Source organism: Serratia sp. SM04 (genome assembly GCF_040280225.1).
In the GTDB taxonomy this organism is placed as follows: domain Bacteria; phylum Pseudomonadota; class Gammaproteobacteria; order Enterobacterales; family Enterobacteriaceae; genus Serratia; species Serratia sarumanii.
This window is the reverse complement of the sequence record NZ_JBEOQT010000006.1, coordinates 168,745-226,415: the sequence shown is the minus strand read 5'-3', so window position 1 is coordinate 226,415 and position 57,671 is coordinate 168,745. Positions and strand designations below refer to the sequence as shown.

37 protein-coding genes and 1 tRNA gene (2 of these 38 only partly in view) are annotated in these 57,671 nt (G+C 59.9%); 22 read left to right on the top strand and 16 right to left on the bottom strand.

Annotation, left to right across the window (positions count from 1 at the left end; translation table 11 throughout):
* Positions 1–2,057, bottom strand: the 5' portion of a protein-coding gene (locus ABTW55_RS11560) for a TonB-dependent siderophore receptor (protein ID WP_041037534.1). Its footprint begins 220 nt before the window's first position; only the first 2,057 of its 2,277 coding nucleotides appear in the window; it begins with the start codon at positions 2,055–2,057; its stop codon lies off the left edge, out of view.
* A gap of 284 nt (positions 2,058–2,341) precedes the next feature.
* Between ABTW55_RS11560 and fes the strand changes: the two genes are divergently transcribed.
* From fes to ABTW55_RS11520, 8 genes are all read left to right on the top strand, one after another.
* Positions 2,342–3,715 (top strand): enterochelin esterase, encoded by a 1,374-nt coding sequence (gene fes / locus ABTW55_RS11555; protein ID WP_072265060.1) that lies wholly within the window; start codon positions 2,342–2,344, stop codon positions 3,713–3,715.
* Positions 3,690–3,896 (top strand): MbtH family protein, encoded by a 207-nt coding sequence (locus ABTW55_RS11550; protein WP_033655150.1) that lies wholly within the window; start codon positions 3,690–3,692, stop codon positions 3,894–3,896. The genes fes and ABTW55_RS11550 overlap by 26 nt, the downstream gene beginning before the upstream one ends.
* A 32-nt stretch (positions 3,897–3,928) precedes the next feature.
* The gene (locus ABTW55_RS11545; RefSeq protein ID WP_033655151.1) at positions 3,929–7,873 is read left to right on the top strand and encodes an enterobactin synthase subunit F; all 3,945 of its coding nucleotides are present in this window, start codon (positions 3,929–3,931) and stop codon (positions 7,871–7,873) included.
* A gap of 176 nt (positions 7,874–8,049) precedes the next feature.
* Complete coding sequence (entS, locus tag ABTW55_RS11540) at positions 8,050–9,306, top strand: enterobactin transporter EntS (RefSeq protein WP_033649954.1); 1,257 nt, start codon at positions 8,050–8,052, stop codon at positions 9,304–9,306.
* A 211-nt stretch (positions 9,307–9,517) separates the two neighbouring features.
* Positions 9,518–10,723 (top strand): isochorismate synthase, encoded by a 1,206-nt coding sequence (locus tag ABTW55_RS11535; RefSeq protein ID WP_033655152.1) that lies wholly within the window; start codon positions 9,518–9,520, stop codon positions 10,721–10,723.
* A 7-nt stretch (positions 10,724–10,730) separates the two neighbouring features.
* A complete protein-coding gene (locus tag ABTW55_RS11530) occupies positions 10,731–12,359 on the top strand; it encodes a (2,3-dihydroxybenzoyl)adenylate synthase (protein WP_060423881.1) in 1,629 nt (542 codons plus the stop codon).
* A gap of 3 nt (positions 12,360–12,362) precedes the next feature.
* Positions 12,363–13,223 (top strand): isochorismatase, encoded by an 861-nt coding sequence (locus ABTW55_RS11525; RefSeq protein WP_004930014.1) that lies wholly within the window; start codon positions 12,363–12,365, stop codon positions 13,221–13,223.
* Positions 13,224–13,328: 105 nt separating this feature from the next.
* Positions 13,329–14,348, top strand: a complete 1,020-nt coding sequence (locus ABTW55_RS11520) for a YncE family protein (RefSeq protein ID WP_369783847.1) — start codon at positions 13,329–13,331, stop codon at positions 14,346–14,348.
* An 86-nt stretch (positions 14,349–14,434) separates the two neighbouring features.
* On the opposite strand, the gene ABTW55_RS11515 is transcribed toward ABTW55_RS11520, so the two are convergent.
* A complete protein-coding gene (locus ABTW55_RS11515; RefSeq protein WP_060423884.1) occupies positions 14,435–15,289 on the bottom strand; it encodes an alpha/beta fold hydrolase in 855 nt (284 codons plus the stop codon).
* A gap of 33 nt (positions 15,290–15,322) precedes the next feature.
* Positions 15,323–16,456: a DNA polymerase IV gene (gene dinB / locus ABTW55_RS11510; protein WP_060423886.1), complete on the bottom strand. Its 1,134-nt coding sequence runs from the start codon at positions 16,454–16,456 to the stop codon at positions 15,323–15,325.
* 371 nt (positions 16,457–16,827) lie between these two features.
* Between dinB and ABTW55_RS11505 the strand changes: the two genes are divergently transcribed.
* From ABTW55_RS11505 to ABTW55_RS11490, 4 genes are all read left to right on the top strand, one after another.
* A complete protein-coding gene (locus ABTW55_RS11505) occupies positions 16,828–30,729 on the top strand; it encodes a non-ribosomal peptide synthetase/type I polyketide synthase (RefSeq protein WP_350429253.1) in 13,902 nt (4,633 codons plus the stop codon).
* A gap of 15 nt (positions 30,730–30,744) precedes the next feature.
* Positions 30,745–34,584: an SDR family NAD(P)-dependent oxidoreductase gene (locus ABTW55_RS11500; protein WP_144335922.1), complete on the top strand. Its 3,840-nt coding sequence runs from the start codon at positions 30,745–30,747 to the stop codon at positions 34,582–34,584.
* A gap of 63 nt (positions 34,585–34,647) precedes the next feature.
* The gene (locus ABTW55_RS11495; RefSeq protein WP_060422775.1) at positions 34,648–35,433 is read left to right on the top strand and encodes a metallophosphoesterase; all 786 of its coding nucleotides are present in this window, start codon (positions 34,648–34,650) and stop codon (positions 35,431–35,433) included.
* 160 nt (positions 35,434–35,593) lie between these two features.
* Positions 35,594–36,163, top strand: coding sequence for a MepB family protein (locus ABTW55_RS11490; protein ID WP_060422772.1), 570 nt, complete (start codon positions 35,594–35,596; stop codon positions 36,161–36,163).
* 190 nt (positions 36,164–36,353) lie between these two features.
* On the opposite strand, the gene ABTW55_RS11485 is transcribed toward ABTW55_RS11490, so the two are convergent.
* The 6 genes from ABTW55_RS11485 to aspA form a co-directional block, all read right to left on the bottom strand.
* Positions 36,354–36,429: transfer RNA gene (locus ABTW55_RS11485), tRNA-Phe, on the bottom strand.
* 160 nt (positions 36,430–36,589) lie between these two features.
* A complete protein-coding gene (locus tag ABTW55_RS11480; protein WP_033636761.1) occupies positions 36,590–37,165 on the bottom strand; it encodes a transcriptional regulator in 576 nt (191 codons plus the stop codon).
* Positions 37,166–37,204: 39 nt separating this feature from the next.
* Positions 37,205–38,929, bottom strand: coding sequence for a protein-disulfide reductase DsbD (locus ABTW55_RS11475; RefSeq protein WP_060422765.1), 1,725 nt, complete (start codon positions 38,927–38,929; stop codon positions 37,205–37,207).
* Positions 38,905–39,228: a divalent cation tolerance protein CutA gene (gene cutA, locus ABTW55_RS11470; protein ID WP_004929657.1), complete on the bottom strand. Its 324-nt coding sequence runs from the start codon at positions 39,226–39,228 to the stop codon at positions 38,905–38,907. The genes ABTW55_RS11475 and cutA overlap by 25 nt, the downstream gene beginning before the upstream one ends.
* A 109-nt stretch (positions 39,229–39,337) precedes the next feature.
* The gene (locus ABTW55_RS11465) at positions 39,338–40,639 is read right to left on the bottom strand and encodes an anaerobic C4-dicarboxylate transporter (protein WP_041037552.1); all 1,302 of its coding nucleotides are present in this window, start codon (positions 40,637–40,639) and stop codon (positions 39,338–39,340) included.
* 125 nt (positions 40,640–40,764) lie between these two features.
* On the bottom strand, positions 40,765–42,201 hold the full coding sequence (aspA, locus tag ABTW55_RS11460; RefSeq protein WP_004929659.1) for an aspartate ammonia-lyase: 1,437 nt from the start codon (positions 42,199–42,201) through the stop codon (positions 40,765–40,767).
* A gap of 369 nt (positions 42,202–42,570) precedes the next feature.
* Here aspA and ABTW55_RS11455 point away from each other — a divergent pair, with 369 nt between their 5' ends.
* The 5 genes from ABTW55_RS11455 (at position 42,571) to ABTW55_RS11435 (ending at position 47,601) form a co-directional block, all read left to right on the top strand.
* The gene (locus ABTW55_RS11455; protein WP_033636764.1) at positions 42,571–43,059 is read left to right on the top strand and encodes an FxsA family protein; all 489 of its coding nucleotides are present in this window, start codon (positions 42,571–42,573) and stop codon (positions 43,057–43,059) included.
* Positions 43,060–43,248: 189 nt separating this feature from the next.
* Positions 43,249–43,542 (top strand): co-chaperone GroES, encoded by a 294-nt coding sequence (locus ABTW55_RS11450; protein WP_004929661.1) that lies wholly within the window; start codon positions 43,249–43,251, stop codon positions 43,540–43,542.
* A 44-nt stretch (positions 43,543–43,586) separates the two neighbouring features.
* A complete protein-coding gene (gene groL / locus ABTW55_RS11445; RefSeq protein ID WP_004929662.1) occupies positions 43,587–45,233 on the top strand; it encodes a chaperonin GroEL in 1,647 nt (548 codons plus the stop codon).
* A 225-nt stretch (positions 45,234–45,458) separates the two neighbouring features.
* Entirely contained in the window at positions 45,459–47,078 is a 1,620-nt protein-coding gene (locus ABTW55_RS11440) for a methyl-accepting chemotaxis protein (RefSeq protein ID WP_060422761.1), read from the top strand.
* A 178-nt stretch (positions 47,079–47,256) separates the two neighbouring features.
* Positions 47,257–47,601: a DUF4156 domain-containing protein gene (locus ABTW55_RS11435; protein ID WP_025305007.1), complete on the top strand. Its 345-nt coding sequence runs from the start codon at positions 47,257–47,259 to the stop codon at positions 47,599–47,601.
* Positions 47,602–47,683: 82 nt separating this feature from the next.
* Here ABTW55_RS11435 and epmB read toward each other — a convergent pair whose 3' ends face one another.
* Entirely contained in the window at positions 47,684–48,712 is a 1,029-nt protein-coding gene (epmB, locus tag ABTW55_RS11430; protein ID WP_060422758.1) for an EF-P beta-lysylation protein EpmB, read from the bottom strand.
* Positions 48,713–48,754: 42 nt separating this feature from the next.
* Here epmB and efp point away from each other — a divergent pair, with 42 nt between their 5' ends.
* The 4 genes from efp (at position 48,755) to sugE (ending at position 50,286) form a co-directional block, all read left to right on the top strand.
* Positions 48,755–49,321, top strand: a complete 567-nt coding sequence (gene efp / locus ABTW55_RS11425; RefSeq protein WP_004929666.1) for an elongation factor P — start codon at positions 48,755–48,757, stop codon at positions 49,319–49,321.
* A 70-nt stretch (positions 49,322–49,391) separates the two neighbouring features.
* Positions 49,392–49,523 (top strand): entericidin A/B family lipoprotein, encoded by a 132-nt coding sequence (locus ABTW55_RS11420; RefSeq protein ID WP_019453400.1) that lies wholly within the window; start codon positions 49,392–49,394, stop codon positions 49,521–49,523.
* Between the two features lie 121 nt (positions 49,524–49,644).
* Positions 49,645–49,776 (top strand): entericidin A/B family lipoprotein, encoded by a 132-nt coding sequence (locus tag ABTW55_RS11415; protein ID WP_033636766.1) that lies wholly within the window; start codon positions 49,645–49,647, stop codon positions 49,774–49,776.
* Positions 49,777–49,968: 192 nt separating this feature from the next.
* Positions 49,969–50,286 carry a quaternary ammonium compound efflux SMR transporter SugE gene (gene sugE, locus ABTW55_RS11410; protein WP_004929669.1) on the top strand — a complete coding sequence of 106 codons (318 nt, stop codon included), beginning with the start codon at positions 49,969–49,971 and terminating at the stop codon, positions 50,284–50,286.
* On the opposite strand, the gene blc is transcribed toward sugE, so the two are convergent.
* From blc to frdA, 5 genes are all read right to left on the bottom strand, one after another.
* Positions 50,280–50,813, bottom strand: coding sequence for an outer membrane lipoprotein Blc (blc, locus tag ABTW55_RS11405; protein ID WP_033648715.1), 534 nt, complete (start codon positions 50,811–50,813; stop codon positions 50,280–50,282). The two genes, sugE and blc, sit on opposite strands and share 7 nt — an antisense overlap.
* Positions 50,814–50,897: 84 nt before the next feature.
* Complete coding sequence (gene frdD, locus ABTW55_RS11400) at positions 50,898–51,257, bottom strand: fumarate reductase subunit FrdD (RefSeq protein ID WP_033636768.1); 360 nt, start codon at positions 51,255–51,257, stop codon at positions 50,898–50,900.
* 12 nt (positions 51,258–51,269) lie between these two features.
* On the bottom strand, positions 51,270–51,662 hold the full coding sequence (gene frdC, locus ABTW55_RS11395; protein ID WP_004929673.1) for a fumarate reductase subunit FrdC: 393 nt from the start codon (positions 51,660–51,662) through the stop codon (positions 51,270–51,272).
* Between the two features lie 14 nt (positions 51,663–51,676).
* Positions 51,677–52,411 carry a succinate dehydrogenase/fumarate reductase iron-sulfur subunit gene (locus ABTW55_RS11390; protein WP_033648713.1) on the bottom strand — a complete coding sequence of 245 codons (735 nt, stop codon included), beginning with the start codon at positions 52,409–52,411 and terminating at the stop codon, positions 51,677–51,679.
* Positions 52,404–54,200, bottom strand: a complete 1,797-nt coding sequence (gene frdA, locus ABTW55_RS11385; protein ID WP_033638926.1) for a fumarate reductase (quinol) flavoprotein subunit — start codon at positions 54,198–54,200, stop codon at positions 52,404–52,406. Before frdA ends, ABTW55_RS11390 begins: the two co-directional genes overlap by 8 nt.
* Before the next feature lie 385 nt (positions 54,201–54,585).
* Between frdA and epmA the strand changes: the two genes are divergently transcribed.
* Positions 54,586–55,563 carry an elongation factor P--(R)-beta-lysine ligase gene (epmA, locus tag ABTW55_RS11380; RefSeq protein ID WP_004929681.1) on the top strand — a complete coding sequence of 326 codons (978 nt, stop codon included), beginning with the start codon at positions 54,586–54,588 and terminating at the stop codon, positions 55,561–55,563.
* Between the two features lie 67 nt (positions 55,564–55,630).
* On the opposite strand, the gene mscM is transcribed toward epmA, so the two are convergent.
* A protein-coding gene (mscM, locus tag ABTW55_RS11375; RefSeq protein ID WP_033648710.1) for a miniconductance mechanosensitive channel MscM crosses the window boundary here: on the bottom strand, positions 55,631–57,671 show its 3' portion. Its footprint extends 1,307 nt past the window's final position; 2,041 of the gene's 3,348 nt are visible here — the last part of the coding sequence; the start codon falls outside the window, past its right edge — the gene reads right to left on this strand; its stop codon occupies positions 55,631–55,633.

Here is a 57,671-nt window from a genome sequence, read left to right as displayed (position 1 = left end):
CTGACCTCGCGGGCTTCTGAGCCGACAGCGCTCTCTCCTTTATAGTTATACTTCTTCGGCTTCTGGCGGCCGTACCAGGTCAGGGTGGACTGCATCGACAGATCCTGCGTGGCCTGCCAACTGAGGGTCGAGTTGACGGTGAATTTCGGGATCACTGACAGGTAATCGCCGGTGGTCTTGTTCTTGTTCTCGATCATGTAGGTGGCGTTGTTGCTCCAGGTGACGGTCTCGCTGACCGGCACGTTCAGCGAGCCTTCCAGCCCCTGCACCACCGCCTTCGGCACGTTTTCCCACTGATAGATATCGGTTTTAAGACTGTTTGAGGAAATTGGCGCGTAGCCAGCCTCAATTTTGTTGCGGTAATCGTTGCGGAAGTAGGTCACGCCGGCCAGCCAGCCGTCGTTATGGAACTCCAGCCCGATCTCTTTGTTAACGCTGGTTTCCGCTTTCAAATCGTCGTTGCCCATCAGATAGCAAGCACCAGCACTGGCTGCACAACCTTGACCACGGCTGTACAGGATATAGTTACCGTTGTTCTGGAACAGATTGGGCGCTTTGTAGGAGCGTGCGATACCCATCTTAAGCGTGAAGTAGTCGCCCAGTTCCTGCGACAGGTTCAGCGCCGGGCTCCAGTTGTTGCCGGATTCGGAGTGCAGATCGTAGCGCAGGCCCGGCGTCAGCATGGTGGTGTCGGTCAGCTCGATATTGTCTTCGGCGAACAGCGAGAAGATATGTGCGGAGGAATAAGGACTACGGTTAGTGCTGTCCACTCCTGGGATCACTCCACCTTCGGTGAGAGACTGGCTGGTGGAGGTGCCGTCTTTCATCCGTTGCTGAGACCACTCGGTGCCCAGCGTGGCGGTCTGGGCGACGCCCAGCTCAAACGGCACGCTGACTTCGCTGTGCGCCAGGAAGTCGTCCAGCTTGATGGTGCCGAAGCCGGTGTTATTGGTGTCGAAGATGCCTTCGGTGCCGCCGGCCAATCCTTCGTTCAGGCGGGTGTTGCGGGTGCGCTCAAACTGCACGTAGTTGTTGGTGCTCACGCCGTTGTCCCAGGCGCCGCGGTGGGTCAGGCCGAAGGTTTCACGGTAGATGCGGTTGGTCTCTTTGCCGTAGTTGCTTTGCACCAGGGCGTTGGTGTTGGTGTTCTGGGTATCGCCGGCGTACAGGTTGCCCTGGCGGCCATAGGCGTACTCGAACTCCAATGACTGCAGATGAGCGAAGTCCCAGTGCAGCAGGGCGTCGATATTTTTATCGACCACACCTTCACGTCCGGCAGGTAAAGTATTGGAATAGCTGCCGGTGCGCTCGGATTGATGGCCTTGGTTAATATCCCAGGCGTCGGCCTGCGTTTTGCTGTAGCCGCCGAACAGACGGAAGCTCAGGGAATCGCTCAACGGGCCGGACAGGCTGAAGTCGGTGCGTTTGGTGGCGCCTTCCTGCTTGTGCTGCGGCACGTTGAAGTAGCCGTTCAGCGAGCCGTGCAGCGCATCGCCGGCCTTCTTGGTGATGATGTTGACCACGCCGCCCGCGGCGCCGTTGCCGTAGCGCGCCGCGGCAGGGCCGCGCAGCACTTCGATGCGCTCGATCATTTCCGGCGGCACCCAGGCGGTATCGCCGCGCGAGTCGCGCTCGCCGCGCCAGCCCTGACGCACCGAGTTGCGGCTGGAGGCCGGTTTGCCGTCGATCAGAATCAGGGTGTTTTCCGGGCCCATGCCGCGGATATCGATCTGGCGGTTGTTGCCGCGCTGGCCGCTGGTGGAGTTGCCGGTCAGGTTAACCCCGGGCATGGTGCGGATCAGTTCGCTGATGTCGCGCGCCGGCGGGCGTTTCTTGATCTCATCGGCGGTGATGGTGGACACCCCAGGCGCCTGCAGGTTCTGCCGGGCGGCGGTCACGACGATGGTGTCTTCGCCGCGCGGCTTTTTATCCGCTGCGCCGCTGTTTTCTTCCGTGGTGGGGGTGTCGGTCTGCTGCGCGGCGTTGGCGAACGCGGACGCGCCCAATCCCAAGCCGATAAGAGTGGCTAAAGAATAACGTGATAGCTTGCTTTTCATCTGAGTGTCCTACCTTGCTGCCATCCCTCGCCGAACGGGGGGAAGGGCGGTTGTAGTTTTTGTGTAGTCGGAAATAGAAAATCGGCTGCGGCAAGGGATGCCATTGATATATCCCCGATCCCTGTCCGTTGCGCGCAATACCAGCACGATCTCCAAGCCTTACACACTATTGCAAATGCAAATTATTATCAATAGTATTTGGCGTACAGTGCGTTCGGGCGGTGGCCGGCGATAGGGAAAAGTCGACGTTCCCGGTGCCGCCAACTACAAAATGGGTAGGCGTTGTGAATACAGAACTACAGTCAGAAAGCAGCAGATTATTGGCCAGCAGCAATGCTGGCAGTCCAGGGTGGTGGTTGACGGTGGCACGGCGCGGTACGCCATGGGTAGAACCGGCGGGTAATGGCCGCTGGCGAACCACCTTTTTCTGGCGCGATCCTCAGGGATGCGAATTGACCTCCGCCTACCGCCGCGTGTGGATCAACATCAACTGCCTGACCGACCATCACCAGCCGAATCCGCCGCAAAGCCTGCAGCGTCTGGCCGGCACCGACGTGTGGTACTGGCAGACCGAGCTGAGCGGCGCCTGGCGCGGCAGCTACTGCTTTATTCCCTGCTTTGACGAGCGGCCGCCGGCGTTCAGCGGCGACGATGCGCACGCCAACATGCACAACCTGCGCCACTGGTGGCACCAGGTGTTCGCCAGCGCCACCCCCGATCTGCTCAACCCGTATCGCTCCTGGCAAAGCGCCAGCGGCCACAGCGTCTCCGGCCTGCACATGCCGGATGCGCCGCCGCAGCCGGTATGGCGTTCGTTCGACGAGTATGAGATCGCCAGCGGGCGCTGCACGCCGCCGCTGCCGGCGCGTTTGCAGCGCCATACCTGGCAGAGCGAGCGCCTGGGCAACAGCCGCGACGTCTGGATCTACACCACCGGCGACAGCAAGCCGGCCGAGCGTCCGTTGGCTATCCTGCTTGACGGTCAGTTCTGGGCGAAGCAGATGCCGGTCTGGGAGCCGCTGATGCAGCTGACCCGCGAGGGAGCGTTGCCGGAAGCGGTGTATGTGTTGATCGACATCATCGATCTGCCGCACCGGGCGCGAGAATTAACTTGCAAGGACGATTTCTGGCTGGCGGTGCAGGAAGAACTGATGCCGCAGCTGGCCGACTGGGCGCCGCACAGCGACAAACCGGCCGATACGGTGGTGGCGGGGCAAAGCTTTGGCGGCCTGGCCTCCCTGTATGCCGGGCTGCGCTGGCCGCAGCGTTTCGGTGCGGTGATCACCCAGTCCGGTTCCTACTGGTGGCCGCGGCGCGACATGCTGCAGCTGCCGAGCATTCCCGACGACGCCTGCTGGCTGATGCAGCAGGTAGAACGGCACGGCTTGGGCAACCACGGCGCGCTGAAGGTATTTATGGAAGCCGGTTCGCAGGAAAAGCTGGTGCACCGGGTCAGCGGCGAAATGGCAGCGCGCCTGAGCGACGCCGGCCATCGGGTGCACTACCGGGTGGTGGAAGGCGGGCACGACGCGCTGTGTTGGCGCAGCGGCCTGACCGACGGGCTGCAGGCGGTCTGGGCCTCCGCTTTCGCCACCGCTTACCCGGCATCGGCGACGGCACGAGGAACACATGATGGAAAGCCTGAATCCGTTCGATGATCCACAGCAGCGCAGCCTGGTGCTGCGCAACGTACAACAACAATACAGTTTGTGGCCGGATTTCCGCGCCATTCCGTCCGATTGGACGATAGTCTTCGGCCCGGCGGCGCGCACCGCGTGCACCGAGTGGCTGGAACAGCATTGGCAAGACATTCTGCCGGTCGCAGCAAGCAAGGCGTGACCGGCGCCAGGTAATCACGGGAGCAATAAGCAGTGTCACACACCCCTAACTCTCTCAGCGGCCCGGCGCTTGCGGGCGAATGGCCGCTGGTCGCGGCGCAACCCGGCATCTGGGTCGCCGATCAAATCTCCCCGCATCGCAATGCCTACGCGGTGGCCCACGCCATCGAACTCAACGGTCCCATTGCCGTGGAGCCTCTGCTGCAGGCCATCATCCAGGGCCTGGGCGAGGTGGACATGCTGCGCCTGCGTTTTGCGGAACGTGACGGCGTGCCGGTGCAATGGTTGGATAACACGCTGGCGGTGCACGAGCCGGAACTTGTCGATCTGACGACGTCGCCGGATCCCGAAGCCGCCGCGCGCGCGCTGATGGACATCGATCTGGCGAGCGATCTGCGCGCCGGCAGCGGCGCGCCGCTGTATCGCCATGTGGTGATGCGCCTGGCGGATAACCGCTGGTTCTGGTATCAGCGCTATCACCATCTGCTGGTGGACGGTTTCAGCTTCACCGCCATCGCTCGCCGCGTGGCGGCGATTTACACCCATCTTTGCCGCGGCGACGCGCTGGAACCGACGCCTTTCACGGCGTTCAGCGACGTGGTGGCGGAATACCAGGCTTACCGGGAGGCGCCGGCCTGGCAGCGCGACGCCGATTTTTGGCTCGAAAAAGCGCGGCAGTTGCCGCCGCCGGCCACGCTCTGCCCGCAGCCGCTGGCCGGGCAAACCCCCACGCCGCGCATCCATCGATTGGAACAGCGCTGCGATCCGCAGGCCTTCGCCGAACTGGTGCAGTGCGGCGCGCAGCAGAAGCTGAACGCCGCCGATATGGCGGTGGCGCTGGTGGCGCTGTGGGTATCGCGCCTGAGCGGCCAACCGAGTTTCAGCGCCGGTTTTATCTTCATGCGCCGTACCGGATCGGCCGCCCTGTGCGCCGCCGGGCCGGTGATCAACGTGCTGCCGATGGAGATGCACCTCGAGCCGCAGGCCACGCTGTATGAGGCCGCCGCCCGCATCAGCCGCGAGCTGAAAACGGTGCGCCGCCATCAGCGCTACGACGCCGAACAGGTGCAGCGCGATCTGGGGCGCATCGGCGACGGCGAACCGCTGTACGGCACGGTCTTCAACTTCAAAATGTTCGATTACCAGCTGGATTTCGCCGGTATCGAAGGCATCACTCACGATCTGGCCTCCGGGCCGGTGCGCGATCTGGAGATTGCGCTGTTTATCGACGAACACCATCAGTTGAAGGTGGAGCTGCTGGCCAACGCCGAGCGTTATGGTCGCCAGGAACTGCAGGCGCATCTGCAGCGGTTGCCGCTGCTGCTGGCGCAGTTCGCCGCGCAGGCAACGTTGCCGATCGGCGAAGCCGATATGCTGACCGCCGACGATCACGCGCTGCTGGCGCGGGTCAACGACACGGCGCACCCGGTGCCGGCGACCACGCTGAGCCAGTTGCTGGCGCAGCAGGCGCAAACCACGCCGGACGCGCCGGCGCTGGCGGATGCGCATTTCAATTTCACCTACCGCGAAACGCGCGAGCAGGTCATGGCGCTGGCGCGTGAGCTGGTTGCGCAGGGCGTGCGGCCGGGCGACATCGTGGCGGTGGCGCTGCCGCGTTCGGTGTTCCTGTCGCTGGCGTTGATGGCGATCGTGGAAGCGGGCGCCGCCTATCTGCCGTTGGACACCGGTTATCCGGACGAGCGGCTGGCGATGATGCTGGAAGACGCCGCGCCCCGGTTGGTCATCACCAACCCGGCGCAGCAGGCGCGGTTCGCCGACAAGGGCGAAATTTTGCTGTATGACGCGCCGCTGCCGGCCGATCACGCCGCCGGGGTGGCGATCGCGGGCCCGACGCCGAACCATGCGGCCTATATCATCTTTACTTCCGGCTCCACCGGGCGCCCGAAAGGCGTGTTGGTCGGCCATCAGGCGATCGTCAACCGCTTGCTGTGGATGCAGCACCAGTATCCGCTGGGGGCGGACGACGCGGTGCTGCAGAAAACGCCGTGCAGTTTCGACGTCTCGGTATGGGAATTCTTCTGGCCGCTGATGGTCGGCGCCCGGCTGGTGATGGCGCCGCCGGAGGCGCACCGCGATCCGCAGCAGCTGCAACAGCTGATCGCGCAGCACCGCATTACCACGCTGCACTTCGTGCCGTCGATGCTGGCGGCTTTCGTTGCCGCCCTGGACGACGACGCGGCGGTGGCGAGCTGCGCCGCGCTGCGCCAGGTGTTCTGCAGCGGCGAAGCGCTGCCGGCGGAGCTGTGCCGCCTGTGGCAAAGCCGCACGGCGGTGCCGCTGCACAACCTCTACGGCCCGACCGAAGCGGCGGTGGACGTGACCTGGCATCCGGCCTACGGCGACGCGCTGGCGAAGGTGACCGGCGCCAACGTGCCGATCGGCCTGCCGGTGTGGAACACCGGGCTGCGCATTCTTGACGCGCGCCTGCGGCCGGTGCCGCCGGGCGTGGCGGGCGATCTGTATCTGACCGGCGTGCAGCTGGCGCACGGCTACCTTGGCCGGCCGGATCTGACCGCCAGCCGCTTTGTCGCCGATCCGTTCGGCGAGGGCGGGCGCATGTACCGCACCGGCGACGTGGCGCGCTGGCTGCCGGACGGCGCGGTGGAATATTTGGGCCGCAGCGACGATCAGCTGAAGATCCGCGGGCAGCGGATCGAGCTGAGCGAAATCGACCACGCCTTGCTGTCGCTGCCGGGCGTGCGCCAGGCGGTGACGCACGCGCTGGTGTTGCAGGGCACGCCGGTGGACGCTGGCGGCGATGCGCGCCAGTTGGTGGGCTATCTGGTGATGCAGCCTGGCGCGAGCTGGGATGCGGAAGCCCTGCGCGCGGCGCTGGCCGACCGGCTGCCGCCGCACATGGTGCCGGTGGCGCTGGTGGAAATGAGCGATTTGCCGCTGAGCGCCAACGGCAAGCTGGATCGCAAGGCCTTGCCGCAGCCGCAGGGCGGCGAGCGCAAGGCTGGGCGGCCGCCGCAGGCCGGGCTGGAAAGCGAGATCGCGGCGGTATTTGCCCGATTGCTGCAGCGCGAGCAGGTGTTCGCCGATGACGATTTCTTCGCGCTCGGCGGCCATTCGCTGCTGGCGATGCGGCTGGCGGCGGAGCTGCGCCGCGATCTGGGCAAGGCGGTGTCCGTCGGCCAGGTAATGGTGGCGTCGCGCGTCGAGCAGCTGGCTGTCTTGTTAGCGGAAGATCGCACGCAGGAAGAGGCCGATCGCAGCGGCTTCGACAGCGTATTGCCGCTGCGCGTCACCGAGGGGCCGACGCTGTTCTGTCTGCACCCGGCGTCGGGTTTCTCCTGGCAGTTTAGCGTATTGCCGCGCTATCTCGATCAGCACTGGTCGCTGGTCGGTATCCAGTCGCCGCGGCCGGACGGCCCGCTGGCACTGAGCGAAGATATGGATCAGGTGGTGGATGCCCACCTGCAGACGGTGTTGCAGGTACAGCCGCACGGGCCGTACCACTTCATCGGCTATTCGCTGGGCGGCACGCTGGCGCAGGGCATCGCCGCCCGGCTGCAGGCGCGCGGCGAGCAGGTGGCGTTCCTCGGCCTGCTGGATACCTATCCGCCGGAGACCCAAAACTGGGACGTGATGCTGGACGACAACGTGTTGAAGGAGGTGCAGCGCGAGCGCGAGCAGTTCCTGGCGGTGTCGCAGGATACGCTCGATCCGGCGCTGGGCGAGACGCGCACCGCGATGTTCGACAACATTGAAGCCAACTACGCCGACTCGGTGCGGTTGTTGTCGCACACGCGTACTGCTCGTTTCCACGGCCAGGCGACGCTGTTCGTCGCCAAACGCACGCTGCAGGAAGGGATGGACGTGCAGCAAACCTGGTCGCAGTACGTCGATGCGCTGCAGGCGCACGAGCTGGACTGTGCGCATGTCGATATCGTTTCGCCGGCGTCGTTCAAAGTGCTGGGGCCGCTGCTGAACCGGATCTTGCGCACGCTGTAATCGCGCCCGTCATCTCGCCGCCAGGCACGGGGATGACCCCGCGTGTGGCGGCGTTTCTTGCGGTTGTTCACGGTTGAATATCAATGAGTTTTATTATCATTATTGATTTCGCCATCTGTGCTAGCATAGCGCCCCGCAACTGCAGAATCCCCGTTTAACGATGTGGTGAAAAACCGATGAGTAGCAAACCCTCCATCCTGCTTGATTTTAGCCTGCTGAAAACCAACCGGGCTTTCCGCGCGGTATTCTGCGCGCGCTTTATTTCCATTGTGGCGCTGGGGCTGATGGCGATCGCCATCCCGGTGCAGATCCAGGCGCTGACCGGTTCCACCCTGCAGGTCGGACTGGCGGTGACGCTGGCCGGCGGCGGCATGTTCGCCGGGCTGCTGATGGGGGGCGTATTGGCCGATCGCTATGAGCGGCGCCGACTGATCCTGTTCGCGCGCTCCACCTGCGGCATCGGCTTCGTTGGCCTGTGCCTCAACGCCCTGTTGCCATCGCCTTCGCTGGCGGCCATTTATCTGCTGGCGGTGTGGGACGGCTTCTTCGGCGCGGTGGGGGTGACGGCGCTGCTGGCGGCCACGCCGGCGCTGGTGGGCCGCGAAAACATCGTGCAGGCGGGCGCCATCAGCATGCTGACGGTGCGCTTCGGCTCGATCCTTTCTCCGGCGATCGGCGGCCTGGTGATCGCCCATATGGGCATTGCCTGGAACTACGGCCTGGCGGCGTTCGGCACCCTGCTGACGCTGCTGCCGCTGCTGAGCCTGCCGCAGCTGATGCCGCCGCCGCAGCCGCGTGAACACCCGCTGCGCGCGCTGGCGGGCGGTTTCGCCTTCCTGTTCCAGAACAAGGTGATCGGCATGGTGGCGCTGATCGGCGCGCTGCTGACCATGGCCAGCGCGGTGCGCGTGCTGTACCCGGCGATGGCGGAAAGCTGGCACATCGACGCCGCCCACCTCGGCTATATGTACGCCGCCGTGCCGCTCGGCGCCGCCATCGGTGCGTTCACCAGCGGGCGCGTGGCGCACGTGGCGCGCCCCGGCTGGGTGATGCTGCTGACGGCGATCGCGGCGTTCGCCGCCATTGGCCTGTTCGGCCTGATGCCGTGGTACAGCCTGGCGTTGCTGTGCCTGGTGGCGTTCGGCTACCTGAGCGCGCTGAACTCGCTGCTGCAATACGGCCTGATCCAGAGCCTGACGCCGGACAACTTCCTCGGCCGCATCAACGGCCTGTGGACGGCGCAAAACGTGGTGGGCGATGCGCTGGGCGCACTGCTGCTGGGGGCGATGGGCGCCTTTATGCTGCCGGCGATGAGCGCCAGCGGTTTCGGCTTCGGCGCGGCGCTGCTCGGCATCCTGTTGCTGTTCGCCATGACCGGTTTGCGCCAGGTGACGCTGCACAAACCGGAGCCGCAGCCCGCCACAGAAAAGTAGTCGAACGCGTTAAGACAACGCTGTGGGATCAAATAGCAATGCTTATCATCGGCATGCGTAAAACCCACAGCGTTTATGTCATGATTTTGAAATGAAAGAAGTGCTTACGTTTATTGACATGGCAAATATCGGCGAGTAATTTAGCGCGGAATTAACTCAAATGATAATCATTATTATATTGGTTATCACTTCAAAATCTGAGGGCGAAGCGATGGATACTGCCGTGAACGACATCAATCGAAAGGAAATGCAGGAGCGCGAAGAACACCGGTTCGCCGCTGATTTTTCTCCGGCGTCGGGCTTCTTCTTTACCTCCCCTTTCCGCAGCTTGACCACCACCGGATGTTTCAGCCGCATTCGCCTGCCGGCCGCGGACGGCGCCGATCTGAACGGCGAGTTCCAGCGCAGCGTGCGGCAGGCGTTTGCCGAGGCCCGTCAGGCCGGCATCAAAAACCCGCTGCTGTGCGGCGCTATCCCGTTCGATACCCGGCAGCCTTCGGCGCTGTTTATTCCGCAGCAGAGCCGCTGGTTCGATCGCGCCGCTTTTATGGCCGGCGTTCAGCCGGCGGCAGAGGGGCCGGAGCTGGCTGGCATAACGGAGCTGCCGCAGCAGCAGCCGTTCATGAACATGGTCAGCGATGCCGTTGACGCGATGAAGGCCGGTGAGCTGGATAAAGTGGTCTTGTCGCGCCTGCTGGAGATCGAAACGCGCCGGCCGGTGGATCGCCATGCGCTGATGGCGCGCGTGATCGCCCAAAACCCGCACGGTTTCCACTTCCACGTGCCGCTGGAGCAGGGCGCGCTGTTGGGCGCCAGCCCGGAGCTGCTGCTGCGCCAGGACGGCGGCCGTTTCTACTCCAACCCGCTGGCCGGTTCCGCCCGGCGCGATGCCGACCCGCAGCGCGATCGCGAAGTGGGGGAGCGGCTGATGGCCTCGGCGAAAGATCGCCACGAGCATCGCATCGTCACCGAAAGCATGCGTGACGTGCTGGCCGGCCGCTGCCGCTACCTGAACGTGCCGCACACCCCTGAACTGTTGACCACCACCACGCTGTGGCATCTCTCCACGCCGATCGACGGCGAGGCGGCGTCTCCAGACGAAAATGCCCTGTCGCTGGCCTGCCTGCTACACCCGACGCCGGCGCTGTGCGGCATGCCGACGGCCCAGGCACACGCCCTGATCGGCAAGCTGGAGCCGTTCGATCGCGGCCTGTTTGGCGGCATCGTCGGCTGGTGCGATGACGAAGGCAACGGCGAGTGGGTAGTGACTATCCGCTGCGGCACCGTTGACGGCAACCGGGTGCGTCTGTTCGCCGGCGCCGGCATTGTGGAAGACTCTTCACCCGAATCTGAATGGCATGAAACAGGCACCAAACTCAGCACCATTCTGCGTGCCTTTGGTATGAATCAAGGATAACGACAAGATGAGCATTGCCTTTACCCCCTGGCCGGCGGAGTTCGCCAGCCGCTATCGCGAACGCGGCTACTGGACTGACAAGCCGCTGACCGAGATCCTCGACCGCCAGGCCAACAACGACGCCCCGGCGATTATCGACGCCCAGGGCAGCCTGACCTACCGCGAGTTGCAGCAGCGCTCCGATCGCCTGGCGGCCGCTCTGCTGCGCCGCGGCGTAAAATCCGGCGACACCGCGTTGGTTCAGCTGGGCAACGTGGCGGAGTTCTATATCGTGTTCTTCGCGCTGCTGAAAATTGGCGTGGCGCCGGTCAACGCGCTGTTCAGCCATCAGCGCAGCGAGCTGAACGCCTATGCCGAGCAGATCAAACCGGCGCTGCTGATCGCCGATCGCCAGCACGCGCTGTTTGCCGACGATCAATTCCTGAACGCCTTCCGCGATGCGCATCCTTCGCTGCGGGTTGTGGCGCTGCGCAGCCAGCCCGAGGGCGAGCTGGCGCTGGCCGCCTGGCTGGATGAAGCGAGCGACGGTTTTGTCGCGCAGCCTTCCGCGGCCGATCAGGTGGCGTTCTTCCAGCTTTCCGGCGGCAGCACCGGTACGCCGAAGCTGATCCCGCGCACCCACAATGATTACTACTACAGCATTCGCCGCAGCGTGGAGATCTGCCGTTTCGACGCGCAGACCCGCTATCTGTGCGCGCTGCCGGTGGCGCACAACTACCCGATGAGTTCGCCGGGTGTGCTGGGCGTGTTTTATGGCGCCGGGCTGGTGGTGTTCGCCGCCGATCCGGACGCCGGGCAGTGCTTCCGCCTGATCGAACAACACCAAATCAACGTGACGGCGCTGGTGCCGCCGGCGGTCACGCTGTGGCTGCAGGCGATCGAAGAGTGGGGCGGCAATGCCCAGCTCGCCAGCCTGAAACTGCTGCAGGTGGGCGGCGCCAAGCTGGGCGAGACGCTGGCGGCGCGCATTCAGAACGAAATCGGCTGCCAACTGCAGCAGGTGTTCGGCATGGCGGAAGGGCTGGTGAACTACACCCGGCTGGACGACGACGAACGCCACATCCTGACGACGCAAGGGCGGCCAATGTCGCCGGACGACGAGGTGTGGGTGGCGGATGACGACGGCAATCCATTGCCGGCGGGCGAGGTCGGCCGGTTGATGACGCGCGGGCCTTATACCTTCCGCGGTTACTACCAAAGCCCGGCGCACAACGCCGACGCCTTCGACGCCGACGGTTTCTACTGCTCCGGCGATCTGATCAGCATCAGCGAAGACGGCTACATCACCGTGCAGGGGCGGCAGAAAGATCAGATCAACCGCGGCGGAGAGAAGATCGCCGCCGAGGAGATCGAGAACCTGCTGCTGCGTCATCCGGACGTGATCAACGCCGCGCTGGTGTCGATGCCGGACGCGCTGATGGGGGAGAAGAGCTGCGCCTATATCATCGCCAACGCGCCGCTGAAGCCGGTGGTGCTGCGCCGCCACCTGCGCGAGCAGGGCGTGGCGGACTTCAAACTGCCGGATCGCTTTATTCAGGTGGACAGCCTGCCGCTGACCCCGGTCGGCAAAGTGGACAAAAAACGGCTGCGCCAGCAGCTCGACGCGCAACTACAGACTCAGGCTCAGGGAGATTAATCGATGGCCATTCCAAAACTTAATGACTACGCGCTGCCGACGGCGGACGAACTGCCGCAAAATAAAGTCACCTGGCAGGTAGAACCGCAGCGCGCTGCGCTGCTGATCCACGACATGCAGCAGTATTTCCTCAATTTCTGGGGCGAAGACAGTGCGCTGATTAAACAGGTGGTGGAGAACATCGCCAACCTGCGCCGCTACTGCAAACAGCAGGGCATCCCGGTGTTCTATACCGCGCAGCCGAACCAGCAGAGCGATGAAGATCGCGCGCTGTTGAACGACATGTGGGGGCCGGGCCTGAACAAACATCCTGAGCAGCAGGCGGTGACCGCCGCGCTGGCGCCGGACGAAGACGACACGGTGCTGGTGAAATGGCGCTACAGCGCCTTCCACCGCTCGCCGCTGCAGGAGATCCTGCAGGAGTCCGGCCGCGATCAGCTGATTATCTGCGGCGTGTATGCGCACATCGGCTGCCTGACCACCGCCATCGACGCCTTCATGCGCAATATCCAGCCGTTCATGGTGGCCGACGGCCTGGCGGATTTCTCGCGCGACGAACACCTGATGGCGCTGCGCTACACCGCCGGCCGCTGCGGCCGGGTGGTGACCACCGCGTCTCTGTTGCCGGCTGCCGGTATCGCCAGCATCGATGCGCTGCGTCAGCAGATCCTGCCGCTGCTTGACGAAGACAGCGAAGACATGGGCAACGATGAGAACCTGATCGATTATGGCCTGGATTCGGTGCGCATCATGGAGCTGGCGACCCGCTGGCGCAAGATCCGCGGCGATATCGACTTTATCGCGCTGGCGCGCAACCCGACCATCGACAGCTGGTGGGCGCTGCTTTCCGAAGAGAAAGCCTGATTTTAATAACGAGAGAGGGCGGCCGCTCGGCCGCCCCGTTGGTTCTATAAGGAGATTACGATGAATGCTTTGATCACCAAGGGAAAACGTGCGGCATTTCCGCTGATGCTGCTGTCCACGCTGCTGTTCTCCAATACGCTGCTGGCGCAGACCGCGCCGGAAGTGCTGCGCAAGCCGGTTGGCAAGGGCGCCTATGAAATGGCCTACAGCCCGAGCGAGAACGCGCTCTATCTGGCGACGTCGCAGAGCCGCAAGCTGGACAAGGGCGGCATCGTTTATCGTCTGGATCCGACCACGCTGGACGTGACCCAGATTATTCATAATGACATCAAACCGTTCGGCGCCGCCGTCAACGCCAAGACCGGCACGCTGTTCTTCGGCAACACCGTCAATAACTCGGTGACCGCCATCGACGCCAAGACCGGCGAGGTGAAAGGCCGCCTGGTGCTGGACGCGCGCAAGCGCTCCGAGACCGTCAAGCCGCTGGCGCCGCGCGAACTGGTGGCGGATGCCGACAGCGATACCCTGTACATCACCGGTCTGGGTGAATCCAGCGTAGTGTGGGTGGTGGACGGCAAGGATCTGACCCTGCGCGCCACCGTGACCGACACCGGCAAATACGGCACCGGCCTGGCGCTGGACGCCGCCGCCAAACGTCTGTACGTTACCAACGCCGACGGCGAGCTGGTGACCATCGACACCCAATCCAACAAGGTGCTGTCGCGCAAGAAGCTGGATGAGTCCAAAGAGCACTTCTTCCTGAACATCAGCCTGGATACCGCTACCCATCGTGCGTTCATCACCGATTCCAAGCAGCCGCAGGTGCTGGTGGTGGATACCCGCAACGGCAACATTCTGAGCAAGATCGACGTACCGGAATCGCTGGCGGTGCTGTTCAACCCGGCGCGCAATGAAGTTTACGTCACCCATCGCCAGGCGGGCGAAGTGAGCGTAATCGACGCCAAGAGCTACAAGGTGCTGAACACCATCAAGACGCCGACCCACCCGAACAGCCTGGCGCTGTCGCCGGACGGTCAGACGCTGTACGTCAGCGTCAAGCAGGCTTCCAGCCGCGAGAAAGAAGCCACCGCGCCGGACGACGTGATCCGCGTAGCGCTGAAATAATCCCGCTCAGGGTACGCGCATATCGAACAGGCGAAGCGGCGACGCTCCGCCTGTTTTTTTTCGCCCAAGGATCTGCGGTATATTGATTAGATGAAGTTTATGATCGCATTGGTAGTCTGTTGCGGGTTATCGAGCATGACCGCATGTCCCGCTCGCTCGATAATGCTTATATTGGCATTTGGTAGTTTTTTCGCCATATTGTCTGCAACCTGGCTGGACAATACCGCCGAAAACCCACCGCGAATAATTAGCGTCGGTATATTGATCTGCGGCAGGGCGTCCCATATTTTTTCGTCCTGCAAAGGGTTGATATATCCATCCCGATCTGATGGCTGAAACATTTTATGCTTGAATGCGGGGTCTGTTTTATTGGTGTAATAGCCATTCTGTTGCGAGAAGCTATGCAGGCAGAAATCATAGAGTAACGCTTGATGGGACAGGGGGTAGATGGCCTGCATGTAGGCATAACAACTTTGGATGCTTGGGAAGTTTGCCGGCTGGCCTCTGTTGTCTGATTGCAGTTTTTCAATGATATTTTTCCCAATCTCAGGAGCCATGTCTATGATAATTAATTTTTTGACGTGCTGCTGGTATTCGGCCGTGTAATAGGTAGCTATTCTTCCCCCCAGAGAGTGACCGACCATTATAAAGTCTGAGAGCGATAAGTAAGCTCTAACTTGTTCTATATCCTTGAGGAAGATTTGCAATGTGTAACTGTTGCTGTCGCTCCAATCAGAATCTCCGTGTCCCCTAATATCGATGGCGTAGACTCGATATTTTTCACTAAGTTCTGTTGCTATATTGTCCCAAATACGCGCGTTGTTATCTAATCCGTGGATCAACAGGCACGCCGGCGCCTCCTGTTCCCCCCAAGATGTCACGTTGATAGATATCCCACAGGAGAGCTTTATTTTCTCATGATGTTGCGTTTCCCTAATCATAACAATCCTATTTGCGGTTGATTAATATGTTGTCTATTGCGTTGAAAAAAGTTCTAATTGACTATCAATGCTCTCTTCAAACTTGATGCCAATGCCGATGAGCCGTATCGGTTTTTTGACATCATGATGCATGGAGAGCAGCTGCGCTTTGAGTATTTCAGCGGTTTCTTTATTAATGAGCCTGTTGGTTATGAGCGTGTCAGATTCATGGGGGGGGATCCCAATGGCTCGGGTAAGGGTCTCAAAGTCGTTAAATCTTATCTTCACTGATACATGTGATATTCTGCGCTGCCAAAAATGGAAGTCATCCAACTCTGCCAGCCTTAGGTTGTAGTTTGATACTAATCCATCGATTTCTTTGGTGATTTCTTCATTATCGTAAATGGGGTCGTAGAATGTCTTTTCTATTCCAAATGATTTTCGCTGGCTTTTTTCCTTAACGACGGCATTGGACACGCCGTGACACGCCTCTAAGAGCTTCAATGCGGTGCGCTTGCCAAAAAGATTAATGAGTTCGGTAATGTCTCGTTCAACAACATCGCCGCAAGTGGATAATCCAATTTTTTTCAGTTTCTCATAACCGACTTTTCCCACTCCGGGTATTTTTATCAATGGCAGGGTTTTCATAAAATCATCACGCATGTCCGGCGTAATGACGAAAAGTCCGTTGGGCTTATTCCAGTCACTGGCTATTTTTGCGAGCATTTTATTAAACGACACACCGGCACTGGCCGTTAAGCTTAATGTTTCGAAAATATCATTTTTTATGCTTTGTGCAATTAGCGTTGCCGAACCGTTATGCAGGTGGCTATCGGTAACATCAATATATGCCTCATCAAGCGAAATAAGCTGTATTTTCTCTGAATACTTACGATAAATAACGCTGAGCTGATTGGATATCAACTTATATTTAGCGAAGTCTGGATGAATCAACACGAGTTCAGGGCAGAGTTTAAAAGCTTCGTACGTTGACTGAGCGGCCCGAACGCCAAACTCTCTGGCTTTATAGTTACTGGTGCAAAGGATCCCTTGGGTTTTTGTTGGGCCGCCGATGGCGATGGGGAGCTCTCTCAGCGCCGGATTGTCGCGCATCTCTACCTGAGCATAGAAACAGTCCATATCAATGTGAATGATTTTGAACCTGCGCTGTTTGAAGTTAAGCATCATCCTGAATCGCTTTAGATAGTATTAATATGGCTTATGAAATTTCCCCATTGCAATATAAGATATATGAATGTGTATGTCTACATATGTTAAGGCATTGTGATGATTTTTCCTTTTTAATCTAAGCGCTTACGTGATGGTGAGAATTATCCTAAAAAACAAATTATGAAAAAATAGTAATAAAATCATTGTATTGCTTTTATGTTATTCGATTCTGCAGTTGCTTTCTGGAATGGTGATGGTTTCAGAGATTTGCTGCCCTTATTACGTTTTGGAATGTTTTATAAGATTTCACTTTTAATTTACATTAACAGAATGTAATCATAAAAAAGGATAAGTAACTCTCAATTGTTAACATACCTCCAGGAAGCCCCATGAAGACGATGGAAAAAGTCAGCAAAATTTCACCTATCGACGTGCTTGCCCAGGTTTTAGACATCCCCCTTTCTGAATTAGTCAAAATGGCATCAACTCTGTTCGGCATGCTTGGCATTGACTCATTAACGGCTACGCGGGTGCGCGGCATGCTTAAACCGGCACCCTCATACCAAGAGCTCTACGGTCTGACCGTTGGGCAAGTTATTGAAAGACTTGGCGCATCTTTTTATGCAACCGATGACGACGCTGCTGGCCAGCGCCGAGAGCGCGACGATTCTGACTCCATCGCACCACTGACGCCTATGCAGGAATCTTATATTCTGGGAGCCGAACGAGATTGTTCATGCCAGGTATACAGCGAATTTGATGTTGAAAGTCTTGATGTAGACGCTTTTAAACGCGCCGTAACGTCTGTCATTGATGATGAACCCATGTTACATGCCGTTATTGTTAATGGTAATCAGCAAAAATTGATTGACCGCTATGCAAAACGTCATGAGTTCTCATTTCCTATCGACAATGTCACCGATTTAGATTTGCGCCGCTCAGAATGCATTAGTGCTGTGAAGCATACCGACGAGGTTTTCTGGGGGATCCAATTGACGCGAATAAGCGCCAAGATGACTCGTATCCACATTATGCTGGATATGCTGTTCATTGATGCGACCAGCGCAATGATATTATGTCAGCGAGTGATTGAAAGGTATAACGCGTCGATTGATGGCATTGAATTTACCGCGCAAGAGCTTCCACCATTAAGATTTTTTGATTACTGCCGAGCTGGAATTAATGGAGACGTATCACAGGCGTCATTATCATACTGGGAAGAAAAGGTGAAAACGATTCCCGGCCCGCCGCAGATCCCTCGAATTAAATATGAAGTTAGTCAGAATGCAAATTTTGATCGATGTGCCGCTACGCTAAACGGCGATGATTGGGAGAGGATAAAGGGTATCGCCGGGCATTTGCAGATTACGCCTAATTCAATTTTATTATCGGCATTTGCGGAAGTGCTGCGTCTGTATTCTGAAAACCCTGAGTTCACGATTACCGTGACGATGTCTGAACGCCCGGTTGCGATAAATAACGATTATTCCGGCGTTGTCGGCGAGTTCACCAACGTCTTGTTGTGCCCGGTCACATCGGCCGCCGGCAGGGGCATTGTTGAGCAGGCGGTAAGTTTCCACCAGACGTTGTCGGCTGGGCTGGAGCACAGCGATATTAATGGGTTGGATGTGATTCGGATGTTGCGTAAACACCACAATGATCCGCACCTGACTTTCCCTATAGTATTTACGTCTTTCATCGGCATTATCAAGCCAGGACTAGAATTAACCGGCTGTAACACGAAACTTAATTATCAGCAGACACAAACGCCGCAAATTTCTTTGGACCATCAGGTTTACGAAACGGATAACGGCCTGCAGATTAATTGGGACTACGATGGACGAGTGCATCAGGGCGAACAGATCGCTGAAATGCTCCGGTGTTTCCATTGCGTATTGGAGAATGTCGCGCTTAACCAGCCGCAATCCGTGATATTGCCGCCGGAGCTCATGCAATTACGTGAGGAAATGAATGACACGGGTTGCGAATTTGATGAATTGGATAAGGGGTTGCTGCATCAACCGGTAATAAAGGCGGCGAAAGCTTTTCCGGATAAAATCGCCGTTATCGATCAGTCGGTGAGCCTCACTTATCGTTCATTAATTTCCGTGGCGAATGCAATAGCGGTAAAACTCCAGGATATCGGCATCGGGCCTGGGCATTCTGTTGCAGTCGTGCTCGAGAAAGGATGGGAGCAAGTCGCGGGGACGTTAGGGATATTAATGACGGGGGCCTGTTACCTGCCTTTAAACCCCAGCAATCCCGACGATCGGCTCCGCAGCATCATGCAGCTGGCAGGTTGCCAGGTCGCTTTAGTCCATGACAGGACATTGTCGCCGGAGCGTGATTGGTATGTCGGCGGCGACGGGCAATCACCGACGACAATCAACGTGCATGTCGATTTGGCCCGAGAGAGTGAAAATAGAGAAGCAGCGTCGGTTGCCATCGATCCTCATTCATTGGCCTATATCATCTTTACTTCCGGTTCGACCGGCGTGCCCAAAGGGGTTGAGATTGCGCACCATGCGGCGTTGAATACTTGCCTGGACATTAACCAACGCTTTGCTCTTGGCCAGGAGACGGTGACGTTTGGCATTTCCTCCCTCAGTTTCGATCTATCCGTATGGGATATCTTCGGCACATTAGCCACCGGCGGTACGCTGGTTGTTTGCAAGCCGGATGGCACGCGCGATCCGGACTACTGGTGGCAGCAGATCCAACAACATCATGTGACGGTCTGGAATACCGTGCCTACGTCCTTCGAAATGCTGATTGCGGCCAGCCAACCGGAGTATGTCATGCCGCTGAAAAGGGTGATGCTCAGCGGCGATGCCATCAGTATGGCCATGGTTGACAATGCGATGGCACGTTATCCACAGCTTCAAATTATTGCTCTCGGCGGCGCGACCGAAGCGTCGATATGGTCGAACTATCATGTCGTGACGGCCGATTCTCACTTGCTTGGCACGGAGCTGGTACCGTACGGGCGGCCTTTATCCAATCAAACGATGCACGTACTGGATGCGGATCTGCAATATCGACCGACGGGAGTGGTCGGCGATATTTACATCGGTGGCAAAGGGGTGGCGGAAGGGTACTTCCGCGATCCGACATTAACCGGCGAGAAATTTGTTCACACCGAACGCTATGGGCGGCTGTATGAAACCGGCGATCTTGGCCGATATCTGCCGAATGGAGAAATAGAGATTGTCGGGCGCAAAGATTCGCAGGTGAAAGTGGGCGGGCACCGTGTCGAGTTGGCGGAAATCGAAAATTGCGCGCAGCAACTCAGCGAAGTTCAACGCGCTGTTGCGGTACATATTCCTGGTGCCGGTGCCCGCGTGGTCGGCTTTGCGACCGCTAATGCCGATGAGGCGAAGACGGGCCTGGAGGAAAAACTCCGTATCCATGTTGAACAGCTGTTGCCTGATTATATGGCACCCCAGGTGTGGATTGTGTTGGATGCGATCCCGTTAACGGCTAACAATAAAGTGGATATGAAAAAGTTGCGCAGCATCGCGCAAACCCTACCGGCGGAGGGGGAGGAAAGCGACACTGGCGTGGAAACGTCCAGCGAGGCCGCGCTGGTGCTGCAACTCGCCGCACAGGTACTGGATGTGCCGGTTGGCACGCTTTCGGCGAGCCGCAGCTTAATCGAACAGGGGCTGACCTCACTGTATGCGGTTCAACTGATTAACATGTTGAAAAAAGCCTGGAATACGTCTCTCTCTTATACCCTGATCTTTAATTACCCGAGCGCGGTGAAGCTGGCGGCATTCCATCGGGGCCAACTGAGCAACCCGCATGGTGCCGCGTCGGCGGCAACGCGTCCGACACCCAATTATCATGCAGAGCCGATTGCGATTATCGCGCGAGCATGCCGTCTGCCCGGCAATGTCGGCTCTCCCGATGAATTCTGGCATATGCTGTCGTCCGCTACCGATTGCATGTCCGACATCCCCGATTCTCGTTTTGATATCAGCCCAATCTATGACACGAATCCCGACACACTAGGAGCGGCCTATACCCGTCGCGGCGCTTTCATCGAACGCGCCGAGAGCTTCGACTATGCCTGGTTTGACTTGCCTCAGGCGGAGGCAAGAACGATGGATCCTCAACAGCGCATTATGCTGGAGGTGGCCTACGAGGCGTGTCTGGCGGCAGGTTATGACAGGGAAAAACTTTCAGGCTCTTCAACGGGCGTGCTCATCGGCCAGATGAACTACGACTGGATGATGGATTTCGGCCATACGAAAGAGTACGCGGGAACCGGCGCCGCACCGTCCATCACCTCTAACCGCATCTCTTACCTGCTCGATCTGGCCGGCCCCAGCATGACCATTGATTCAGCCTGTTCGTCCTCGTTGGTGGCGGTCGACGCTGCGGTGGCCAAGTTGCGCAGCGGCGCCTGCAGGATGGCGATCGCCGGCGGCGTCAACTTAATCCTTTCGCCAGAACCTTACGTTTTTACCTGTCAGGCGAAGATGCTGAGCGTCGACGGACGGTGTGCAACTTTCGATGCTCAGGCCAACGGCATTGCCCGCGGCGAAGGCGTCGGCGCGGTGGTACTGAAACGTTTGTGCGATGCGGAAGCCGACGGCGATCCGATCCTGGGCGTTATCAAAGGTTGTGCCGTGAATCAGGATGGGCGCAGCGCTTCACTTACTGCGCCTAACGGCCTGGCGCAAGAGGCCGTGATCCGACAGGCATTGCAGGAGGCGGGATGGCAGGGTGCCGACTTGGACTATGTCGAGTGCCACGGCACCGGCACGCCGTTGGGCGATCCGATCGAGATAGAAGCGTTGAAGAATGTGTTGGCCGTCGATCGCAAAAAACCTGTGGTGCTGGGATCGGTGAAGACCAATATCGGTCACCTGGAAGGCGCGGCCGGCATTACTGGGTTGATTAAGGCTCTGGAGGTCTTGCGCCATCGTGAAGCGCCAGCGAACCTTCATTTCCAAACCCTTAATCCAAAAATTAATTTGAGCGGTTTTGCGGCGGTGGTGCCGGTCAAACCTACCCGTATCGGTAGCCACGATCGGAAGGAGACCGTCCGGGTGGGGGTTTCTTCATTTGGTTATGGCGGCACCAATGCTCACGTGGTGCTGGAATCCTACGACCAGCCGTCAGGCAAGGCGCGCGCACGCCAGGATGCCTGGCTGTTTACCGGCCAGGGGGCGCTGCAGTCCGGCGCCGGCGCCGCGCTGTACGCGGCGGATCCGGTGTTCCGCGAGGCGCTGGAAGATTACGTCGCGCAGCTGGCGGCATGGGTGGACGCGCCGCTGCTGCAATGGTTGCTGGAGGCGAGCGCCGAGCATTCGGCGCGCCTGCAGGAGACGCAATACCAGCAACCGGCGTTGGTGGCACTGCAGTTGGCGCAGGTGGCGATGTGGCAGGCACGAGGGCTGACGCCGTCGCACGTGCTGGGGCATTCGATAGGCGAATTTGCAGCGGCAGTGGTCGCCGGTGTGATGGAGAGCGGTGATGCGCTGATGCTGGCGGCGCGGCGCGGGCAACTGATGGCCGACTGCGAGCCGGGCGGCATGGCGGCGATACGCGATTCGGCGGAGAACGTCCGTCGCGTGCTGCCGGCGGAGGTGGTTATCGCGGCGGAGAATGGCGCGGGAATGACGGTGGTGGCGGGGCCGCACGCGGCGCTGGCGGCGTTCGTGCAGCGGCATTATGCGCATGAACACACGCCGTTGGCGGTTTCGCACGCTTTCCATTCGCCGATGATGGCAGCGGCAGCGGCGGCGTTTGGCGACGTGGTGAGTACGGTGGCGTTGCGCGCGCCGACGGATGGGGTGCGGTTTATTTCCACGCTGACGGGGCAAGCGGCGGCGGGAGGGCTGCAGACGGCGGAGTACTGGAGTGAGCAAATCACTCAGCCGGTGCGCTTCCTGCAGGCGGTGCAAACGTTGCTGGGGCAAGGCGGCACGCCGGACGGCGTGTTTGAAATCGGACCGGGTGCGACGTTGATCAACATGGCGAAGCGTATCGCGCCCGATGTGCGAACGCAGTGGATAGCCTCCGCAGAGACGCTGCGCGGAACCCCCGCACTCAATCCGTTTACCTATGTGCCGCTGCAATGGGAAAAACCGGTGCCGAAACAAGCATTGCGCCGATCGGTAAGCGCCGAACCTGCGGTAAGCGCCGCAGATATGCTCTATCAGACCCAATGGATGCCGGCAGAACCGCTGACAGAGGTCAATGGAGCTGGCCCATATCTTCTGCTGTCGCGGCGTAAGGTGCCTGTGGCGTTGCCAAAAGACTGGATCTCTATGGTTGCGAACGATCCGGCGGAGATTGCTGCGGCACTGACGGAGAAAGACTGGAATACCGTCGCGCTCTTCAGCGAGGGCGACGAAGAGGATGTTGTACAGGCACTGAACGTCTTGAAGAGCGGCATGAGCGCGCGACTGGTGTTGTTGAAGCGCGCCGATTCGGAAGGCGACGCCGGCCTATGGGGCCTGGCGCGTACCGCCAGATTAGAACAACAGGCGTTGCGGCTGAGCTGCCTGGCTTTATATCGCGGCCAACTGATGCAGGCGCTGTCGTTGTGCGTTTGTGAGGATATGGAGGATGAGTGCCGCCTGAGCGACATGGGCGAGTTGCAGGTGCCGCGTCTGCAGCGATATCAACCGCCATCGGGCGAGGGGAATGGCCTTCGCGCCGGGGCGACATACGTAATCAGCGGCGGCAACGGAGCGCTTGGCAGACTGGCTGCTCAATATCTGGCGGAACAGGGCGCGACGCATCTGGTGCTGCTTTCACGCAGCGGGCAGCCTATTACGCCTGTGCCGCAGTGGGGAAAAAGCATTCAGCTGGCCAGTTTAGCGTGTGATGTGGCAGAGGCTGATCAGGTTAAAGCGGTGCTCCGCCAATTGACGGTGTGGGGATGGCCGGACATCGCCGGGGTTATCCACACCGCGGGCGTCCTGACGGATGGCGTGCTGGTTAACCAGTCGGCCGAGATGTTCATGCAGGCTCAGGCGGCGAAAGTGCTCGGCGCAAGGCATCTGCACGATATTCTTTCGCCGACAGATTTTATTGTGTTGTATTCGTCTGTGGCCGCGACATTGGGGTCGGCGGGGCAAGCGAGTTATGCGGCGGCCAATAGCGCTCTGGATGCTTTGGCGGAGCGGTGGGCTCAGGCCGGCGAATGCGCATTGTCCATCCAATGGGGAGCATGGTCAGATGTCGGGATGGCGGTACGCAGTCACGCTGTCTCGCGCATTGAACAATCAGGCTATGGTCTGCTTGATAACGAATCGGGAATATCGCTCTTGGCGCGGTTGCTGCAGTCACGCAGCCGTGGCGTCATCTGTGCTTCCCCGATTGCGTGGCGAAAGCTCTCGCATTTATCCCCACGTTTTTCTTCCTTTATGACAGCGATGGCGACGCCGTCCACATCGAGCGCGGATGCGCAGGCGGAGTGGTCAGTCGAAGACGTGCGGCAATTGGTCAGAGAGAGCATTGAACCCTTCTTGTCGGAAAAACGCTTTGATGAAGACTTGCCTTTCATGGAGGCGGGGTTGTCTTCTCTCGATTTGGTACAGATTAGGCAGGCACTGCTGAAATCATTGCCAACATCGCTGGAATTGCCCGCGCATTTCGTTTTCAACTATCCGACCGCTCGCGACGTCAGTTTGCATCTCATTGAGCAACTGGGGGCCAAGACATCGTCGGTGTCAACCGTTGTTTGGCAGCGTCTGAATGATAAAACGGATGGGGAACCGCTGTTCCTGATCGGCGGCGTTATGGGGAACGCAGAGAAAACCTTCGGCACGTTAGCGCAGGCGCTTTCTGTGCCGGTATACGCCGCGATGCCGGCGATCCCGGCAGACCCGCTGGCGCAACAGGTTACTCTGGAATCGGTGGCCGCCGCGTTGCGTGAAGCCATGCTGCGCGAGGTGCCCAGCCCGTCGTACAGCGTTGGCGGGCTTTCCTTTGGTGCCGCGCTTGCGCTCGAGGTGGGGCTGCATTTGGAGGAGCAGCAACGTTTGTCACGGGTGATCATGTTTGATCCTCGCCATTTGGTGCCGTTTATTGCTCCGCCAAAACCTGCACCTTTTGAAATTCTCCTGGAAAACTATGTGGCGCCGCGGCAGCTGTTCGCGCCCGTGCTGCTATTCCAGAGCACCATTCCGCCCATTGAGACGCAATCCGAGATGATGCGTGAGGCCAGCCGTTCCTTCCAGAGCGATACCGACGTTATAAAACGTTGTCATGAGTTGGCATCCACGCTCGAGGTGGTTCCGTGTGATGGGCACCATTTCAATCTGTTGTACAAACACTACCCACCATTGGTCAGAAAGATTGAAGAGGAAATGATTCCATCCGTTTCTGAAAGGGGAGACGGCGAGGCAGAAGCGATCGCCATCATAGGCACGTCTTGCCGCTTGCCTGGGAATGTCTCTTCTCCGGAAGACTTCTGGCAGATGATGCTGGCCGGCGCCGATTGTGTCGGCAATATTCCCGCCTCACGGTTCGATATTGACGAAGTCTACGATCCCAATCGTGATGCCGCCGGCTGCAGCTATACCCGCCAGGGCGCATTCATCAGCCATGCCGAAGACTTCGACTATGCCTTTTTCGGCATTTCGCTGGCGGAGGCTAAAGTGATGGATCCTCAACAGCGATTATTGCTGGAAGTGGCCTATGATGCTTTCCATAGCGCCGGATTGAACAAAACGAGTTTAAAAGGCTCATCGACCAGCGTTCACATCGGTTTGGCGAACGATGACTGGAGCAGCATGGGGCGCGACGAAGAGGCCCACAATCCTTACTTTGGCGCGGGGGTTTCCGGTTCTATATCCTCCAACCGCATCTCTTATCTGTTAGGGCTGACTGGCCCCAGCGTCACTATTGATACCGCCTGTTCTTCTTCTCTGGTGGCGGTCGATCTGGCGGTTGACAAATTGCGCCAGGGCATTTGTTCGATGGCGCTGGTCGGCGGCGTAAACGTAATGCTGCATCACCGAATGTTTGTCAGCGCCTGTGCGACCAAGGCATTGTCTTCGCAGGGGCGATGCGCCACATTTGATGAGACGGCGGACGGCTATTGCCGTGGCGAAGGCGCAGGCGCGGTGGTGCTGAAGCGCCTCAGCGACGCGGAGGCCGACGGTGACGCTATTCTGGCGGTGATCCGCGGAACGGCGGTGAACCAGGACGGACGCAGCGTATCCATGACGGCGCCGAATGGGTTGGCGCAAGAGGCCGTCATCACGCGGGCGCTGGCGGAAGCCGGGCTGCGCGGCCAGGACGTGGACTACATCGAATGCCATGGCACCGGCACGCCGTTGGGCGATCCGATCGAGGTGGGCGCCCTGAAGAACGTGCTGGGCCGCCACCGCAGCAAGCCGGTGGTGCTGGGAGCGGTGAAGACCAACATCGGCCACCTGGAAGGGGCCGCCGGGGTCGTCGGCCTGATCAAGGCGGTGGAAGTGTTGCGCCACCGCCAGGCGCCGGGCAACGTGCACTTCCGCACGCTGAACCCGAACATCGATCTGGACGGCTTCGACGCCATCATCTCCGCCGAGCCGGTGCCGCTCGGCGGCAAGGGTCCGCTGGTCGCCGGGGTCTCCTCGTTCGGCTTCGGCGGCACCAATGCGCACGTGGTGCTGGAGTCCTACGAACGGCCATCGGGCGATACGTACCCGCGCGCCCGCTATACTCCCCACTTCCTGCCGTGGCGCCGTCTGCCCAACCCGCTGCTCAGCCGCGGCGACGCGGGCGGCTTTGCCGCCACGCTGAACGCCGAGCTGGCTTCCCTGTGGCGGGATCATCGCATCGGCGGTCAGGTGCTGGTGCCGGCCGCCAGTCACATCACGATGATCGCCGGCGCCGCCTTGCTGCAGTACCGGGGCGCCCTGCCGGCGACCGGCGTGGAGGTGCGTGATATCACCATGACCCAGCCACTGGTGGTTCGCGAGGGTGACGTGGTGCGTTGCCTCGCCGACGGCGAGCAATGGGTGATCGAAAACGGCGACGGCGAGCAGTATGCCGGCAGCCGTCGCAGCCAGGTGCTGACCGAGGGCGACGGGGGCTACAGCCCGCCGGACGTGGCGGCGTTCCGCCTGCGCAGCGCGGCGGCGGATATCGATGCGCTGTACGAGACGCTGGCGCAGCACGGCGTGGGCTTTGGCGACGGCTACCGCAATCTGCATGACCTGTATCTGAACGAGCACGAGGCGCTGGCGCGGGTGGAGATCGCCCTGACGTCAGCGGGCGAGCGCGCACTGAGCCTGCTGCATCCCGCGACGCTGGACGCGGGGATCCAACTGCTGGGGCTGTGCGGCATGAAAAGCTGCGGGGTGTGCATCCCGTTCAGCGTGAGCTCGGCGCGCCTGTTCACGCTGGATTCGCAGCCGACGACGCTGTGGGCCAGCGCGCAGATCGACGCGGTCAGCGCGAAAAGCGTGGCGGGCACGGTCATGCTGTTCGGCGACGGCGGTGAACTGTATGCCGTGCTGGAAGGGGTGTCCTGTCGCCAGGCGGGCGTGGAGTCCCGGCTGAATGAGTGCCTGTTCGAGACGGCGTGGGTCGGCGTTGCCGGGCCGGAGACGGTGTCTCCGGCGGTGGGGGAGCACCTGCTGCTGTCGAGGCGGACCGTGGAGACGCCGTTGCCGGAAGGCTGGCGCGGCGTGACGGTCAGCGGGGGTTCGTCACTGGCGGCCGCGCTGAACGAACTGCCGTGGCAGACCGTGGCGCTGTTGAGTGAAGGCGAAGAAGAGGATATGGCGCTGGCGCTGGCGATGCTGCAGGCGGAGACGACGGCGCACCGGGTGCTGCTGAAGCGTGCGGACCGCGAGGGCGACGCCGGGCTGTCGGGGCTGGTGCGTACGGCGCGGCTGGAGCAGCCGGAACGGGCGCTGACCTATATGGAGCTGGCGGCGGAGCAACTGCCGCGCGCGCTGGTGCTGTGCGCGACCGGCGGTCTGGAAGAGGTGGTGCGTCTTGACGAGACGGGGCAACTGCAGGCGCAGCGCCTGCAGCGTTGTCATCTGCCGGCCGGCGAACGGGCCGGGATCCGCGCCGGCGCGACCTATGTGATCAGCGGCGGCAACGGCGCGCTGGGCCAGGTGGCGGCGGGCTATCTGGCAGAGCAGGGGGCGACGCATCTGTTGCTGCTGTCGCGCAGCGGCCGGGCGGCGGCGTTGCCGGCGTGGGAGGGCGTGCAGGTACAGAGCCTGGCCTGCGACGTGGCGGACGCCGCCGACGTGACGGCGGTCGGGGACTGGCTGGCGGCGCAGGAGTGGCCGGCGGTGGCCGGGGTTATCCACACCGCGGGCGTCCTGACGGACGGCACGCTGGCCAACCAGTCGGCCGAGAAGCTGGCGCAGGCGTGGGCGGTGAAAGTGCGGGGTGCCGAGCACCTGCATGACAGCCTGGTACCGTGCGATTTTATGGTGCTGTACTCCTCGGCGGCGGCCACCTTCGGGTCGGCGGGGCAGGCGAGCTATGCGGCGGCCAACGCGGGGCTGGATGCGCTGGCGCAGCGCTGGTCGCAGGCAGGCGAGCGAGTGCTGTCCGTTCAGTGGGGCGCGTGGTCGGACGCGGGCATGGCGGTACGGCATGACGCGGTGCGTCGCGCCGAAGCGGCCGGCTTTGGGGTGATCGGCAATGCGCTGGGCCGGGCGGTGCTTGAGCGGCTGCTGGCGTCGGGGTATGCGGGCACGGTGTGCGTGTCGCCGATCGACTGGGCGCGCACGGTGCTGGACATGCCGCTGGTATCGCGCTTCAAACTGCAGCGGCGGGAGCGCGCGGCCGTTGAACGGACAGCGGCCCGACCGGCTCAGGATCTGCTGACGCTGGTGCGCCGGGCGGCGGCCGAGGCGGTCGGCAGGCCGGTGGCGGATGATGAGCCGCTGATGGCCAGCGGACTGGATTCGCTGAATGCCGTCATTCTGTCTCAGACGCTCAGCAAAGCGTTGGGCGTGTCGCTGGGCAGCGTGTTCGCACTCAACCACCCAAGCATCGCGGAGATGGCCGAGGCGCTGGCGGCGCAGGCCGCCGCCGGGGAGGGCAACGGTCGGCCGGAGCCTGCGGCGGTGGCGGCGGTGCGGCAGAGAACGGAAGAGCCGATCGCCATTATCGGCAGCGCCTGCCGGTTGCCGGGCGAGGTCTATTCGCCGGAAGAGTTCTGGCAGATGCTGCTGGCCGGCACGGACTGTGTCAGCGACATCCCGGCTTCCCGCTTTGATATCGACGAAGTGTACGATCCGGATCCGAATGCCGTCGGGCGCAGCTACACGCGCCGGGGCGCCTTCATGAGTGAAGTGGAAAGCTTCGACTATGAGTTCTTCAACGTTCCGCTTGCCGAAGCGCGCGTGATGGACCCTCAACAGCGTCTATTGCTGGAAGTGGCTTATGAAGCGTTTTACCACTCGGGATACGATCTCGATACGCTGCGTTCTCAATCGATCGGCGTTTTCGTCGGCCAGATGAACCATGACTGGGCACACATGCACGGCGATAACTTCCTGACGGATCCCTATTTTGGTGCGGGTTCGTCGTCATCCATCACCTCCAACCGCATGTCCTATCTGTTGGGGCTGACCGGGCCGAGCATGACGCTGGATACCGCCTGTTCTTCTTCTCTGGTGGCGGTCGATCTGGCGGTTGAGAAGCTGCGCAACGGCGTTTGTTCCGCTGCGCTGGTCGGCGGCGTGAACGTTATGTTAAGTCACCGTTCGTTTGTGGGTTGCAGCGCGTCAAAAATGCTGTCGCAGAAGGGGCGTTGCGCCACTTTTGACGAGGGTGCAGACGGCTATTGCCGCGGTGAAGGCGTCGGCGCGGTGGTGCTGAAGCGCCTCAGCGACGCAGAGGCCGCTGGCGACACCATTCTGGCGGTGATCCGCGGAACGGCGGTGAACCAGGACGGGCGCAGCGCTTCACTTACCGCGCCTAACGGCGGCGCGCAGGAAGCGGTAATCGAACAAGCGCTGGCGAAAGCCGGGCTGCGCGGCCAGGACGTGGACTACATCGAATGCCATGGCACCGGCACGCCGTTGGGCGATCCGATCGAGGTGGGCGCCCTGAAGAACGTGCTGGGCCGCCACCGCAGCAAGCCGGTGGTGCTGGGAGCGGTGAAGACCAACATCGGCCACCTGGAAGGGGCCGCCGGGGTCATCGGCCTGATCAAGGCGGTGGAAGTGTTGCGCCACCGCCAGGCGCCGGGCAACGTGCACTTCCGCACGCTGAACCCGAAAATCGATCTGGACGGTTTCGACGCCATCATTCCAACCTCACCGGTGCCGCTCGGCGGCAAGGGTTCGCTGGTCGCCGGGGTCTCCTCGTTCGGCTTCGGCGGCACCAATGCGCACGTGGTGCTGGAATCCTACGACCAGCCGTCAGGCAAGGCGCGCGCACGCCAGGATGCCTGGCTGTTTACCGGTCAGGGGGCGCTGCAGTCCGGCGCCGGCGCCGCGCTGTACGCGGCGGATCCGGTGTTCCGCGAGGCGCTGGAAGATTACGTCGCGCAACTGGCGGCATGGGTGGACGCGCCGCTGCTGCAATGGTTGCTGGAGGCGAGCGCCGAGCATTCGGCGCGCCTGCAGGAGACGCAATACCAGCAACCGGCGTTGGTGGCACTGCAGTTGGCGCAGGTGGCGATGTGGCAGGCACGAGGGCTGACGCCGTCGCACGTGCTGGGGCATTCGATAGGCGAATTTGCAGCGGCAGTGGTCGCCGGTGTGATGGAGAGCGGTGATGCGCTGATGCTGGCGGCGCGGCGCGGGCAACTGATGGCCGACTGCGAGCCGGGCGGCATGGCGGCGATACGCGATTCGGCGGAGAACGTCCGTCGCGTGCTGCCGGCGGAGGTGGTTATCGCGGCGGAGAATGGCGCGGGAATGACGGTGGTGGCGGGGCCGCACGCGGCGCTGGCGGCGTTCGTGCAGCGGCATTATGCGCATGAACACACGCCGTTGGCGGTTTCGCACGCTTTCCATTCGCCGATGATGGCAGCGGCAGCGGCAGCGGCGGCGTTTGGCGACGTGGTGAGTACGGTGGCATTGCGCGCACCGACGGATGGGGTGCGGTTTATTTCCACGCTGACGGGGGAAGCGGCGGCGGGAGGGCTGCAGACGGCGGAGTACTGGAGTGAGCAAATCACTCAGCCGGTGCGCTTCCTGCAGGCGGTGCAAACGTTGCTGGGGCAAGGCGGCACGCCGGACGGCGTGTTTGAAATCGGACCGGGTGCGACGTTGATCAACATGGCGAAGCGTATCGCGCCCGATGTGCGAACGCAGTGGGTCACCTCTAAAGATGAGTTTTATTTAAATTAATACAGGGAGTTACTTGTGAGTAAACGATCGCCTTTATTTAAACATAAGCCATTAGCTTGGGCTAAGTCGGAAGTGAAACCTGCGACGCACATCGATACGCCGATGGGAAAGGTGCCTGACCCGCTTTACACAACGATCTGGGTTGAGCAGGCCCTGCCTGAAATGGGAGAGGTGAACATCGGGCCCCACTTGCTGTTGTCGCGTCATACGGTGCCGCTGAACTTGCCGGAGGGGTGGATCGGTATGGTTGCCGTTGGGGCCGAGGCGGTAGGCGCCGTGCTCGATGAACAAGCGTGGCAGACCGTGGCGGTATTGAGCGAAGGGGAAGAGGAGGATGTCGCGCAGGCGTTAGCCGTGTTGCAGGCAAAACCTGTTCCGCGTTTAGTTCTGTTGAAGCGAACCGGCGCACTGGGTGATGCGGGGTTAAGCGGGTTGGTGCGCACGGCGCGGCAAGAACAACCGGAACGCGTGCTGCGGTATATCGAGTGCCTGCCGGAACAAGTGGCGCTGGCGCTGTCACTGTGTCTTCGTGAGGATATCGAGGAAGAATGCCGCCTTACTGAGTCAGGCGGCATGCAGTCGCCGCGGCTCCAACGCTACCAAACGCAGAAGTGCGACAGCGCGGGAATTCGGGCGGACGCCACCTATGTCATCAGCGGCGGGATGGGGGCGTTGGGGCAAGTCGTCGCCGGCTATTTGGCGAAACAGGGGGCGGCGCATGTACTGCTGCTGTCGCGAACCGCTTATTCCCCGGCGGATTTACCGACGTTGGGGGAAAACGTCGCGGTCGCCAGCCTGGCATGCGATGTGGCGGATCGTCGGCAAGTGGAGGCGATCCCCGCCTGGCTGAATGCGCAGGGTTGGCCGGCGATCTCTGGCGTGATTCATATCGCGGGTCTGTTGACCGATGGCACTTTGCTTAAGCAGACACCGTCAATGCTGGACAATGCGCGGGCTGTGAAAGTGAATGGCGCGCAACATCTGCATGACATCCTGGTGCCCGGCGATTTTATGGTGCTGTATTCCTCTGCCGCCGCGGCGTTCGGTTCCGTTGGTCAAGCGAGCTATGCGGCGGCGAATAGCGGCCTGGACGCTTTAGCGGAACAGTGGGCTCAGGCTGGAGAAAAAGCACTTTCGATTCAGTGGGGAGCCTGGTCTGAAAATGGCATGGCGGTGCGCCATGATGCGGTACGCCGCGCAGAAAGCGCCGGTTTTGGCGCCATCAGCAATACGCTGGGCTGTGAAATGCTCGACAAGCTTTTATCGTCGGACAGCGCCGGCACTTTCCTTGTCTCGCCGATAACATGGGCGCGCGTCAAACTCACAAGCCCGCTGATTGAAGGATTGAAACCGCGCCCGAGCGCTGCTCCGGCGGAGGGCGTCCAGGACGTTCGTCAGATGATACGCGAGGCCGTTTGGGAAACGGTCGGGGAATCGGTCGATGACGATGTCGCTTTGCTGGAGAATGGTCTGGACTCTTTGGGCAGCATGTCTTTGCGCAACCGGATAGCGTCCTCTTTGAAAATGGGGCTTCCTGCGACTTTCGCGCTTGAAAATCCCGATATCAACGCCATGGTGCGCTATGTCATGGCTGAACAACCGGCCATCGGCGCAGCCTTGTCTAACGCGCAGCCGGAACGCGCGACGCCGTCATTGCCGGTATTGGTCATTGGCGCCGGCGTCGGCGGGTTGGGCTTTGCGCGGCAGCTGGAGAAAAATGGCCTGTCCGTCGTGGTTCTCGAGAAAAACGACTGGGCCGGCGGGGTGTGGAAAAGCCTGGCGAATGATGATTCGAAGCTGCAAATAGACTCCCCTGCGTATGACTTCGACAGCAACCATCTGCCGTTAATCGGCGATCATCGGTGGAGTAAAGGATTTCCTGGCCGGGCCGAGATCCTCGAAGGGGCGGAGACGATCGCAGAAACATTGAAAGGGGACGTTATTTTCGGCTGTGAAGTGCGGCAGGTTGAAAAGAAAAGCGAGAACGAATACCTCGTCACTTATCTGAAAGATGGGAAGTCGCACAGCATGCTGGTGTCTGGGGTCGCGGCGATGACAGGGGGGTTGCATCGCCCGGTGCAGCATCGTTTCCCGGACGAAGAGCGTTTCCTCGGGCACGTTGGGCAGGGGATCAGCAACGATACCGCGGTCACGGTCTTTAACGGGGCTTCTGTGGTGATTGTTGGGCACGGCGCATTCGCTATAGAAAATATGCGTACAGCCCTGGAAAACGGCGCTAAGCACGTCACATTGTTATGCCGCCGTCGCAATCTCGTCCTGTCAACGTTTTGCAATTGGCTGCTCAACGCCAACAACGGCGTTATGCCGGTTGCCGACGTCGTCGAGATCATGCGTCCCTTTTATCAGGCATGCGGTATCGATATAGAAACGTTACCGTCGATCAGCCGCGACAAAAGCGGTGATCTGTTGCTCGACCAAACCACGGTTCCGCCGGGATCCGATCTGTTCTTCCTCGCCCAGATGCTGGGTAAACTCACCATCGTCGAGGATGAGGTCGCCAGGATGACCGACAATGGGGCCCTGACCCGGAAGGGGCAAGAGATTAAAGCGGATGTTTTCCTGAAGTGTTTGGGGTCGGATACGGACACCACTTTATTGCCGGGCATATTTGGCCAAGACATGGCGGTGAAAGGGCTTTGGATCAACGGCGATCCCAACCTCTTCACTTACAATGACGGGGCTCAGGTGCCAAGGAAAGTGCGAACGCTGCTTTGCTCCAGCTATGCATTCTTCGTACAAGCGTTTGCCCGCGCCTATATTCATTTCCGAGAGAATCCGTCGGCATTCACCAACTCCCTATCACGCATCATGACGGAGTCCCAAAAAACCACGAATGCGGAACGCATTTTTATGGAGCTATGGGATTTCATTGAGCCAGCCAAAAAAACAGTGGCCGCTCGTACCGCCGAGCTGTATCCCTTCGACCGCTTCCAGGTTGAACGCGAAAATGAATGGCGAAATTATGCTCAGCTGCTGGGCGCTTCAGAGGGCGAGATGACGGCGCTTTGGCAATTGCTGGAGCCCGCAATGTCGATATTGCACCGCCGCAATCCGGCTATGCCGGTAGAGAAGCGCTATATCCATAAGCGATTCGGGGCCATGTCCGTCTATGTCCCTCGACGTCGCCGGGTGTTGTTCCTGTCAGGTCAGGGAACGAATGCCCGGTTAGCGAAATCGCTGCTTGAACGCACGGGCTGGAGTGCTCGTACGGATCTTGAATTCGTCATCCCGGATGCGCCTTATGAAATGCCGGCGTTTACTAATGAAATTCAGCTGCAGCAAATTGGCTTAACACAGCTTGTCGAGAGCGGGGTATACGACACGCAAGGGAAATACAGAGAGTGGAAGGCGGGGTTCGAAAGACTGTGGGAAGAGTTCCATGGGACGGCGCCTCAAGAGATATCCGCGCAAGATCGAGACATATGGCGCTCAACGCTGACTTACGTTAGAGAGCTGACGCAAAATTACGGCCCTTTTGAGGGTATTGCAGGATTTTGTGAAGGTGCTGCAGTAGCGTCTGTAGCGTTGCATCTCCAGCATCTAGGCGAAGACTTGGGGTTGAAGGGCATTAAATTCTTCATTGCGATGTCACCCTGGCGTTCACCGATTCACGAACGTGATGGGTTATTCAATAAGGTGGGCGGATTGCAGCTACCTATGTTGCAGATTGTCGGCGATAACGATATGCCGGTCTTTCTCGCCGAAGCGCCGCATTTCAAACGCGGCTATGAAGGGGCGATGGAATATCGGCACACCGGACAGCATGTGTATCCGCCGTTAACGACGGCATTGGCGCAAAAGTTGAATCAGCTGATTATGCAGAGCGAGCAGTAGCCGTGAAATGACCCTCTCCAGGAAATGGATGCATGTTGGCGAGGGTCTTTTAAAAGGGGATATATGAAAGTTTACGCAATCTCGGATCTTCATATCGACTTTGATGGCAATGCCGAGTGGCTCTTTAATGCATTTGATGCTGACTATACTGAAGATGTGTTGATTGTGGCTGGTGATGTGAGCGATGAATTGAGCAGGCTTGAACAGTGCTTTACCTATCTGGCCTGCCGTTTCAAAAAGGTGCTCTTTGTGCCGGGCAATCATGAGCTGTGGGTTGTGCGCGATCGCATTCTTACATCGATTGAAAAATTTGAGCAGATTTGCCTGCTCGCTGAGCGGTGTGGCGTTTCCATGGATGTCTACCACCATGCCGGCGTATCAATCGTGCCTTTATTCAGTTGGTATGATTTTTCCTTTGCATCACCTACGGATAAATTGCTCAGCAGTTGGATGGATTTCTATGCGTGCAAGTGGCCCGATAATTGGGATTTACGGCACACGACGGATTTTTTCCTTGATAAAAACATCCCGCGACTCAATACGAAAAATGATGTTGTCATTTCTTTTTCGCATTTCTTGCCGTCCGCAAAACTGTTGCCAAATTTTGTTCCCGAGGCGTTTAAATATCTCTTCCCGGTGTTAGGTTCTGAAAAACTGTCGGAGCAGATTTCTATTCTTCAGCCAGATATGCATGTTTATGGCCATAGTCATATCGCCAGAAGTCTCAGAGTCGATGATATCGACTATGTAAATAACGCATTGGGATATCCAAGAGAAAGAGGTCTTGGAGGTAATGGACTGTATTGCCTATATAATTCTACGGAGATTGACCGCAAGGAGGCCGGTTGATATCGGGGGGAGGGGAATGATTTGAAAAGGACAGTGAGGTTGCATGCTCTTGTGGTAGTGTTACGAGCAGATTTATATTCTGCGCGAGTCTTCCTGATCAAGCATGACAATATAATATTGTTAATGAAAGAGTCACTGATAAGAAAGAAGGAAATAGAGTATGTTAGGAAGTAATAAAGACGTTGAGGGAGCTTGGTTTGCCGATCCGGCGCAAGGGAGAATTCCGGTTCAACTTTCTGATATAATAAACGATGTGTTATTGCCTGGCGGAATCCGCATATCGGAACCTCAACGAGAAGCTGAGAGCGGCGAGTATGGCGCCTGTCAGCTTGAAGTGGAAGGCAAGCGAGCATTATTCCGCGTCGCCAACACGACCCCAACTAAACTCGGCCAGTTTGTGACTATATGGAAAAGACCGCATGTGCAGGATGAGATTATGCCCATCGATTTTGACGATGGCATCGAGTTCGTATTGGTGAGCGTTTTTGACCATACTCATAGAGGATTCTTTATATTCAACAGACATGTGCTGGCGAAAAAAGGGGTCATGTCAGTTAAGGGCAAAGAAGGGAAAAGGGCCATTCGTGTTTATGCTCCTTGGGTTAAGCCCATTGTGAAGCAAGCTATTACAACGCAGAAATGGCAGTTGCAGCACTTCGTTTCAGCAACGTGCGGTGACGTGAATGCCAGCAAACTCAAGGCGCTGCTGACCATCGATAGCCTTTTCTAAAAAGACATGCGTATTTTGGCTGTTGAAAGCAGCCACATGTCGCGCAAGGGAAATTATCGGCGCCGCGTTGAACAGCGCTTCAGCGCTGGCCCGCAGGGTGAGGCCCTTGGCCGAATAATCGAACGCAGTTCGATGGAGAGTCCTGTCCCTGAAAAGCAAAAACCCAGCCATAGGCTGGGTTCTCTAAATATGGTGCCCGGACTCGGAATCGAACCAAGGACACGGGGATTTTCAATCCCCTGCTCTACCGACTGAGCTATCCGGGCAACGGGCAGCATTAAACCGTATTGGCCGATGGCCGTCAACGGCTTTATGCATGAAAGGCGTTAAAACGCGTCCGGTTGCTGGCTTTTCAGGCAAAGGGCGCAAAAATTGCGCCTGTTCAGGCTATCTCCTTGGGCTGGCGGCGCCGCAAGCGCGGCTCGCCTAGCTTAGCGCCCCGTTGCGGCGGCACTGCGCCACCTGCAAGATGTCTTCCGCCAGCCGTTTGGCGACCGATACGTCCTGGAGCTGGCGTTTTACCAGCAGTTTGCTCAGGCAGCCTTCCTGAATCAATTCCATTTGCTGGGCCACCATGTCGGCGTCGTCGGCGTCCATTTCGCGCAGCAGTTCGCGGGTCAGCTCCAGCGAGGTCAGCTTTTGCTGCTCCGCCAGCTGGTGGATCGGATGATCCGTTTCCGGGAAAAAGCTGCAGGCGGCGATAAACAGGCAGCCGGGATAGCGGTCGTGCTGCACGTATTCCGCCAGCACGTCATAGCGCGCCAGCAGTTTTTGCTGCGGGCTCAGGTTTTCATCCAGCAGCAGCTGGCGGCGCCAGGTGTCGATCTGTTGGCCGTGGTAGCGCAGGCAGTCGTACAGCAGCGCTTCGCGATCCGGCCAGAACCGTTTGAGATCGCCGGGCTGAACGTCGAGTTTTTCCGCCAGCATCTCTAATGTGGCGGTCGCCAGGCCCTGTTGTTCCAACAGGCCCAGCGCGGTATCAAGGACGTGTTCACGTTGCACTTGTGCTTCCTCCCATTCGCTTCCGATCTTCAGTGTCAGTTATCGCATCACTTTCTGCAAATGCGCGTTGAAGGCTTCTGCCTTCATAAAACCGGTGACCCGCTCGGCCGTCAGCTCCTGGCCCGCCGGATCGAAGAACAGGATCGTGGGTAACCCCAGTACCTGCAAATGCTTCAGCAGCGCCGCCTGTTCCGCGCCGTTGGCGGTGACGTCCGCCTGCAGCAGCACCGCGTTGGCCAGGCTCGCCTGCACCGCCGCATCGCTGAAGGTGTATTTCTCGAACTCTTTACAGGCCACGCACCAGTCGGCGTACAGATCCAGCATCACCGGCTTGCCGCGCGCCTGTTGCAGCGCCAGATCGAGCTGCTCGACGTTGTTGATGCGGGCAAAGGCCAGGTGTTGTTGAGCCGCCTGCTGCGCCTGATCGGCGCCGAAGGCCCAATCCTGCAGCGGCCGCGCGGCGATCACCGCCGCCGCCAACAGCAGCAGTTGCAGGGCGCGCGCCCAGCCGCGCGCGCTTCTCAGGCTCAGAGCGAAGGCCCAGCCGAAGAACGCCAGGCCGAGCAGGCTCCACAGACGCAGGCCCCACAGATCGCCGATCACTCGCTCCAGCAGGAACACCGGCAGCGCCAGGATGACGAAGCCGAAGGCCTCTTTCACGTACTGCATCCACGGGCCGCTGCGCGGCAGCAGGCGGTTGCCGAACAGGGTGACGATCACCAGCGGAATGCCCATCCCCAGCGCGTACAGGTACAGCGTGCCGCCGCCGGCCCACAGGTTACCGCTCTGGGCGATATACAGCAGGATGGCGCTGAGCGGCGCGGTGGTGCAGGGCGAGCAAATCAGCCCGGCCAGGGCGCCCATCAGGAACACGCCGGTCAGCGAGCCGCCGCGCTGGGTATTGCTCCAGTTCGCCAGCCGGGTTTGCAGCGCCGAGGGCAGCTGCAGGGAATAGAGGCCGAACATCGACAGCGCCAGTGCGATAAACAGCACCGACAGGCCGATCAGCACGTAAGGGTGCTGCAGCGCCGCCTGGAACTGCAGGCCGGCGGCGGCCACCACCAGCCCCAGCAGGGTGTAGGTGAGCGCCATGCCCTGCACGTAAACCACCGCCAGCGCCAGAATGCGGCCGCTGCTTTGCGGCCGGTCGCGGCCGAGGATGATGCCGGAGATCAGCGGGTACATCGGCAGCACGCACGGAGTGAAGGCGATGCCGATGCCGATCAGCAATGCCCACAGCGGCGAGAACGGCAGGCTGGCCTGCGTAGTGGGCTGTTCGGTTGGCGCAGGGGCAGCCGCCGGGAGCGGGGCGACATCGCCGGCGCTGACGGCATCCAGCGGGATGATGCGGGTTTCCGGCGGATAGCAGAAGCCGGCCTCGGCGCAGCCCTGATAGGTGACGCTGAGGCTGGCGTTGGCCGCCGCCTGTTGCAGCGGCACCTGCAGATTCAGCTGCTGTTTGAAAATCGCCACTTCGCCGAAGAACTCGTCCTTGTGGCTCAGCCCTTCGGGCAGGGTAAAGGCACCGAGCGTCGCCTGTTGCGGCACCAGTTTGATCTGCTGGCGATACAGGTAGTAGCCGGGGCGGATCTGCCAGTTCAGCGTCACCTGGCTGCCTTGCTGTTTGAAATCGAAGGCAAAGGCCTGATCGACAGGCACGAACTGGCTGCCGCCCTTCGGCGCGAACAGCGAAGCCTGCGCCGCCTGCGGCAGGAAGAACAGGCTGCACAGCAGCAAAATCAGTTTAAGGAAGCGTTGATCCATAACAGGTAGTCTTTATCTCCGGCCATCACCGGCAGCACCAGCAGCTCGGGCGTCTGGTAAGGGTGATGTTGTTTCAGGGTGTCGAGCAGGGCCTGCTGACGGCGGCGATCGCTTTTGAACAGCATCTGCACTTCGTATTCCTGTTCCAGTTTCCCTTCCCAGTAATACAGCGAGGTGGCGCCGGGCAGCAGCGTGGCGCAGGCCGCCAGCTTATCGCCCAAGACCCGCGCCGCCAGTTCCTGGGCGCTGGCTTCATCGGGTGCGGTACAGAGTATGACGACAGCTTCGCAATCAGACATCTTCAGCCCTCTCATCGGTTCGAATGGGCACTATACCCTGAAGGCGGATTGGCTAGAAGGCGAGTTTATCGCCAGAAGGAAAACCGGGGCCGCAGCCCCGGTCGGAGCGTTACAGCATGATGCTGCCGAGCAGGAAGCCGAATACCACGGCGAAGATCACGCCCATGGTGCCGGGAATGAAGAACGGATGGTTGAACACGAAGCGGCCGATGCGCGTGGTGCCGGTATCGTCCATCTGCACCGCGGCGACCAGCGTCGGGTAGGTCGGCAGGATGAACAGGCCGGAGACGGCGGCGAAGGAGGCGACGGCGGTCAGCGGCGACACGTTCAGCGCCAGCGCCATCGGCATCAGCGCCTTGGCGGTAGCGGCCTGCGAGTACAGCAGCGCCGAGCAGAAGAAGAAGATCACCGCCAGCAGCCACGGGTGCGCCTGAATGACGCTGCCGGCCGTCTCTTTGATCCAGTCGATGTTGGCCTGCACGAAGGTATCGCCCAGCCAGGCGACACCGAGGATACAGATACAGGCGCTCATGCCGGCCTTGAAGGTGCTGGAGTTCAGCACCATGTCGGTGTCGACGCGGCACAGCAGGGTGGTCAGCGTGGCGACGCTCAGCATGATGATCAGGATGGCGTTGGTGGTGTTCATCAGCGGCTTGGCCACCAGGCCAAGGCCCGGGCTGTTGATGATGGCGTAAGCCACTACGCACAGCACGCCCAGCAGGAACAGCAGCACCGAGGCTTTGGCGCGCGGTTTGATCTCCAGCGCGTTGTTGCCGCGCAGGGTGATCAGGCCTTCTTCCAGGCGTTTCAGGTACACCGGATCGTTAGACAGCTTGGAGTCGAACAGCCAGGTTACCAGCAGCGACATCACCAGCACGGCGCAGAAGGTGGACGGGATCACCACCATCAGCAGATGCAGGTAGCTGACGCCGTGGCCTTCCATCACCGAAGACATATACACCACTGCGGCGGAGATCGGCGAGGCGGTGATGGCGATCTGGGCGGACACCACGGCGGTCGACAGCGGCCGGCAAGGCTTGATGCCCTGTTCTTTCGCCACTTCGGCGATCACCGGCAGCGCCGAGAGCGAGATGTTGCCGGTGCCGGCGAAGATGGTCAGGAAGTAGGTGACGATAGGGGCGAGAATGGTGATGTGCTTGGGGTTCTTGCGCAGCAGCTTTTCGGTCTGCTGCACCAGGTAATCCATCCCCCCGGCGACCTGCATGGCGGAGATCGCCGCGATCACCGCCATGATGATGGAAATCACGTCGAAGGGAATGCTGCCCGGCTTGACGCCGATCAGCGCCAGGACCAGAACGCCCAATCCCCCCGCGAACCCGATACCGATACCGCCCAACCTGGCCCCTAAAAAGATGGCCAGCAGAACGATAACCAATTCTACGGCTAGCATAGTGTTTACTCCTTAAAATGAGAGAAATTGAAAATCAAACGTTAAAATTTTGTGGGCGCCTAAAAGTAAAAAGGCACGCTATCCAGAGGATTTAGCGTGCCTTTCAGGGCTACCGGGTAGGTCTGTTATTGTTCATTTTCATCCGTATAGCGTTTGGCTTTATAGGCCGGGTGCATCAGGTTCTCCACGGAGAAGATGTCATCCAGCTCGGCTTCGGTCAGCAGGCCGCGTTCCAGCACCACTTCACGCACGCTCTTGCCGGTTTCGGCGCAGATCTTCCCGACGATGTCACCGTTATGGTGGCCGATGAACGGGTTCAGATAGGTGACGATACCGATCGAGTTGAAGACGTAGTGTTCGCAGACTTCTTTATTCGCGGTGATGCCGTTAATGCATTTTTCCAGCAGGTTGTAGCAGGCGTTGGTCAGGATGTGGATCGACTCGAACATCGCCTGGCCGATCACCGGCTCCATCACGTTCAGCTGCAGCTGGCCCGCTTCGGCCGCCATGGTAACGCAAGTGTCGTTGCCAATCACCTTGAAACACACCTGATTGACCACTTCCGGCACTACCGGGTTCACTTTGGCCGGCATGATGGACGACCCCGCCTGCAGCTCAGGCAGGTTGATTTCGTTCAGGCCGGCGCGCGGGCCGGAGGAGAGCAGGCGCAGGTCGTTGCAGATTTTGGACAGTTTCACCGCCAGGCGTTTGAGCGCGCTGTGCACCATCACGTAGGCGCCGCAGTCGGAGGTGGCCTCGATCAGGTCTTCCGCCGGCACTACCGGCAGGCCGCTGACTTCCGCCAGTTTTTGCACCGCCAGCGGCTGGTAGCCTTCCGGGGTGTTGAGCGCGGTGCCGATGGCGGTGGCGCCCAGGTTCACTTCCAGCAGCAGCTCCGCGGTGCGGTGCAGGTTGCGGGTCTCTTCGTTCAGCAGCACGCTGAAGGCGTGGAACTCCTGGCCGAGGGTCATCGGTACCGCGTCCTGCAGCTGGGTGCGGCCCATTTTCAGGATGGTTTCGAACTCTTTCGCCTTGCGGTCGAAGCCTTCGCGCAGCTGGTTGATGGCGTCGATCAGCTTCTGGTTGGAGGCGTACACCGCGATGCGGAACCCGGTCGGGTAGGCGTCGTTGGTGGACTGGCACTTATTGAGGTGATCGTTCGGGTTCAGGTACTGGTATTCGCCTTTTTGGTGGCCCATCAGTTCCAGGCCGATGTTCGCCAGCACTTCGTTGGTGTTCATGTTCAGCGAGGTGCCTGCGCCGCCCTGGAACACGTCCACCGGGAACTGATCCATGCACTTGCCTTTATCCAGTACCTCGTCGCAGGCCTGGATGATCACGTCGGCGATTTTGCGCGGGATGGTTTTGAGTTCTTTGTTGGCCATCGCCGCGGCCTTTTTCACCATCACCATGCCGCGAACGAACTCGGGGACATCGCTGATTTTGCTGTTGCTGATGTAGAAGTTTTCAATCGCACGCAGAGTGTGGACTCCGTAGTAAGCGTCTGCGGGGACTTCACGTGTTCCTAACAGGTCTTCTTCGATACGAATGTTGTTTGACATGAGAACCTTCTCTATGTGTTGCTGCCGAATTAATAATGTGTCAGGTCAAGGCTAATAAGGGCACAGCCTAAATTAATGTTGCCGAAGGCTTGGGGCGTGAAACGATTAACCAAATCGCCCGTTGCTGCCCAGATCATATGCTGGTTGGTAAGAAATGACTGAATCCAGATCACCTTATGGTGTTTAAGGATATGCCCTTTTCCGGTTCTGTGACTTCTTTCACGTTTGTGAACTTTAGCAATAAAAACCGGCTCTCGGTTGAAATGGTGGGGGGATGCCCTCATTGTAATGGTGTCGGCCGTTTACGGCCTCTTTTTTCGCGCCGTCGCCCCGTGGCGGCCGCGCTTTACCTACCGATAGGAGAACCAGGTGCGCTGGTTACCGCTACTGCTGATATTTCTGCTGGCTTACATAGAAATATCCATCTTTATCAAAGTCGCCGCCGTGCTCGGCGTGGCTGTCACCCTGCTGCTGGTGGTGTTCAGCTCCTGCGTCGGCATTTCGCTGGTGCGCAATCAGGGCATGAAAACCTTCGTGCAGATGCAGCAAAAACTGGCGGCCGGCGAAAGCCCGGCGGCGGAAATGGTGAAAAGCGTTTCGCTGGTGCTGGCGGGCTTCCTGCTGCTGATCCCGGGTTTCTTCACCGACTTCCTCGGCCTGTTGCTGCTGCTGCCGCCGGTGCAAAAAACGCTGACGCTGAAGCTGATGCCGCATCTGTCGGTTTATCGCCCCGGCGGTTGGACGGGCGGTGACGCCGCTAACGGCAACACTTTCGACGGCGAATTCCAGCGCAAGGACGACGAACGCTCGGTGCTGGAACACCGCCCGGACGAGGAGCGCAAGCCTCACGATCGTTAAGCAAACGCGGCTCAGGCCGCGTTTTTTCTCTCTGTAGCACCCGCGCGGCCAAAAATGCGAAATTTTTTTCGTTAGCCCCCTTGAAGGGGGCTGGAACGCCCCCATCTCAAATGCCACGAGGCCGGTAATAACAACCATCCGGTGTACAACCCTAAATCTGATAGAGACCTTCTTACAGGAGAGCGTTCAATGAGTATTCGTCCATTGCATGACCGCGTTATCGTCAAGCGCAAAGAAGTTGAATCAAAATCTGCTGGCGGCATCGTCCTGACTGGCTCTGCTGCGGGTAAATCCACTCGCGGTGAAGTGGTTGCAGTGGGTAAAGGGCGTGTGCTGGAAAACGGCAACATCCAACCGCTGGATGTGAAAGTTGGCGATATCGTGATTTTCAACGACGGCTACGGCGTGAAAGCAGAGAAGATCGACAATGAAGAAGTGTTGATCATGTCCGAAAGCGACATTCTGGCAATTGTTGAAGCGTAATTGCGCTTTATCTTCTGAACTGAACGAGTTGAAGGGAAATACCAATGGCAGCTAAAGACGTAAAATTCGGCAATGACGCTCGCGTGAAAATGCTCCGCGGCGTGAATGTTCTCGCTGATGCAGTAAAAGTGACCCTGGGCCCGAAAGGCCGCAACGTAGTGCTGGATAAATCTTTCGGCGCACCGACCATCACCAAAGACGGCGTTTCCGTTGCGCGTGAAATCGAACTGGAAGACAAGTTCGAGAACATGGGTGCACAGATGGTGAAAGAAGTGGCCTCCAAAGCGAACGACGCGGCGGGCGACGGCACCACCACTGCAACCGTACTGGCTCAATCCATCATCACCGAAGGCCTGAAAGCGGTTGCTGCAGGCATGAACCCGATGGATCTGAAGCGCGGCATCGACAAAGCGGTTGTCGCTGCGGTTGAAGAACTGAAGAAACTGTCCGTACCTTGCTCCGATTCCAAAGCTATCGCTCAGGTAGGCACCATCTCCGCCAACTCCGACGAAACCGTGGGTAAACTGATCGCGGAAGCGATGGAGAAAGTGGGCAAAGAAGGCGTTATCACCGTTGAAGAAGGCACCGGCCTGCAAGACGAGCTGGACGTGGTTGAAGGTATGCAGTTCGACCGCGGTTACCTGTCCCCATACTTCATCAACAAGCCGGAAACCGGTTCTGTTGAGCTGGAAAGCCCGTTCATCCTGCTGGCTGACAAAAAGATCTCCAACATCCGCGAAATGCTGCCGGTGCTGGAAGCCGTTGCCAAAGCAGGCAAGCCGCTGCTGATCATCGCTGAAGACGTTGAAGGCGAAGCGCTGGCGACCCTGGTGGTCAACACCATGCGCGGCATCGTGAAAGTGGCTGCCGTTAAGGCGCCTGGCTTCGGCGACCGCCGTAAAGCCATGCTGCAGGACATCGCAACCCTGACTGCCGGTACCGTTATCTCTGAAGAGATCGGTCTGGAGCTGGAAAAAGCCACCCTGGAAGACCTGGGCCAGGCAAAACGCGTTGTGATCAACAAAGACACCACCATCATCATCGATGGCGTGGGCGACGAAGCGACCATCCAGGGCCGCGTTGCTCAGATCCGTCAGCAGATCGAAGAAGCGACCTCTGACTACGATCGTGAAAAACTGCAGGAGCGCGTAGCGAAACTGGCCGGCGGCGTTGCCGTTATCAAGGTTGGCGCAGCGACTGAAGTTGAAATGAAAGAGAAGAAAGCCCGCGTTGAAGACGCCCTGCACGCGACCCGCGCCGCAGTGGAAGAAGGCGTGGTGGCCGGCGGTGGCGTAGCGCTGATCCGCGTTGCAGGCAAAATCGCCGCGCTGAAAGGCGACAACGAAGACCAGAACGTGGGTATCAAAGTTGCGCTGCGCGCAATGGAAGCCCCTCTGCGTCAGATCGTGGTGAACGCCGGTGAAGAAGCTTCCGTTATCGCCAACCAGGTGAAAGCGGGCGAAGGCAGCTACGGCTACAACGCTTACTCCGAAGAATACGGCGACATGATCGCGATGGGTATCCTGGATCCAACCAAAGTGACCCGTTCTGCTCTGCAGTACGCGGCTTCCGTGGCTGGCCTGATGATCACCACCGAATGCATGGTTACCGACCTGCCGAAGGCTGACGCACCGGATCTGGGCGCAGCAGGCGGCATGGGCGGCATGGGCGGTATGGGCGGCATGATGTAATCATCCCCCACACGCTGGTGTGCTGAGAACCCCGGTCAAACGACCGGGGTTTTTTTTATCTTAAAAATCAATAAAAAGAATGTTTATTTAGCTTGTTATTAGTTTACTGAATGAATTATTGCATTATTTTGCTTTTACCCTAAACCGTTGTCGTTTCGTACCGATATAGCCCCTACCGGGCGGGGAATTTTCCCTCGCCGGTGTGACTGTCAACGGAGACGACTTATGCTGAAAAATATGAAAATAGCCACCTGGCTGATGTTGATGCTGTTGCTGTTGGGCTTGATGCCCATGGGAACCGGCGCCATCGCCTTCTATTTCATGCAGCAAAACGGCAACAGCATCGGCCGGATGAGCACTTTCTCCGACGAGGAAGCGGCGCTGAACCGCAGTTGGCGTGCTTTGCTGCAAACGCAGACGCTGATCGACAACATGGCGTTCGAGCGCATGGCGCAGACGGACGCCGCCGATATCCGCAAGGGCATCACTGAGGCGCGTAACGAGCTGCGCAGCGCCGACGTCGCGTTCAACCTGTTTTGGGAGACGCCGGGCCTGACGGTATCGCGCCCGGATCTGGGCGAGGCGATGAAAACGGTCTATCTGGCGCAGCAGGCGGTGCTGAAGCAAGAGCTGACGCTGTTGGCCGACACGCCGCAGGCGGCGCTGATCGAGCGGCTGCACGCCATGGCCGCTGAGAAGCGCCAGGTGCGCCAGCGGCTGGATAGCCAGTTTGCCGACTACATGCGGGCCACGGTGGCCGCTCATCGTCTGGCGGTGGAGGCGGCGGTGCAGACTCAAAAAGTCTTTGCACGCCTGCTGAGTGGCACCCTGGCGGCGATCCTGCTGCTGCTGGTCGCCGTGCAACGTGATTTCCGCCGGCGCTTGATCCTGCCGCTGCGCCAGGTTGCCGAACACTTGCAAAAGGTTGGGCGCGGCGATCTGCGCAGCGAGATCGCGGTACGCAACAGCAATGAGATCGGCATGCTGTTCGCCAGCCTGCGGACGATGCAGCAGGAGCTGAGCGCCACCGTGCAGCAGGTGCGTGACGGCGTGGAGTCGATCAATCACGGTACGCACGAGATCGCCGTCGGCAACGCCGATCTTTCCAGCCGTACGGAAGAACAGGCCAGCGCGCTGACGGAAACCGCCGCCAGCATGGAACAGATCACCGCTACGGTGCGGCAAAACGCCGATAACGCCAGCCAGGCCGCCGGCATGGTCAATCAGACTGCCGGCATTGCCCGCAACGGCGAAACGCTGATGGCCAACGCGGTCGACAAGATGCGGGCTATCAACGACAGCGCGCGCCAGGTGGGGGATATCACCAGCGTGATCGACGGCATCGCCTTCCAGACCAATATTCTGGCGCTGAACGCCGCCGTGGAGGCCGCGCGAGCCGGAGAACAAGGCAGGGGTTTTGCGGTGGTGGCCGGCGAGGTGCGCAATCTGGCGCAGCGCTGCGCGACCTCGGCCAAGGAGATCAGCAGTTTGGTCGACGGCGTAACCGGCGATATCGCCGTCGGCGTGCGCCTGGTCGAGCAGGCGGGCGAGACGATGAATGCCATCGTTGGCTCGGTGAACCAGGTGACGTCGCTGATGGACAACATCTCGTACGCGTCGGAAGAGCAAAGCAAGGGCATTGAGCAGGTCGGAGTGGCGGTGACCCAGATGGATCAGGTGACGCAGCAGAACGCCGCGCTGGTGGAGGAGGTGGCGACCACCGCCGTCGGCGTGGAGGAGCAGGCGGCCCTGCTGGCGCAGGCGGTGGCGGTATTCCAACTGGCGGAGGGGGAAACGTGCCAGGACGAAGCGCAGGCATCGGCGGCCGTTGCCGGTTGGGCATAACGCCGCCGCACTGTATTTGATGATATTTTTGCCGCCGGGGGCGATTTAGCTGGTAAACTGTTAAGTCATCAGCTGTCGCTCAAGACGTTGGCCCGCTCGCGTGGCAACGGATGCTTAAGAGATGGCATCGCTTTCTGATAAGCTTTTGCGTAATTCTCAACATCGAATGGGGAACAAGATGCGGATTAAAGCCTTACTGGGTCTCTCGGCAGCGATGCTGCTGGCGGGTTGCAGCACCACTCATGAACTGACCGCTGCGGGTCAGCAGATCAAGTTCACCGACAGCAAGCCGGCGGCGGAATGCCAGCTGCTGGGGGAAGTGACCGGCACCCAGAGCAACTGGCTGTCCGGCAACGGCGGTGAAGGCAGCTCCATGCGCGGGGCGGCCAACGATCTGCGCAACAAGGCGGCGGCCATGGGCGGCAACGTGATCTACGGCGCCAACAGCCCGAGCCAGAACCTGCTCTCCAGCTTCGCACCGCTGGACAGTAAAATGGTCGGCCAGGTTTACAAGTGCCCGTAAGGCGCTGAGGCCGCAGCCGCAAAGAGGTAAAAAAAGAGGAATGCCACGGCATTCCTCTTTTCGTTGGGGCATTTAGCGCACGTCACTCCTGCATCAGGCGCAGATCGATCGGCGTTTTGCTCGGTTCGCCGCCCACTTCGCGCGTCAGGCGCGGCACCAGATAACCGGACACCTTGCTCAGCAGCGCCTGCATGATGGCGCGCGCTTCATCGTCGCTAACCATGAAGTGCGCCGCGCCCTGCACCTTGTCCAGCACGTGGATGTAGTAAGGCAGGATACCGGCGTCGAACAGCGCGTTGCTGAGCGCCGCCAGCGTGTCGGCATCGTCGTTGACGTCGCGCAGCAGCACGCTCTGGTTGAGCAGCGTGACGCCGGCGAGACGCAGCTGCGCCATGGCGCTTTGCAGATCGCGGTCAATTTCGTTGGCGTGGTTGATGTGGGTGACCATCAGCACCTGCAGGCGCGAGGCCGACAGCAGGCGGCACAGCGCCGGCGTGATGCGCGCCGGGATCACCACCGGCAGACGGGTGTGAATGCGCAGGCGTTTCAGGTGCGGGATGGCCTCCAGCTCGCCGACCAGCCACTCCAGCTCGCTGTCTTTGGCCATCAGCGGATCGCCGCCGGAAAAAATGATCTCGTCCAGTTCCGGGTGTTGGCGGATATAATCCAGCGCCTGCCGCCAGTTGTTCTTGTTGCCCTGATTATCCTGATAGGGGAAGTGGCGGCGGAAGCAGTAACGGCAGTTGACCGCACAGCCGCCCTTGACCAGCAGCAGCGCGCGATTGCGGTATTTGTGCAGCAGGCCCGGCACCACGCTGCGCTGCTCATCGAGCGGATCGGTGGTGAACCCTGGGGCGTTGATGAACTCCTCTCTGGCGGTCAGCACCTGGCGCAGCAGCGGGTCGTTGGCATCGCCGGGGCGCATGCGCACAGCGAAGGCGCGCGGCACGCGCAGGGCAAACAGCCGGCGGGCATCGCGCCCCTGCGGCAGTTCCGGGTGCGTATTCAGTGACAAAAGCTGCAGTAATTCATCTGGATCGGTAATAACATCGGCGAGTTGATGCAACCAATCTTCTCTATGTGCCGTACTTTGGGTTATAATGTGTGCCATTTTTTTGGCTAAGCTACCAGTTCAAATATTCAGAGGGCCATCATGGCGACTTATTCTAGCAACGATTTCCGTCCGGGTCTTAAAATCATGTTCGAGGGCGAACCTTACGCCGTCGAAGCCAGTGAGTTCGTTAAGCCGGGCAAAGGCCAGGCGTTTGCACGCGTGAAAATGCGTCGTCTGCTGACCGGCACCCGCGTGGAAAAAACCTTCAAGTCTACCGATTCTTGCGAAGGCGCAGACGTGATGGACACCAACATGAACTACCTGTACAGCGACGGTGAGTTCTACCACTTCATGCACCCTGAGTCTTTCGAACAGCATCAGGTTGACGGCAAAACCGTCGGCGACGCGGCCAAATGGCTGCAGGATAACGCAGAGTGCATCATCACCCTGTGGGATGGCCGTCCAATCGCCGTTCAGCCGCCGAACTTCATCGAAGCGGAAATCACCGATACCGATCCTGGCCTGAAAGGCGATACCGCAGGGACTGGCGGCAAGCCGGCTACCCTGAGCACCGGCGCCGTGGTTAAAGTGCCGTTGTTCGTCCAGATCGGCGAAGTGATCAAAGTTGACACTCGCTCTGGCGAATACGTCTCTCGCGTTAAATAAGTTTCAAAGCAGAGGAACCCCCGCGGTTCCTCTGTTTTATCCCATCCCCGTTCGTTGGCAGAAAACCCGCATGTTCAAGAAAACGTTGTTGGCCGTGCTCTCCCTGTTGTTCCTTTTCTCCCTTAGCGGTTGCAATACGTTTCGCGGTTTCGGCGAAGACGTGCAGCATCTCGGCGGCGCCATTTCGCGCACGGCCAGCTGATCCCGCCCTTTAACCCGATGTATTTGCGCCACAAAGCCGGTGGTGATTCCACTCCCTGCGCCAATTTTGACTAAGCTTAGAAAGCCGTACTTTTTCATCAACGACAAATAAGGACTTTCTTATGCTGAAGAAAAGTATTATCGCGATCTTCTCTTTGATGATTTTGACCTCGTTGACCGCCTGTAATACCACCCGCGGCGTGGGTGAGGACATTCAGGCCGGCGGCAAGGCCATTCAGCGCAGCGCGGAATAATCCGTTCTCCACCCGGCGGCGTTCCGCGTGCGGAGGGCCGCCGCATTTCCTCCTCTTGCCTGAGCGTTAACGCTGCTGCTATCCTGCCGCAGTGCGGGTGAGGTTACCCGCCGTTCTTCACCCCGCTGAACGGGACGACCCGTTTACGCGTCATTATATCGGGGACGACCCCAGTGGAAGGGAGGCCGTCTCATGGCCTGGATTATTCTGCTTATCGCCGGTTTGCTTGAAGTGGTTTGGGCTATCGGTCTGAAATACACCCACGGTTTTACCCGGCTGACGCCGAGCATCATCACCATCGCCGCGATGGTGGTCAGCATGTTGCTGTTGGCCAACGCGATGAAAACGCTGCCCGCCGGCACCGCCTATGCGGTGTGGACCGGCATCGGCGCGGTGGGCGCGGCCATCATGGGCATGGTGCTGTTGGGCGAGTCGACCAATATCGCGCGTATCATCAGCCTGTGCCTGATCGTGGTCGGCATCCTCGGGCTGAAGTTCAGCAGTCACTGATCGGCGGGCTGCTCCACCCAGATCAGCGCATCGGTGGCGAAACCGTAGCCTTTGGCCGTCTGCAATAAGCTGTCGCGTACGCCGGCGTCAAGCGTCGGAGTGCGCGACAGGATCCACAGATAGTCGCGGTTAGGGCCGCAAACCAGCGCGTAGCGATACTCCGGATCCAGGGCAATCACGTTATAGCCGCCATAGAAGGGGCCGAAGAACGACACTTTCAGCGCCGCGACCTGCGGTGAACCGATAAAGTAGGCTTTGCCTTCGCTTTCTTGCCATTGCTGTTTCTGCGGATTGAAGCCGCGATTGATGACTTTCAGCCCGCCGTCGGCGCGTGGGCTGTAGTGGGCGGTCACCCGCTGCAAACCGCGTTCAAAACGATGATCCAGACGCGCGATTTCGTACCAGGTGCCGAGATAGCGCTGACTGTCGAAAGGGGTCACGACCTTGATGTCTTTGGGCGGGGAGACGCTGCAAGCGACGGAGAGCAGGGCGGAAAGCATGACGCTAAGCTTTGACCATAAACGCATCGGTGACTCCTGTTTACCGGGGACGAGTAGACAGTGTAGCCGATGAGCAAAGGGCGGCCAACGGGCGTTGGCCGCCTGAGCGGTTTACAGGGTGACGACGCCGATAACGGTGACCACGCTGAGGATCGCCGCCAGACCGTAGAACACCCATTTGCCGGCCGGTACGTGGATCTTCAGATCGTGCATCGCATGGTGGATGCGGTGCAGGCCGCACCACAGCGGCAGGATGATCATCAGCAGCAGGAACAAGCGGCCGATCAGGCTCTGGCAGAACGCCAGCACGCGCTCGTAACCCAGCGCTTCACCGGGGAACAGCCCCAGCGGCAGCAGAATGCCGACCAGCAGCACGATGGCCGGCGCGACGATCGCGCTCCACATGCCGCCGGCGCCGAACAATCCCCAGAAAACCGGCTCGTCGGAGCGTTTAGGTGCTTGATTTATCATGTTTCCTCCGGATTAGATCAGGGCCACGGCCAGGATGACCACGCTGACGACGATGGTGACGGCCCACAGCCCTTTCACGATGGGGCCCGGTCCCATTTTCTCGCTGTTGACCACGATATTGGCGGCCTTCGGCGCCAAATCGAACCAGGTTTTGGTGTGCAGCGCCGCCGCCAGCAGGGCGACGACGTTGATCAACAGCACCAGCGGGTTCTGCAAGAAGCCGACGAAGCCGGCCCAGCTCTCGGCGCCGCCCTTCAGCGCGAACACGCCGTAGAGCAGCACGATGCTGAACCAGACCGCCAGCACCGAGGTGCCTTCGCGCAGCATGTAGAAACGGTAAAAGCCGAGCTTTTGCCACCAGGTGGGCGTCATGGTGCGCACATAGGGCTTACGTTGAGTTGTCATGGCAATTTTCTCCCTTATTGCGGCTTCAGCATGGCGATCATGAAGTCTTTGGCGCTCTCCACCTTGCCCTGCTGGATGGCGGCGGCGGGATCGACGTGTTTCGGACAGACTTCGGAGCAATAGCCGACGAAGGTGCAGCTCCAGACGCCGTTTTGGCCGTTAAGCTGCGGCATGCGCTGTTTCTTGCCGTGGTCGCGGTTGTCCAGGTTGTAGCGGTGCGCCAGCGTGATCGCCGCCGGGCCGATAAACTCGGGGTTGAGGCCGAACTGCGGGCACGCGGCGTAGCACAGGCCGCAGTTGATGCAGCCGGAGAACTGGTGATACTTGGCCATCTGCGCCGGGGTCTGCACGTTCGGGCCGTCTTCCGGCTTGCGATCGTTGCCGATAATGTAAGGCTTGATCGCCTCCAGGCTTTCGATGAAGTGGGTCATGTCGACCACCAGATCGCGCTCGATCGGGAAGTTGCCCAGCGCTTCGACCTTCATGCCGCCGACGTAATCGCGCAGGAAGGTTTTGCACGCCAGCTTCGGCACGCGGTTGACCATCATGCCGCAGGAGCCGCAGATCGCCATGCGGCAGGACCAGCGGTAGGAGAGATCCGGCGCCAGGTTATCCTTGATGTAGCCCAGCGCGTCGAGCAGCGAGGTCTGTTCGTCGTAAGGCACGGCGTAGGTGACGAAATGCGGCTCGGCGTCGCTTTCCGGGTTATAGCGCATGACTTCGATCTTCAGGGTTTGCATCTCAGCCATTTGCCTGCTCCTTATTCTTTTTCTCCTGCGCTTCGGCTTCTGCGCCGTAGACGCGTTTGGCCGGCGGCAGCTTGGTGATTTTCACGTCGCTGTATTCGAGACGCGGCGCGCCCTGTGGGTTATGGAACGCCAGCGTATGCTTGAGGAAGTTGACGTCGTCGCGCTCGGTGCAGCCTTCGTCCAGGCGCTGGTGAGCGCCGCGCGACTCTTTGCGGTTAAACGCGGAGTGCGCCATGCATTCGGCGACGTCCAGGCCGTAGCCCAGCTCGATGGTGTACAGCAGATCGGTGTTGAACACGCTGGAGTTGTCGGTGATGTTGACGCGCTTGAAGCGCTCTTTCAGCTCCGCCAGCTTATCGATGGTTTTTTGCATCAGCTCCGGCGTGCGGTAGATGCCGCAACCCTCTTCCATCGACAGCCCCATTTCGTCGCGGATCTTCGCCCAGTTTTCGTTGCCTTCCTGCTTCATCAGGTTGCTCAGGCGGGTTTCGACATCGCGGGTTTGCGCATCCAGCGCGCTGCCGTTGGCCGGCGCGGTTTCCAGCGCGCGACGCGCCGCGTGCTCACCGGCGACGCGGCCGAACACCACCAGTTCTGCCAGCGAGTTGGAGCCGAGACGGTTGGCGCCGTGCAGGCCGACGGAGGAGCATTCGCCGACCGCGAACAGCCCCTTGATGCGGGTTTCGCAATTCTGATCGGTTTCAATGCCGCCCATGGTGTAGTGCGCGGTAGGGCGCACCGGGATCGGATCTTTCACCGGATCGACGCCGACGTAGGCCTTGGCCAGTTCGCAGATGAACGGCAGCCGCTCCAGCAGCTTTTTCTCGCCCAGATGGCGCAGATCGAGGTAGACCACGTCGCCGCGCGGGGTGGCGATGGTGCGGCCGGCGCGCCATTCGTGCCAGAAGGCCTGGGACACCTTGTCGCGCGGGCCCAGCTCCATGTATTTGTTCTTCGGCTCGCCCAGCGGGGTTTCCGGGCCCATGCCGTAATCTTGCAGGTAACGGTAGCCGTCCTTGTTCACCAGGATGCCGCCTTCGCCGCGGCAGCCCTCGGTCATCAGGATGCCGGAACCGGGCAGGCCGGTCGGGTGATACTGCACGAACTCCATGTCGCGCAGCGGCACGCCGTGGTGGAACGCCATGCCCATGCCGTCGCCGGTAACGATGCCGCCGTTGGTGTTGTAGCGGTAGACGCGCCCGGCGCCGCCGGTGGCCATCACCACCGCATTGGCGCGGATCTGCACGCGGGTGCCTTCCATCATGTTGAGCGCCACCAGGCCGCGCGCCTGGCCGTCATCCACCAGGATATCCAGCACGAAGTGCTCGTCGAAGCGTTGAATTTGCGGGTATTTCAGCGAAGTCTGGAACAGGGTGTGCAGCATGTGGAAGCCGGTCTTGTCGGCGGCGAACCAGGTGCGTTCGATCTTCATGCCGCCGAAGCGCCGCACGTTGACCGACCCATCCGGTTTGCGGCTCCACGGGCAGCCCCACTGCTCGAGCTGGGTCATCTCGCGCGGGCACTGATGCACGAAGTGATCGACCACGTCCTGTTCGCACAGCCAGTCGCCGCCGGCGACGGTGTCGTGGAAGTGGTAGTCGAAGGTATCGTGATCCTGGGTGACGGCGGCGGAGCCCCCCTCGGCGGCGACCGTGTGGCTGCGCATCGGGTAGACCTTAGAGATCAGCGCGATTTTCAGTTGGGGATTGGCTTCCGCTGCGGCTATTGCTGCACGTAAACCAGCGCCCCCGGCCCCAATAATGGCAAGATCGGCGTTAAAGGTTTGCACTGCATTCCTCCAATGTTCTTGTTAAGAACGGCAAGTTAAATATCTATGCTTAAAATTTAGCGAGCTCTTCGGGTGCTAACTAATTGAACCGATTAATGTTGCTTAAAGGTTAAGGATAGATATCTCCCACCAATAATGGGGAATTAACTATACCTAAAGTTAAGTAGTCGAAATTTGATGTGATCGATTGTTTTGTCGATTAACGCTCGACCAACAGGCTTGCCTGCCTTTTCGCGTGTTCGGCGTGCTTTACCCTTTTTAACGCGCTTTTGTCGCCTATTTATCGGAAATTGGCGTTATGGCCGGTTGTGCATCGTGAAGAATTTGTTTGGCTGCAAGGATGCGAGTAGACTGCATCCCCTGTTTGATTTCGGAGTTAATTACCATGAGCGAAACGGCAAGCTGGCAGCCTAGTGCACCCATCGCCAATTTGTTGAAACGCGCAGCGATTCTGGCTGAGATCCGGCGTTTCTTCGCCGATCGTGGCGTGCTGGAAGTTGAGACGCCCACCATGAGCCAGGCGACGGTCACCGACGTTCACCTGTTCCCGTTCGAGACGCGTTTCGTCGGGCCGGGGGCGGCAGAGGGCCTGACGCTATACATGATGACCAGCCCGGAATATCACATGAAGCGCCTGCTGGCGGCGGGCAGCGGCCCGATCTACCAAATGGGGCGCAGCTTCCGCAATGAAGAGGCCGGGCGGCATCACAACCCGGAATTCACCATGCTGGAGTGGTACCGTCCGCACTACGACATGTACCGCCTGATGAACGAGGTGGACGATTTGCTGCAACAGGTGCTGGACTGCGAGAGCGCGGAGACCCTGTCCTATCAGCAGGCGTTCCTGCGCCATCTGGACATCGATCCGCTGTCGGCGGAGAAGGCGCAGCTGCGTGAAGCGGCGGCCAAGCTCGACTTGAGCAACATCGCCGATACTGAAGAAGACCGCGATACGCTGCTGCAGCTGCTGTTTACCGTGGGCGTGGAGCCCCATATCGGCCGTGAAAAGCCGGCGTTCGTTTACCACTTCCCGGCCAGCCAGGCGGCGTTGGCGGAGATCAGCACCGAAGACCACCGCGTGGCGGAGCGTTTTGAGGTGTACTTCAAGGGCATTGAGCTGGCGAACGGTTTCCGCGAGCTGACCGACGGCCGTGAACAGCAGCAGCGCTTCGAGCAGGACAATCGCAAACGCGCGGAGCGCGGCCTGCCGCAGCAGCCGATCGACTACAACCTGCTGGCGGCGTTGCAGCACGGCATGCCGGAATGTTCCGGCGTGGCGCTGGGCGTGGATCGCCTGGTGATGCTGGCGCTGGGCGCCGAGAGCCTGAGCGACGTGTTGGCTTTCCCGGTTGGGATCGCCTGACGTTTCAGGCGCAGAGAAAAGCAAAAGGGTCGGCATTTGCCGGCCCTTTTTTTATCGCGAGAACCGCTTACAGCCCCCCGGCGTCGCGCTTGGTGTTCGGCGCCGGCGTGGACGGCGGCGTACGGCCGTTGTTGGTCAGCCGCGACAGCGTCTCGGTGCGCACCTGGAACGGCGGGTACGGCAGCGTGATGCCGTGCTCGCGGTAGCCCGCCAGGATCAACTGGTGGATCTCGTGGCGCAGCGGCATGCGGTGGCCCATCTCGGCGGCGTAAATACGCATCTCGAAGATCTGAATGCCCTGTTGCAAATCGACCAGGTAGACTTCCGGCACCGGATTGTCCAGCACCAGCGAACAGCGCTCGGCAGCGTTCATCAGGATCTTGGTCACCTCTTCGCTATTGGCCTCGCCCGGGGCCGGCACGGTCAGCACCACGCGGGTGATGGCGTCCGAGAGCGACCAGTTGACGAACTGCTCGGTGATGAACGCCTTGTTCGGCACGATGATCTCTTTGCGGTCCCAATCGGCGATGGTGGTCGCGCGGGTATTGATCTTGGTTATCGTGCCGGTCAGGTTGCGGATCGTTACGGTATCGCCGATGCGGATCGGCTTCTCGAACAGGATGATCAGGCCGGAGATGAAGTTGGAGAAAATCTCCTGCATGCCAAAGCCGAGACCCACGCTGAGCGCGGTGACCACCCACTGCAGTTTCGACCATTCGATGCCGATCCAGGAAAAGCTGAGAATGGCGCCGAACAGCAACAGCAGGTATTTGGTGATGGTGGTGATGGCGTAACCGGTGCCCGGCGACAGATCCAGGTGCTGCAGCACCGCCAGTTCCAGCAGCGCCGGCAGGTTGCGCACCAGCTGCATGGTGATGATCAATACCAGAATGGCGATCAGCACTGCGCCGAGGGTGATCGGGTGGGCGGTTTCCACGCCGTTGACCGTCGAGGTCACGTCCCACAGCGAGATATTTTCCAGGAAGCTGAAGGCGGAGTGGATCTCCGACCACAAAACGATCACCGACACCAGCGCGATCAGCGTCAGGATCGAACGCACCAGCCGCAGCGACTGGGCGCTGATGGTATCCAGGTCTATCTCTGAGTAATCCATATCCACCGAACCTTCGGTGCTGTTCGGGGTATGCGAGGTTTCGTCTTCGCCGCGGGCGCGCTGGGCCAGAATGTCCGCGCGGCGCTGTTTGGCGCGGTCGAAGGCGATGCGTCGCCGTTGGATCAGCATCCAGCGGCGGATGATGTGGTAGACGACCAGCAGCAGGAACCAGATCGCCACCGAGGTTTCCAGGCGCGCCAGCAGCGCCTGCGCGGTGGTGAGATAACCGACGCTCGACGCCAGCGCCGCCAGCAGCGGTGCCGACAGCAGCAGCCCCCAGAAGGCGCTGTTGAGCATGTTGTCGCCGGAGCCGTTTTTATCCAGATACAGCGGGATGCCGGCGCGTTTGAGGCTGTGGGTGACCAGCGCCAGCGCCAGACACAGCAGAATGAAGCACAGCCGCCCCAGCGTGTTGGCGAACTCGCGCTCTTTCAGGCTATCGAAGGTGATCAGCGCCATGATCAGCGGCACGATCAGCCAGATCGACATCTTGTAGTAGCGCATGGCGCGCGAAACCTGCTTCGCCGGCCAGCGGAAGTGCACGATGAACAACCCCTGCGGGTGGGCGAAGGCGGCGCAGATCATGCAGATCCACAGGATCGGTAGCGTGGCGGTCACCCCTTTGCCGATCGCTTCCGCCACCGGGTAGTTCCAGGCGCTCTGCAGGCCGTAGCCGAGCGCGGCCCACAGCACCGGCAGCGGCATCGCCACCAGAATCGACCAGAACACGGTGCGCACCGTCAGGAAGAATTCGTCCTGCGTCACCTTGCCGACGCGGCTGCTGGCGCGCTCGAGGAAGGCGTGGTAGTGCTTGCGCGAACTGATGCTGAAAATCACCAGCAGCAGGGCGCCGAAGATCGGGATCAGCGTTTCGCGGCTGGTCACCATCATCATGAAGGCGCCGCCGAGCTGCGACAGCGTGTCCAGCGACAGAACGCGCGTCAGATCGTGCGCCACGTTGAGCGGATAAGAGAAGTTGATCGGATTGACGTCC

Bases quoted from the DNA above. Each gene is read 5' to 3' on its own strand.
- ABTW55_RS11550 (WP_033655150.1), top strand. From the start codon at position 3,690: ATGGAAAGCCTGAATCCGTTCGATGATCCACAGCAGCGCAGCCTGGTG.
- entS (WP_033649954.1), top strand. From the start codon at position 8,050: ATGAGTAGCAAACCCTCCATCCTGCTTGATTTTAGCCTGCTGAAAACC.
- ABTW55_RS11535 (WP_033655152.1), top strand. From the start codon at position 9,518: ATGGATACTGCCGTGAACGACATCAATCGAAAGGAAATGCAGGAGCGC.
- ABTW55_RS11530 (WP_060423881.1), top strand. From the start codon at position 10,731: ATGAGCATTGCCTTTACCCCCTGGCCGGCGGAGTTCGCCAGCCGCTAT.
- ABTW55_RS11525 (WP_004930014.1), top strand. From the start codon at position 12,363: ATGGCCATTCCAAAACTTAATGACTACGCGCTGCCGACGGCGGACGAA.
- ABTW55_RS11520 (WP_369783847.1), top strand. From the start codon at position 13,329: ATGCTGCTGTCCACGCTGCTGTTCTCCAATACGCTGCTGGCGCAGACC.
- ABTW55_RS11515 (WP_060423884.1), bottom strand. From the start codon at position 15,289: ATGATTAGGGAAACGCAACATCATGAGAAAATAAAGCTCTCCTGTGGG.
- dinB (WP_060423886.1), bottom strand. From the start codon at position 16,456: ATGATGCTTAACTTCAAACAGCGCAGGTTCAAAATCATTCACATTGAT.
- ABTW55_RS11505 (WP_350429253.1), top strand. From the start codon at position 16,828: ATGAAGACGATGGAAAAAGTCAGCAAAATTTCACCTATCGACGTGCTT.
- ABTW55_RS11495 (WP_060422775.1), top strand. From the start codon at position 34,648: ATGAAAGTTTACGCAATCTCGGATCTTCATATCGACTTTGATGGCAAT.
- ABTW55_RS11490 (WP_060422772.1), top strand. From the start codon at position 35,594: ATGTTAGGAAGTAATAAAGACGTTGAGGGAGCTTGGTTTGCCGATCCG.
- ABTW55_RS11475 (WP_060422765.1), bottom strand. From the start codon at position 38,929: ATGGATCAACGCTTCCTTAAACTGATTTTGCTGCTGTGCAGCCTGTTC.
- cutA (WP_004929657.1), bottom strand. From the start codon at position 39,228: ATGTCTGATTGCGAAGCTGTCGTCATACTCTGTACCGCACCCGATGAA.
- ABTW55_RS11465 (WP_041037552.1), bottom strand. From the start codon at position 40,639: ATGCTAGCCGTAGAATTGGTTATCGTTCTGCTGGCCATCTTTTTAGGG.
- aspA (WP_004929659.1), bottom strand. From the start codon at position 42,201: ATGTCAAACAACATTCGTATCGAAGAAGACCTGTTAGGAACACGTGAA.
- ABTW55_RS11450 (WP_004929661.1), top strand. From the start codon at position 43,249: ATGAGTATTCGTCCATTGCATGACCGCGTTATCGTCAAGCGCAAAGAA.
- groL (WP_004929662.1), top strand. From the start codon at position 43,587: ATGGCAGCTAAAGACGTAAAATTCGGCAATGACGCTCGCGTGAAAATG.
- ABTW55_RS11440 (WP_060422761.1), top strand. From the start codon at position 45,459: ATGCTGAAAAATATGAAAATAGCCACCTGGCTGATGTTGATGCTGTTG.
- ABTW55_RS11435 (WP_025305007.1), top strand. From the start codon at position 47,257: ATGCGGATTAAAGCCTTACTGGGTCTCTCGGCAGCGATGCTGCTGGCG.
- epmB (WP_060422758.1), bottom strand. From the start codon at position 48,712: ATGGCACACATTATAACCCAAAGTACGGCACATAGAGAAGATTGGTTG.
- efp (WP_004929666.1), top strand. From the start codon at position 48,755: ATGGCGACTTATTCTAGCAACGATTTCCGTCCGGGTCTTAAAATCATG.
- ABTW55_RS11420 (WP_019453400.1), top strand. From the start codon at position 49,392: ATGTTCAAGAAAACGTTGTTGGCCGTGCTCTCCCTGTTGTTCCTTTTC.
- ABTW55_RS11415 (WP_033636766.1), top strand. From the start codon at position 49,645: ATGCTGAAGAAAAGTATTATCGCGATCTTCTCTTTGATGATTTTGACC.
- sugE (WP_004929669.1), top strand. From the start codon at position 49,969: ATGGCCTGGATTATTCTGCTTATCGCCGGTTTGCTTGAAGTGGTTTGG.
- blc (WP_033648715.1), bottom strand. From the start codon at position 50,813: ATGCGTTTATGGTCAAAGCTTAGCGTCATGCTTTCCGCCCTGCTCTCC.
- frdD (WP_033636768.1), bottom strand. From the start codon at position 51,257: ATGATAAATCAAGCACCTAAACGCTCCGACGAGCCGGTTTTCTGGGGA.
- frdC (WP_004929673.1), bottom strand. From the start codon at position 51,662: ATGACAACTCAACGTAAGCCCTATGTGCGCACCATGACGCCCACCTGG.
- ABTW55_RS11390 (WP_033648713.1), bottom strand. From the start codon at position 52,411: ATGGCTGAGATGCAAACCCTGAAGATCGAAGTCATGCGCTATAACCCG.
- epmA (WP_004929681.1), top strand. From the start codon at position 54,586: ATGAGCGAAACGGCAAGCTGGCAGCCTAGTGCACCCATCGCCAATTTG.